At 54.4% G+C, this 55760-nt stretch carries 55 protein-coding genes, 6 tRNA genes and 1 pseudogene (2 of these 62 running past the window's edge); 16 read left to right on the forward strand and 46 right to left on the reverse strand.

Annotated elements, in window-relative coordinates:
- Positions 1-462: the 5' portion of a sugar transporter gene (locus ACI43T_RS03025; protein ID WP_405385502.1), read on the reverse strand. The gene continues 732 nt to the left of window position 1, outside the view; only the first 462 of its 1194 coding nucleotides appear in the window; the start codon lies at positions 460-462; the stop codon falls past the left edge of the window.
- Between the two features lie 217 nt (positions 463-679).
- Between ACI43T_RS03025 and ACI43T_RS03030 the strand changes: the two genes are divergently transcribed.
- Together ACI43T_RS03030 and ACI43T_RS03035 are read left to right on the forward strand one after the other, a co-directional pair.
- Positions 680-889 (forward strand): heavy-metal-associated domain-containing protein, encoded by a 210-nt coding sequence (locus ACI43T_RS03030; RefSeq protein WP_405385503.1) that lies wholly within the window; start codon positions 680-682, stop codon positions 887-889.
- A gap of 107 nt (positions 890-996) precedes the next feature.
- The gene (locus tag ACI43T_RS03035) at positions 997-2907 is read left to right on the forward strand and encodes an ATP-binding cassette domain-containing protein (protein ID WP_405385504.1); all 1911 of its coding nucleotides are present in this window, start codon (positions 997-999) and stop codon (positions 2905-2907) included.
- A gap of 291 nt (positions 2908-3198) precedes the next feature.
- On the opposite strand, the gene ubiE is transcribed toward ACI43T_RS03035, so the two are convergent.
- From ubiE to ACI43T_RS03095, 12 genes are all read right to left on the reverse strand, one after another.
- Positions 3199-3936 carry a bifunctional demethylmenaquinone methyltransferase/2-methoxy-6-polyprenyl-1,4-benzoquinol methylase UbiE gene (gene ubiE, locus ACI43T_RS03040; protein ID WP_308024532.1) on the reverse strand — a complete coding sequence of 246 codons (738 nt, stop codon included), beginning with the start codon at positions 3934-3936 and terminating at the stop codon, positions 3199-3201.
- Positions 3937-3965: 29 nt separating this feature from the next.
- On the reverse strand, positions 3966-4889 hold the full coding sequence (gene rnz, locus ACI43T_RS03045) for a ribonuclease Z (RefSeq protein WP_405385505.1): 924 nt from the start codon (positions 4887-4889) through the stop codon (positions 3966-3968).
- A 20-nt stretch (positions 4890-4909) separates the two neighbouring features.
- Positions 4910-5347, reverse strand: a complete 438-nt coding sequence (locus ACI43T_RS03050) for a gamma-butyrobetaine hydroxylase-like domain-containing protein (RefSeq protein WP_405385506.1) — start codon at positions 5345-5347, stop codon at positions 4910-4912.
- 23 nt (positions 5348-5370) lie between these two features.
- Complete coding sequence (locus ACI43T_RS03055) at positions 5371-5604, reverse strand: hypothetical protein (RefSeq protein ID WP_009173433.1); 234 nt, start codon at positions 5602-5604, stop codon at positions 5371-5373.
- Between the two features lie 84 nt (positions 5605-5688).
- Positions 5689-6981: a CAP domain-containing protein gene (locus ACI43T_RS03060; protein WP_405385545.1), complete on the reverse strand. Its 1293-nt coding sequence runs from the start codon at positions 6979-6981 to the stop codon at positions 5689-5691.
- Positions 6982-7104: 123 nt separating this feature from the next.
- Positions 7105-7326 carry a hypothetical protein gene (locus ACI43T_RS03065; protein WP_009173431.1) on the reverse strand — a complete coding sequence of 74 codons (222 nt, stop codon included), beginning with the start codon at positions 7324-7326 and terminating at the stop codon, positions 7105-7107.
- A gap of 192 nt (positions 7327-7518) precedes the next feature.
- Complete coding sequence (locus ACI43T_RS03070) at positions 7519-7650, reverse strand: hypothetical protein (protein ID WP_256359113.1); 132 nt, start codon at positions 7648-7650, stop codon at positions 7519-7521.
- A gap of 74 nt (positions 7651-7724) precedes the next feature.
- On the reverse strand, positions 7725-9584 hold the full coding sequence (gene ilvD / locus ACI43T_RS03075; protein WP_405385507.1) for a dihydroxy-acid dehydratase: 1860 nt from the start codon (positions 9582-9584) through the stop codon (positions 7725-7727).
- Positions 9585-9811: 227 nt separating this feature from the next.
- Entirely contained in the window at positions 9812-10717 is a 906-nt protein-coding gene (gene hemF / locus ACI43T_RS03080; RefSeq protein WP_377079724.1) for an oxygen-dependent coproporphyrinogen oxidase, read from the reverse strand.
- 179 nt (positions 10718-10896) lie between these two features.
- Entirely contained in the window at positions 10897-11424 is a 528-nt protein-coding gene (locus ACI43T_RS03085; RefSeq protein ID WP_405385508.1) for a C40 family peptidase, read from the reverse strand.
- 31 nt (positions 11425-11455) lie between these two features.
- The gene (locus ACI43T_RS03090; protein ID WP_377079732.1) at positions 11456-12991 is read right to left on the reverse strand and encodes a phospholipase D family protein; all 1536 of its coding nucleotides are present in this window, start codon (positions 12989-12991) and stop codon (positions 11456-11458) included.
- Positions 12992-13111: 120 nt separating this feature from the next.
- Entirely contained in the window at positions 13112-14506 is a 1395-nt protein-coding gene (locus tag ACI43T_RS03095) for an MFS transporter (RefSeq protein WP_314764198.1), read from the reverse strand.
- A 251-nt stretch (positions 14507-14757) separates the two neighbouring features.
- On the opposite strand from ACI43T_RS03095, the gene ACI43T_RS03100 reads away from it, so the two are divergent.
- Complete coding sequence (locus ACI43T_RS03100; RefSeq protein ID WP_314764228.1) at positions 14758-15321, forward strand: YceI family protein; 564 nt, start codon at positions 14758-14760, stop codon at positions 15319-15321.
- A gap of 140 nt (positions 15322-15461) precedes the next feature.
- A complete protein-coding gene (locus ACI43T_RS03105; protein WP_293277968.1) occupies positions 15462-16028 on the forward strand; it encodes a peptidylprolyl isomerase in 567 nt (188 codons plus the stop codon).
- An 82-nt stretch (positions 16029-16110) separates the two neighbouring features.
- Here ACI43T_RS03105 and trpD read toward each other — a convergent pair whose 3' ends face one another.
- From trpD to ACI43T_RS03120, 3 genes are all read right to left on the reverse strand, one after another.
- The gene (gene trpD / locus ACI43T_RS03110) at positions 16111-17139 is read right to left on the reverse strand and encodes an anthranilate phosphoribosyltransferase (RefSeq protein WP_377079721.1); all 1029 of its coding nucleotides are present in this window, start codon (positions 17137-17139) and stop codon (positions 16111-16113) included.
- 91 nt (positions 17140-17230) lie between these two features.
- Positions 17231-17674, reverse strand: coding sequence for a dihydroneopterin triphosphate diphosphatase (gene nudB, locus ACI43T_RS03115; RefSeq protein ID WP_308024878.1), 444 nt, complete (start codon positions 17672-17674; stop codon positions 17231-17233).
- Positions 17674-19053 carry a mechanosensitive ion channel family protein gene (locus ACI43T_RS03120; protein WP_377079720.1) on the reverse strand — a complete coding sequence of 460 codons (1380 nt, stop codon included), beginning with the start codon at positions 19051-19053 and terminating at the stop codon, positions 17674-17676. The genes nudB and ACI43T_RS03120 overlap by 1 nt, the downstream gene beginning before the upstream one ends.
- Before the next feature lie 186 nt (positions 19054-19239).
- Between ACI43T_RS03120 and ACI43T_RS03125 the strand changes: the two genes are divergently transcribed.
- A tRNA-Pro gene (locus ACI43T_RS03125) sits at positions 19240-19316 on the forward strand.
- A gap of 439 nt (positions 19317-19755) precedes the next feature.
- On the opposite strand, the gene ACI43T_RS03130 is transcribed toward ACI43T_RS03125, so the two are convergent.
- The 6 genes and pseudogenes from ACI43T_RS03130 to ACI43T_RS03155 all read right to left on the reverse strand — a co-directional run.
- Positions 19756-21372, reverse strand: a complete 1617-nt coding sequence (locus ACI43T_RS03130) for an NAD(P)-binding protein (RefSeq protein WP_405385509.1) — start codon at positions 21370-21372, stop codon at positions 19756-19758.
- A gap of 56 nt (positions 21373-21428) precedes the next feature.
- Positions 21429-21785, reverse strand: a complete 357-nt coding sequence (gene speD, locus ACI43T_RS03135; RefSeq protein ID WP_009173419.1) for an adenosylmethionine decarboxylase — start codon at positions 21783-21785, stop codon at positions 21429-21431.
- Positions 21782-21955, reverse strand: a complete 174-nt coding sequence (locus ACI43T_RS03140) for a hypothetical protein (RefSeq protein WP_405385510.1) — start codon at positions 21953-21955, stop codon at positions 21782-21784. The genes speD and ACI43T_RS03140 overlap by 4 nt, the downstream gene beginning before the upstream one ends.
- Before the next feature lie 3 nt (positions 21956-21958).
- Positions 21959-23488: a DUF4178 domain-containing protein gene (locus ACI43T_RS03145; RefSeq protein WP_405385511.1), complete on the reverse strand. Its 1530-nt coding sequence runs from the start codon at positions 23486-23488 to the stop codon at positions 21959-21961.
- 159 nt (positions 23489-23647) lie between these two features.
- The gene (locus ACI43T_RS03150) at positions 23648-24670 is read right to left on the reverse strand and encodes an SPFH domain-containing protein (RefSeq protein ID WP_405385513.1); all 1023 of its coding nucleotides are present in this window, start codon (positions 24668-24670) and stop codon (positions 23648-23650) included.
- 86 nt (positions 24671-24756) lie between these two features.
- Positions 24757-24861, reverse strand: a pseudogene (locus ACI43T_RS03155) (DUF350 domain-containing protein); the annotation flags it as partial.
- Positions 24862-25086: 225 nt separating this feature from the next.
- Here ACI43T_RS03155 and ACI43T_RS03160 point away from each other — a divergent pair.
- On the forward strand, positions 25087-25911 hold the full coding sequence (locus ACI43T_RS03160; protein WP_377081976.1) for an outer membrane beta-barrel protein: 825 nt from the start codon (positions 25087-25089) through the stop codon (positions 25909-25911).
- Positions 25912-26160: 249 nt separating this feature from the next.
- Here the strand turns inward: ACI43T_RS03160 and ACI43T_RS03165 are convergent, their stop codons facing one another.
- Complete coding sequence (locus tag ACI43T_RS03165) at positions 26161-26559, reverse strand: DUF350 domain-containing protein (RefSeq protein ID WP_039850438.1); 399 nt, start codon at positions 26557-26559, stop codon at positions 26161-26163.
- A gap of 70 nt (positions 26560-26629) precedes the next feature.
- On the opposite strand from ACI43T_RS03165, the gene ACI43T_RS03170 reads away from it, so the two are divergent.
- From ACI43T_RS03170 to recA, 4 genes are all read left to right on the forward strand, one after another.
- Positions 26630-28201: a polyamine aminopropyltransferase gene (locus ACI43T_RS03170; RefSeq protein ID WP_405385546.1), complete on the forward strand. Its 1572-nt coding sequence runs from the start codon at positions 26630-26632 to the stop codon at positions 28199-28201.
- An 85-nt stretch (positions 28202-28286) separates the two neighbouring features.
- Positions 28287-29228, forward strand: a complete 942-nt coding sequence (miaA, locus tag ACI43T_RS03175; RefSeq protein WP_405385514.1) for a tRNA (adenosine(37)-N6)-dimethylallyltransferase MiaA — start codon at positions 28287-28289, stop codon at positions 29226-29228.
- Between the two features lie 108 nt (positions 29229-29336).
- Complete coding sequence (tadA, locus tag ACI43T_RS03180; RefSeq protein WP_308022836.1) at positions 29337-30062, forward strand: tRNA adenosine(34) deaminase TadA; 726 nt, start codon at positions 29337-29339, stop codon at positions 30060-30062.
- Positions 30063-30221: 159 nt separating this feature from the next.
- Complete coding sequence (gene recA, locus ACI43T_RS03185) at positions 30222-31268, forward strand: recombinase RecA (RefSeq protein ID WP_009173410.1); 1047 nt, start codon at positions 30222-30224, stop codon at positions 31266-31268.
- 334 nt (positions 31269-31602) lie between these two features.
- Here recA and ACI43T_RS03190 read toward each other — a convergent pair whose 3' ends face one another.
- The gene (locus ACI43T_RS03190) at positions 31603-32643 is read right to left on the reverse strand and encodes a Gfo/Idh/MocA family oxidoreductase (protein WP_377081060.1); all 1041 of its coding nucleotides are present in this window, start codon (positions 32641-32643) and stop codon (positions 31603-31605) included.
- Between the two features lie 118 nt (positions 32644-32761).
- Here ACI43T_RS03190 and rbfA point away from each other — a divergent pair, with 118 nt between their 5' ends.
- Both rbfA and truB read left to right on the forward strand, forming a co-directional pair.
- Positions 32762-33133 carry a 30S ribosome-binding factor RbfA gene (gene rbfA, locus ACI43T_RS03195; RefSeq protein ID WP_003757834.1) on the forward strand — a complete coding sequence of 124 codons (372 nt, stop codon included), beginning with the start codon at positions 32762-32764 and terminating at the stop codon, positions 33131-33133.
- 109 nt (positions 33134-33242) lie between these two features.
- Positions 33243-34169 (forward strand): tRNA pseudouridine(55) synthase TruB, encoded by a 927-nt coding sequence (gene truB, locus ACI43T_RS03200; protein ID WP_377081062.1) that lies wholly within the window; start codon positions 33243-33245, stop codon positions 34167-34169.
- Positions 34170-34254: 85 nt separating this feature from the next.
- Here truB and ACI43T_RS03205 read toward each other — a convergent pair whose 3' ends face one another.
- Complete coding sequence (locus ACI43T_RS03205) at positions 34255-34704, reverse strand: lipoic acid synthetase (protein WP_308025032.1); 450 nt, start codon at positions 34702-34704, stop codon at positions 34255-34257.
- Between the two features lie 16 nt (positions 34705-34720).
- Positions 34721-34915 carry a hypothetical protein gene (locus ACI43T_RS03210; RefSeq protein WP_314105544.1) on the reverse strand — a complete coding sequence of 65 codons (195 nt, stop codon included), beginning with the start codon at positions 34913-34915 and terminating at the stop codon, positions 34721-34723.
- A gap of 124 nt (positions 34916-35039) precedes the next feature.
- Here ACI43T_RS03210 and ACI43T_RS03215 point away from each other — a divergent pair, with 124 nt between their 5' ends.
- Complete coding sequence (locus tag ACI43T_RS03215) at positions 35040-36668, forward strand: ABC-F family ATPase (RefSeq protein WP_405385515.1); 1629 nt, start codon at positions 35040-35042, stop codon at positions 36666-36668.
- Between the two features lie 84 nt (positions 36669-36752).
- Here the strand turns inward: ACI43T_RS03215 and ACI43T_RS03220 are convergent, their stop codons facing one another.
- The 5 genes from ACI43T_RS03220 to ACI43T_RS03240 all read right to left on the reverse strand — a co-directional run bounded on the left by ACI43T_RS03220 (position 36753) and on the right by ACI43T_RS03240 (position 40164).
- Positions 36753-37838, reverse strand: coding sequence for a metallophosphoesterase (locus ACI43T_RS03220; RefSeq protein WP_405385516.1), 1086 nt, complete (start codon positions 37836-37838; stop codon positions 36753-36755).
- Between the two features lie 86 nt (positions 37839-37924).
- On the reverse strand, positions 37925-38638 hold the full coding sequence (gene trmB, locus ACI43T_RS03225; protein ID WP_405385517.1) for a tRNA (guanosine(46)-N7)-methyltransferase TrmB: 714 nt from the start codon (positions 38636-38638) through the stop codon (positions 37925-37927).
- Positions 38639-38766: 128 nt separating this feature from the next.
- On the reverse strand, positions 38767-39258 hold the full coding sequence (locus ACI43T_RS03230) for a DUF302 domain-containing protein (protein WP_405385519.1): 492 nt from the start codon (positions 39256-39258) through the stop codon (positions 38767-38769).
- A gap of 72 nt (positions 39259-39330) precedes the next feature.
- A complete protein-coding gene (locus ACI43T_RS03235) occupies positions 39331-39699 on the reverse strand; it encodes a rhodanese-like domain-containing protein (RefSeq protein ID WP_405385520.1) in 369 nt (122 codons plus the stop codon).
- Positions 39700-39828: 129 nt separating this feature from the next.
- Positions 39829-40164: a carboxymuconolactone decarboxylase family protein gene (locus ACI43T_RS03240; protein WP_003740764.1), complete on the reverse strand. Its 336-nt coding sequence runs from the start codon at positions 40162-40164 to the stop codon at positions 39829-39831.
- A gap of 129 nt (positions 40165-40293) precedes the next feature.
- Here ACI43T_RS03240 and ACI43T_RS03245 point away from each other — a divergent pair, with 129 nt between their 5' ends.
- Entirely contained in the window at positions 40294-41238 is a 945-nt protein-coding gene (locus ACI43T_RS03245) for a helix-turn-helix transcriptional regulator (protein WP_377081076.1), read from the forward strand.
- Positions 41239-41325: 87 nt separating this feature from the next.
- Here ACI43T_RS03245 and ACI43T_RS03250 read toward each other — a convergent pair whose 3' ends face one another.
- From ACI43T_RS03250 to alaS, 5 genes are all read right to left on the reverse strand, one after another.
- Positions 41326-42732, reverse strand: a complete 1407-nt coding sequence (locus ACI43T_RS03250; RefSeq protein ID WP_377081078.1) for a dihydrolipoyl dehydrogenase — start codon at positions 42730-42732, stop codon at positions 41326-41328.
- A gap of 252 nt (positions 42733-42984) precedes the next feature.
- Entirely contained in the window at positions 42985-43722 is a 738-nt protein-coding gene (locus tag ACI43T_RS03255) for a redoxin family protein (RefSeq protein WP_003740760.1), read from the reverse strand.
- A 191-nt stretch (positions 43723-43913) separates the two neighbouring features.
- Positions 43914-44678 (reverse strand): 1-acylglycerol-3-phosphate O-acyltransferase, encoded by a 765-nt coding sequence (locus ACI43T_RS03260; protein WP_377081102.1) that lies wholly within the window; start codon positions 44676-44678, stop codon positions 43914-43916.
- A gap of 67 nt (positions 44679-44745) precedes the next feature.
- Entirely contained in the window at positions 44746-45573 is an 828-nt protein-coding gene (gene mutM / locus ACI43T_RS03265; protein WP_377081104.1) for a bifunctional DNA-formamidopyrimidine glycosylase/DNA-(apurinic or apyrimidinic site) lyase, read from the reverse strand.
- Positions 45574-45670: 97 nt separating this feature from the next.
- On the reverse strand, positions 45671-48565 hold the full coding sequence (gene alaS, locus ACI43T_RS03270) for an alanine--tRNA ligase (RefSeq protein WP_405385521.1): 2895 nt from the start codon (positions 48563-48565) through the stop codon (positions 45671-45673).
- Positions 48566-48839: 274 nt separating this feature from the next.
- Between alaS and cysG the strand changes: the two genes are divergently transcribed.
- A complete protein-coding gene (gene cysG, locus ACI43T_RS03275) occupies positions 48840-50249 on the forward strand; it encodes a siroheme synthase CysG (RefSeq protein ID WP_405385522.1) in 1410 nt (469 codons plus the stop codon).
- Between the two features lie 67 nt (positions 50250-50316).
- On the opposite strand, the gene ACI43T_RS03280 is transcribed toward cysG, so the two are convergent.
- The 9 genes from ACI43T_RS03280 to ACI43T_RS03320 all read right to left on the reverse strand — a co-directional run bounded on the left by ACI43T_RS03280 (position 50317) and on the right by ACI43T_RS03320 (position 54828).
- Positions 50317-50658 (reverse strand): hypothetical protein, encoded by a 342-nt coding sequence (locus ACI43T_RS03280; protein ID WP_405385523.1) that lies wholly within the window; start codon positions 50656-50658, stop codon positions 50317-50319.
- A 315-nt stretch (positions 50659-50973) separates the two neighbouring features.
- Positions 50974-51049: transfer RNA gene (locus ACI43T_RS03285), tRNA-Gln, on the reverse strand.
- A 23-nt stretch (positions 51050-51072) separates the two neighbouring features.
- Positions 51073-51148, reverse strand: a tRNA-Gln gene (locus ACI43T_RS03290).
- Positions 51149-51166: 18 nt separating this feature from the next.
- Positions 51167-51242 (reverse strand) — tRNA-Gln (locus ACI43T_RS03295).
- A 23-nt stretch (positions 51243-51265) separates the two neighbouring features.
- A tRNA-Gln gene (locus ACI43T_RS03300) sits at positions 51266-51341 on the reverse strand.
- A gap of 18 nt (positions 51342-51359) precedes the next feature.
- Positions 51360-51435 (reverse strand) — tRNA-Gln (locus ACI43T_RS03305).
- A gap of 10 nt (positions 51436-51445) precedes the next feature.
- Positions 51446-52291: a 4-(cytidine 5'-diphospho)-2-C-methyl-D-erythritol kinase gene (gene ispE / locus ACI43T_RS03310; protein WP_405385524.1), complete on the reverse strand. Its 846-nt coding sequence runs from the start codon at positions 52289-52291 to the stop codon at positions 51446-51448.
- A 10-nt stretch (positions 52292-52301) separates the two neighbouring features.
- Positions 52302-52889, reverse strand: a complete 588-nt coding sequence (gene lolB, locus ACI43T_RS03315) for a lipoprotein insertase outer membrane protein LolB (RefSeq protein ID WP_039850429.1) — start codon at positions 52887-52889, stop codon at positions 52302-52304.
- 64 nt (positions 52890-52953) lie between these two features.
- Positions 52954-54828: a tetratricopeptide repeat protein gene (locus ACI43T_RS03320; protein WP_039850428.1), complete on the reverse strand. Its 1875-nt coding sequence runs from the start codon at positions 54826-54828 to the stop codon at positions 52954-52956.
- 151 nt (positions 54829-54979) lie between these two features.
- Between ACI43T_RS03320 and ACI43T_RS03325 the strand changes: the two genes are divergently transcribed.
- The gene (locus tag ACI43T_RS03325; protein ID WP_405385525.1) at positions 54980-55585 is read left to right on the forward strand and encodes a CoA pyrophosphatase; all 606 of its coding nucleotides are present in this window, start codon (positions 54980-54982) and stop codon (positions 55583-55585) included.
- A 111-nt stretch (positions 55586-55696) separates the two neighbouring features.
- Here ACI43T_RS03325 and ACI43T_RS03330 read toward each other — a convergent pair whose 3' ends face one another.
- On the reverse strand, positions 55697-55760 hold the 3' portion of the coding sequence (locus tag ACI43T_RS03330) for a DEAD/DEAH box helicase (RefSeq protein WP_405385526.1). Its footprint extends 1268 nt past the window's final position; only the last 64 of its 1332 coding nucleotides appear in the window; its start codon lies off the right edge, out of view — the gene reads right to left on this strand; the stop codon is at positions 55697-55699.

A 55760-nucleotide genomic window follows, 5' to 3' on the forward strand; every position in this document is an offset into this window, starting at 1 on the left:
CGGGATACCCATCACCATCGCCATCACCGTGCCGGTACTGAGCAGGCCCAAAGCCTGATTGCCCTTGCCCTGCGGCGCGACGCGCACCGCCAGCGAAGCCGTAATCGACCAGAATACCGCGTGCGTCAGCGCGATTCCGATACGGCTGAGCAGCAGGATTTCAAAGTTCCACGCCAGAAACGATACGGCATGGCTGGCGGTAAACAGCGCAAACAGCACCAGCAGCAGGCGGCGGCGCTCAAAATTCTTGGTCGCCAGCATCAGCGGCAGCGACAGCAGCGCCACAATCCACGCATAAACCGTAATCATCACGCCTACCCCGGTCGGCGGCATATTGAAACTTTTGCCGATGTCGCTCAAAAGCGCAATCGGAATATACTCGGTCGTATTGAAAATAAACGCCCCCACCGCCAGCGCCATCACACTGAGCCACTGTTTTTTCTGAGTTTCCGATGTTGCCATCCCTTATCCTTTTTCCAATCCAAAAACTCCGTATTCTACCCTCCGCCCAAAACTATTTGAATCATAACAAGCAACTACATCTTTCAGACGGCCTGAAACCGCCCTGAGGCCGTCTGAAAAAACAACACTGCGCAATCCGCCCCCCGCTTGACACTGCCCCCACGTCAAGGTTTATATTTAGCTCCGTCATCCTAACCAAAATCCAAAGGAAAACATTATGCAAACAGTAACCCTAAACATCGGCGGCATGTCCTGCGGCGGTTGCGTCAAAAGCGTAACCCGCATTCTAGAAGGCATCGACGGCGTCGGCAAAGCCGAAGTCAGCCTCGAAAACAAAAACGCCGCGGTTACATTCGACCCTGCCAAAACCAACCCCGACGTACTGATCGAAGCCGTTGAAGACGGCGGTTTCGACGCCTCGCGGTAACGCGCCGATACCGGCAGGCCGTCTGAAATGTTCAGACGGCCTGTTTCTTATAAAACCGCGGCAAATCGGCTAAAATAGCCCCCTTTGAATCTCTTGGCGCAACCAGCATGAACATCTTATCCGTAGAAAACGCTTCCTTTGCCGTCGGCCATGTCGCCCTACTCGACAAAACTTCCTTCCAACTCGACAGCGGCGAAAAAATCGGCTTAATCGGCCGCAACGGCGCGGGTAAGTCTTCGTTTCTGAAAATCCTCGCCGGCGTGCAGAAGCTCGACGACGGGCAGATTATCGTTCAAAACAACCTCAAAATCGTTTATGTGCCGCAGGAATCGTTTTTTGATAAGGAAGTCACCGTATTCGACACCGTCGCCGAAGGCTTGGGCGAAATCCGCGACCTGCTGCGCCGTTACCACCGCGTCAGCCATGATTTGGAACACAATTCAGACGACGTTTTATTAAAAGAACTCAACGAATTGCAGCTTGAAATCGAAGCGAAGGACGGCTGGAAGCTGGATGCGGCGGTGAAGCAGACTTTAGGTGAACTCGGTCTGCCGGAAAATGAAAAAATCGGCAACCTCTCCGGCGGGCAGAAAAAGCGCGTCGCCTTGGCGCAGGCTTGGGTGCAGAAGCCCGACGTATTGCTGCTGGACGAACCGACCAACCATTTGGACATCGACGCGATTATCTGGCTGGAAAACCTGCTCAAGGCGTTTGAAGGCAGCTTGGTCGTGATTACCCACGACCGCCGTTTTTTGGACAACATTGCTACGCGCATCGTCGAACTCGACCGCGGCATTCTGCGCTCCTATCCCGGCTCGTTCTCCAAATACAGCGAGAAAAAAGCGCAAGAGTTGGCAGTCGAGGCGGAACATAACCGCCTTTTCGACAAATTCCACGCGCAGGAAGAAGCGTGGATACGCAAAGGTATCGAAGCACGCCGCACCCGCAACGAAGGCCGCGTGCGCCGTTTGGAAGAACTGCGCCGCCAGCGTGCCGAACGCCGCAACGTACAAGGGCAGGTCAATTTCAAGCTCGACAGTGGCGAGAAAAGCGGCAAAATCATCGCCGAGCTGGAACACGCCTCGTTTGCCTATGGCGACAAAGTCATCATGGACAAATTTTCCGCCATCTTGCAGCGCGGCGACAAAATCGGCTTAATCGGCCCAAACGGTATCGGCAAAACCACCTTCCTCAAGCTGATTCTGGGCGAATTGCAGCCGACCTACGGCAGAATCCGCATCGGCAGCAAGCAGGAAGTCGCCTATTTCGACCAGTTCCGCAGCGCGTTGAACGAAAACGACACCGTGTTTTACACGCTCGGACAAGGCAACGATTACGTCGAAATCGGCGGCAAGAAAAAACACGTCATGAGCTATCTGGAAGATTTCCTGTTCCACCCTGCCCGCGCGCAAAGCCCCGTCTCATCGCTCTCCGGCGGCGAACGCAACCGCCTCCTGCTGGCAAAACTCTTCACCCGCCCTGCCAATATCCTGGTCTTGGACGAACCGACCAACGACTTGGATATCGACACCCAAGAGCTGCTCGAAGACCTGCTGCGCGATTATCAAGGCACGGTATTCCTCGTCTCACACGACCGTATGTTCCTCGACAATGTAATTACCCAAAGCATTGTTTTCGAAGGTCAAGGTCGTCTGAAAGAATACATCGGCGGCTATCAGGACTACATCGACGCAAAATCGCGCGAAGAGAAAATTCAGACGGCCCCCGCACCCAAAACAGCCACCGCAGAACCGGAAAAAGCCAAACCCAAAGCCAACCGCACGGTCAAACTTTCCTACAAAGAACAACGCGAACTCGACGCCCTGCCCGACGAAATCGCCGCCTTGGAAACCGAACAGGCGGAAATCAACGCGCAGCTTTCTGATCCTGAAATCTTCAAAGATTATGAGAAAGCCAGTGCATTGCAAAACCGTGCCGAAGAAATCGAAACACTGCTTTTGGAAAAATTAGAACGCTGGGAGCTTTTGGAGGCGAAGCAGAACGGCGGGGCCGTCTGAAATCTATACCATAGACCGCCATGCCTGCGAAAATTTCCGAAAACCAAACCGTGTTATTCCCGCGCAAGCGGGAATCCAAAACGTAGAATTTCAGAAACGTTTTTCTGCATCAGTTTCTGAACGGAACAATCTGGATTCCCGCCTGTGCGGAAATGACGCGGTTTAATAAACGGTTGTATCGGAAATTAATCCACTATAAACCGTCATTTCCTCAAAAATCCCCGAAGGCCGTCTGAAATCTAAAGGCCGCCTGAAAAATATTTTCAGACGGCCTTTCAAATATCCGCGTAATCAGAACTTCACGCCTTTGTGCAGCGCCACGATGCCCGCGCTCATGTTGTGGTAATCCACGCTGTCGAAACCCGCGTCCAGCATCATCTGTTTCAAAGTTTCCTGGTCTGGGTGCATACGGATGGATTCGGCCAGATATTGATAGCTGTCGGCGTCTTTCGCAATCAGTTTGCCCATAACCGGCAGCAACTTGAACGAATACAGGTCGTACACGCCTTCCAGCGGTTTGTAGACTTTGGAAAACTCCAATACCAGCAGCGTGCCGCCCGGTTTCAACACGCGATGCATCTCTTTCAGCGCGGCATCTTTGTGCGTCATATTGCGCAGGCCGAAAGCGACGGAAACCAGATTGAAGTAGTTGTCGGGAAACGGCAGTTTTTCCGCATCGGCCAGCGATACCGGCAGAATCAGTCCTTCATTGAGCAGGCGGTCGCGGCCGACGGTCAGCATGGAGGAGTTGATGTCGGTCAGCCAGACTTCGCCTTCTTTGCCCACACGCTTGGCCCAGCCGCGCGACAGGTCGCCCGTTCCGCCCGCGATGTCGAGCACTTTGTCGCCTTTTTTCAAACGCGCGGTATTGATGGTAAAGCGTTTCCAAACGCGGTGCAGACCGCCCGACATCACGTCGTTCATGATGTCATAGTTTTTCGCTACCGAGTGGAATACCTCGGCCACTTTGCCTGCTTTTTCGTTCTCATCTACGGTACTGAAACCGAAATGGGTTTTGTGGTCGCTCATGTTGCCTGCCTTTTTAAAATAATGCGGATTCAGATATTGAATACGTCGAAATCGCCAACCACTTTCGACGCGGGAAATATATTTTGCGCCTGCCGCTCCAGCATCAGCCGTTGCTCCTCATCGGCATAACGCGCGCTGATGTGGGTCAGATAAAGTTGTTTGACACCGGCTTCGGCAGCCAGGTTTGCGGCATCGGACACGGTGGAATGGAAAACTTTTTCCGCCATTGCTTCGTCTCCGGCGGCAAAAGTCGCTTCATGCACCAATACATCCGCCCCTTCGGCCGCCGCCAGTGCGGACGGGCAGGGCTTTGTGTCGCCGAAGACAGCGATTATCCGCCCTTTTCGCGGCGGCGAAAGGTATTCTTTACCGTCAATCAGCCGCCCGTCGTCCAAGGTTACGGTTTCGCCGTTTTTCAGACGGCCGAGCAACGGGCCGGGCGGGATGCCGAGTTCGCGCAAACAGTCCATCTGCAAGCCGCCCGCGCGTTCTTTTTCTTCTATGCGGTAGGCGAAGGACGGCAGGCTGTGCGCCAGTCCGAAAGCACTGACGGTAAATTCCCCGTCGTCCGATATGAGGCCGTCTGAAACAAATTCATGGAAGTTTATCAGATAGCTCAACTGCGTTTGCGAAGCTTCCAGCGCACTTTCGACAAACCGGCGGATACCGGCGGGGCCGTACAGGGACAGCGGTTCGCCCGCCCCGCCCAAAAACAAGCGGCTGCCGAGCAGTCCGGGCAGGCCGAAGATATGGTCGCCGTGCAGGTGCGTGATGAAAATCCGCCTGATTTTGCCCGGCCGGATGTTGGTACGCAGGATTTGGTGCTGCGTAGCCTCGCCGCAATCAAACAGCCAGACTTCGTTATTTTTCCCGCCTGTTTTCAGGGCGGTGCAGGTAACGTTGCGCACTTTCGACGGCGAACCTGCGCCGGTGCCTAAAAATTGCAGTTCCATATTTTCAGACGGCCTCTTCCTCAATGCCGTCCGCCGCAACCGCCGCTGCCGCAGGCATGGCCGGATTTCGGCCCGGCCTTCAAATCGTCGGGAGACGGAATGCGCGACGCGCCCGCCAGCTCCATGCGGCGCAGGTAATCCGCCCAAAGCGCGTCGTGATCGTGTGCCAGTTTGTGCAGATAGGCCCAGTCGTACAAACCGCTGTCGTGGCCGTCTGAAAAAGTGATTTTCAAGGCGTATTGCCCGACCGGCTCCAGCCCCATGATGGTAACGCCCGCCTTGCCCGTTTGCAGCACTTCCTGCCCGGGCGCATGGCCGCGCACTTCCGCGCTGGGTGAAAATACGCGCAAAAATTCGGCGCTCAGACTTTTTTGTTCGGCGCCGTAAACCAAAGTCAGTGCGCCGCGGCCGTGTTGCAGGCGGATTTCTTCGGGTATCCGGTTATTCGGGTGATTCATGTTCAAACCTTAAAATGAAATGCTTATTTGCCCGCTTTTTTGCGCAATACGGCGACGCGGATGGAAAAAATGCCGCCGAGCACCGCAAATGCCAGCAGCGCGTAAAGCGACACGCGGATAACGGTTATCCTGGCGGCGCCCGACAAACCCGCCGGCACCACCGAGACAAACGCGAACACGGCAAACGAAAACAGCATCAGGCCGATGCAGGCGAAGGCGCAGCGGGTGTTGGCTTTGATTTGGACGTTTTGGCTCATGACTGTCTGCCGTATCGGACGGAGGGGGTATTTTATCAGTTTTCACAACGCCGTTTCCGATAATTTTGGCATTGCGGCACGGCCCTAATCCGTCAGGTAGAGTTCCACCGCTTTGCGTTTGTCCCGCCCTCCGTCGAGCATCAGCCGCGCCTTATCGCCGCGCCTGCCGCTCATGCGCACGACGATGCCGCCGGGCATGTGTTTCAAAACTTCCAGCGTCGCACCGCCGGCGGTCTGGTAAACCACATCGGGACAGTCTTTCAGGCACCAGCGGCGCTGCGGGCGGATAAAGTATTCGATGCCGTCTGAAACCGCCAGTTTTTCGCCGCCTTTGACGATGAAATACGGGTAATCGGGGCGCTTGGTGCGGAACGTCCATTCCGCTTCTGCCTTTTGACCGTTGCGGCTGTAGCGGAACACGGCGCGATAGGCGGTATCGTATTCCAAGGGATTCAGGGGAAACAATGCGAACTGGCGGTCGGTGAATTTCCGGTTCGGGTCGTTGCGGCGGGTCAGCACGCGCACGGGGGCGACTTCTTCATTGCCGCGGTAGAGTTTGAACGACTGCATTTCGATGCGTCCGGCCGTTTCGGAAAACGCAATACTGGCGGGGTTGCCGGTTATGGCCCGGTCGGGTACGGGGTCGGGGCGTTCGCCGTAAAATTCGGGCACGGCCGAATTGCCGACCGGATATACGACATACGGAATTTCCTGCCGGGGTTTCATTTCGTCCGCATACACGATGGCGCCGTTGGTGCAGGCGTCCGCATAGAAAGGCCGGTCGGGTTCGGCGTTCAGACGGCCTGACGCGCAAAGATTGCGGTACAGGCTGTTGCCCTGATTGACCACCAGCGCCTGATTGCCGTTCTGCTCCTCGTAAGCCGCGCCCGCCTCGTCGATGCCTTGTTCCAACAATGAAAAACGGTGGTACACCGCCGCCATCAGGCCGTCCGCCTGCTGCCGCACCGTATCGCCGCCCGACGATGCGCCGCGCTGAATGCGGCCGGTACTGACGTTTTCCCGCACGCCGCCATACGGATAACCGACGAATGCGGCACGGTCGGACGGCGTTTCGCCGCTGAACAGCGGGCTGGCGGTATGCTTCTCGTCATGCCCTTCGTCGGGGTAATCCGTCAGATAACGCGCGTGGTTGCGCGCCGAACGCTCCAGCAGTTCGGATTTCGCCAACGCGGGCAGCCCGGCCTCTTTACGCAGGTAGTTCAGATAGCCGAGTCCGTCCAAGCCTTCGACGGCAGACGTATCGGCGGGCGGCAGCGCTCGGAGCAGGTCGGCGCCGGATAATTCGCTCTCTTCCACGTATCGGAACAGGGCAAACAATAATCCGGCCAGAACCAGCCAGACGGCAAGTGATTTCATCATTATTCTTCAGACGGCCTGTCATGATGTTTCAAGCCGCAATCATACCGCATAAAGGCCGTCTGAAAAACAAAACCTCCGGCCGGCTGGTACCGGTCGGAGGTCTGTGGGCTGCGTGCAAACTCAATACGGCTGCTGTACGGCGTTGTTCGCACTCTGTGCCGGCGCACGCCCGTCTATCTGCTCACCGCTGCGTTCCAGCGCCGCCCCTGCCTTGCCGATGCCGTGGCCGATACCGCTTACCGAACGGCCGACGATGCGCGAACTGTCCGCTTTTACTCCGTTCCATGTGCTGTGGCAGCCGGCCAGCGCCAACACTGCGGCGGCAATCAATAATTTTTTCATTTCATTCTCCTGTCGGTTGAATCAGATACAGACGCCCCGCGTACCGCGGCTTTCAAGGTAAAGCGTCATACGGGCGGCATTTCCTATTGACATAAATCCGCCGCATTAGTTTGCCGCTTTGCCTGATTTTACCGCAGCATAACAAAAGGCCGTCTGAAAACGAATCTTTCAGACGGCCCGACGGCGGCAAGCCTACTTCCGCTCCGGTTTGACCTCGAACATTTCGGGATGTTTTTTGGTGTATTCGACCGCTATAAAGCCGCCGCCGATAATCACCGCCAGAATCACGGCCAGCGCAATCATCGCAAGAATAAATTTGTCCATAACACTGCCTTTGATGCGGTTTCAGACGGCCTCCGATACCGTATGGCCGTCTGAAACCGTATTGCCGCACCGCTTTAGCGTTCGATTTGCGATACGTCGCGCACCGCGCCTTTGTCGGCGGAAGTCGCCATCGCGCCATAGGCACGCAGGGCAGCGGAGACGTAGCGGTCGCGGTTTTCCGGTTTCCATGCTTTGCTGCCGCGTGCTTCCATTTCGGCGCGGCGGGAGGCGAGTTCTTCGTCGGACACTTTCAGATTGATGCTGCGGTTGGGGATGTCGATTTCGATGGTATCGCCTTCGTGCACCAAACCGATGGCGCCGCCTTCCGCCGCTTCGGGCGAAGCGTGGCCGATGGACAAACCTGATGTACCGCCGGAGAAGCGTCCGTCAGTCAGCAAGGCGCAGGCTTTGCCCAAGCCTTTGGATTTCAGGTAAGAAGTCGGGTACAGCATTTCCTGCATGCCTGGGCCGCCTTTGGGGCCTTCGTAGCGGATGATGACGATGTCGCCGGCGACGATTTGGTTGCCCAAAATGCCTTCGACGGCGGTTTCCTGGCTTTCAAACACGCGGGCGCGGCCGGTGAATTTGAGGATGCTCTCGTCCACGCCTGCGGTTTTCACCACGCAGCCGCGCTCGGCGATGTTGCCGAACAAGACCGCCAAACCGCCATCTTGCGAGTAGGCGTGTTCGACGTTGCGGATGCAGCCTTTTTCACGGTCGAGGTCGAGGGTTTTCCACATGCGGTTTTGCGAGAACGCTTGGGTGGTGCGCACGCCGCCGGGTGCGGCTTTGAAGCGTTCGATGGCGTGGGTGTTTTCGGGATTGGTCACGTCCCATTTTTCAATCGCGTCTTTCAGCGTCGGCGCGTGAATGGTGTACACGTCGGTGTGCAGTTTGCCCGCTTTGTCCAGTTCTTTCAGGATGGCGAAAATGCCGCCTGCGCGGTGCACGTCTTCCATGTAGTAGTCGTGGTTATTGGGCGCGGTTTTGCAGATGCAGGGCACGACGCGGCTTAAGCGGTCGATGTCGGCCATTTTGAAATCCACGCCCGCTTCGTTGGCGACGGCGAGCAAATGCAGGATGGTGTTGGTGGAACCGCCCATGGCGATGTCCATGGTCATGGCGTTTTCAAACGCTTTTTTGGTGGCGATGCTGCGCGGCAGCACGGTTTCGTCGTCTTGCTCGTAATAGCGTTTGGTGATTTCGACAATCATGCGGCCGGCTTCGAGGAACAATTCTTTGCGGCCGGCATGGGTGGCGAGGTAGGAACCGTTGCCAGGCAGGGACAGGCCGAGCGCTTCGGTCAGGCAGTTCATGGAGTTGGCGGTGAACATGCCGGAGCAGGAACCGCAGGTCGGGCAGGCATTTTGTTCGACTTCTTCAACCTGTTGGTTGCTGATATTGTCGTCCGCCGATTCAATCATGGCGTCAATCAAGTCCAAGCGGCGTTCGGGCTGGATGTTGGCCACGCCGATGACCTTGCCCGCTTCCATCGGGCCGCCGGAAACGAAGATGGTCGGGATGTTCAGGCGCATGGCGGCAATCAGCATTCCGGGGGTGATTTTGTCGCAGTTGGAAATGCACACCAGCGCGTCGGCGCAGTGGGCGTTCACCATGTATTCGATGGAGTCGGCAATCAAATCGCGGCTGGGCAGTGAGTACAGCATGCCGCTGTGTCCCATGGCGATGCCGTCGTCGATGGCGATGGTGTTGAATTCTTTGGCGATTGCGCCGGCTTTTTCAATCTCGCGGGCAACCAGTTGGCCCATGTTGTGCAGGTGGACATGGCCGGGCACGAATTGGGTGAACGAGTTGGCAACGGCGATGATGGGCTTGCCGAAGTCGGTTTCCATCACACCGGTGGCGCGCCACAATGCGCGTGCACCCGCCATATTGCGGCCGTGGGTGGAGGTTTTGGAGCGGTAGTCTGGCATTTTTATTCCTTAAATTTAAAACGTGTGCCGCAAAAGACAAAGGCCGTCTGAAAAAATGATTTCATTCGATAAGTGTTGATTCAGCGGCAGATTTTCTCAATTAAGCTGCCATTTTATACCAATTGTTGACAATGAAGAACCTTAATTTGTAATCAAACAGGACCGTACGGCTTTCATGAGAAAGGCCATCTGAAACCATATTTTCAGACGGCCTCAAAGCCTGATTTTCAACCCGATTCACCCAGCCAATCCCGTGCCGCCAAAAACTCATTCAGCCGCGCTTCGGGCGAACCTTCTTCGGGCGCGTATTGATACTCGAAGCGCACCAAAGGCGGCATGGACATCAAAATGCTTTCCGTGCGACCGCCGCTTTGCAGGCCGAACAGCGTGCCCCTGTCCCAAACCAAATTAAATTCCACATAACGCCCGCGCCGGTAAAGCTGGAAATCACGTTCGCGTTCGCCGTATGGCGTGTTTTTGCGTTTCGCCACAATCGGCAGATACGCTCCGATATAGCCTTCGCCGACCGCCTTGATGAAATTCAGGCAGGTGTCGAAATCCCAGCGGTTCAAATCGTCGAAAAACAAACCGCCCACGCCGCGCGTTTCGCCGCGGTGTTTCAGGTAAAAATACTCGTCGCACCATTTTTTGAACTCGGGATAAACCTCTTCCCCAAACGGCGCGCATACGTCCCGCGCGACCGTGTGCCAGTGCAAAATATCTTCTTCAAACGGATAAAACGGCGTCAAATCAAAGCCGCCACCGAACCACCACACAGGCTCGCCGCCTTCCGGATACGCGATAAAAAAGCGCACATTCGCATGGCTGGTCGGCACATACGGATTTTTCGGATGAATCACCAGCGACACGCCCATTGCCTCAAACGCCGCGCCCGCCAGTTCAGGACGGTGCGCCGTTGCCGAAGCGGGCATTTTGCTGCCTTTCACATGCGAAAAATTCACGCCCGCCTGCTCGAATACCGCGCCGTTTTTCAACACACGAGTTTCGCCCACGCCCAATTTGCCCGTCCATTCTTCACGCGCAAACCCCGCCCCGACGTCTTCCTGCTCAAGCGCGGCGCAGATTTGGTTTTGCAGGTTTTTTAATACGGTTAAAACGGTTTCGGTGTGCATGGGAAATTCCTTGTTTTGAGGGTTGGGAGGCCGTCTGAAAAATTGCCGTACCGGATAATCGGCTTTTTATAAACGAAAAGCAGGAAATTCGGGCCGTCGCCGCAGGTGATGCGTCAAACGCGCCTTATCTTCATTTTAAACGGACAGGCCGTCTGAAAATGTTTCAGACGGCCTGTGGTTTAATCTGTAAAGAAGGTATGTGCGCCTAAGTAGTTTTTCGCATAGAAGGGCTTGGAAAGTTTCTCGGTCTGTACCGTTTTGCCGCTGCTCGGCGCGTGGATAAATTCGCCGTTGCCGATATAGAGGCCGACGTGGGAATATTTGTGCGCTCCGCCCGTGCTGAAAAATACCAGATCACCGGCTTTCAGTTTGCCGTCGGGGATTTTGCGCGAGGCGGCGGCCATGTCGCGGGCGGTACGCGGCAGGCTGACGCCGAGTGCGTTTTTATAAACGAACTGAATCATGCCGCTGCAATCGAAGCCCATTTCGGTTTTATTGCCTCCCCAGCGGTAAGGCGTGCCGATCAGCCCCATGCTGTGCAGCATCAGTTCCTGCGAACCTTCCGTATGGTCGATATTGCTGATGCGCACGGGCTGGACCTTGTGTGCGGCTGTCGGGCGGTGCGCGGGTTTTCTTGGCGTGGTGCCGCAGGATGCCAGCGCGGCAACTGCGGTGGCGAGAAAGGCGGCTTTTAAAATCGGTTTCATGAGATTTCCTTCGGTGTATTTTCAGACGGCCTCAGAGTAATCCTTCAATCGGCAGAAACGATAATATTTTGGAGATAACGCGTTTCCAGAATTTGGCTTCCGGTTCTTTCGAGTAGATTTTGCGGTCTTCCGGATTCTGCCAGCGCAGTTTGTTGTGCCGGTTGAGCGTAACTTTGTAGGCGTAGTCGGGCGTGGTCGTTATCAGCGTGCGCCGCATCATGCCGGCAATCTGCGGGCTTTCGAGGACGACGCCCATTTCAGTGTTGAGGCGGGCGGAACGCGGGTCAAGGTTGAACGAACCGATAAAGATACGTTTTTCGTCGACGATAAAGGTTTTTGCGTGCAGGCTGGTGGCGGAGCTGCCGGTCAGCCCGCGGTCTTTGGTTTTGGGGACGGCATGGTTGGGCTTCAGTTCGTACAGTTCCACCCCTGCTTTCAGCAGCGGCTTGCGGTATTTGACGTAGCCGGAATGTACGGCGGCAACGTCGGTGGCTTGAAGTGAGTTGGTCAGTACGGTTACGTCCACGCCTGCTTTGGCGATTTCGCTTAATGCGTGCGCACCCGATTTGGTCGGCACGAAATACGGCGACACAAGATACATGCTCTTTTCCGGCGCCTGCATTGCTGCGAGCAGGCGTTGCAGAATCGGGGTTTTGTGGCGGTCGCGGTCAAGCCCTTTGGCGGGGTCGTCGCTGATGAGGCGGGTTTTGACTTTGTGCCACTGCACTTTGTTCTGCTTCAGCAAATTGAACAAATCCGAGGTTTCGATTTCGCGCCGGTATCGGTTCAATACGCCGTTTTTGTCGTCATCGTTATATGCCAGTTCTTCAAAGCCTTTTTCCACGCTGCCTCTTTTGATGATGCTTCTGGCCGGATAAGCCGAATTGCTCGCCCAATAGCGGTCGAAGTCTTCCGACACTTCGGTAACCACTTTGCCCGTTGCCAGTATATCCAGATCGGCGAAAACGGTATCTTCCCCGACCTTAAAATATTCGTCGCCGATATTGCGTCCGCCGACGATGGTGGCGCGGTTGTCGGCGGTCAGCGATTTGTTGTGCATACGGCGGTTGAGGCGCGGGAAGTCGGTCAGATAGCCCAACGCGCGCCATCTGCGCGAGACGAAGGGGTTGAACAGGCGTATTTCGATATTAGGATGGCTGTCGAGCGCCAATAGGATGTTGTCGAGGCCGTCGGTGTTGTTGTCGTCCAGCAGCAGCCGCACGCGCACGCCGCGCTCTGCCGCCCTGTGCACTAGGTTGAACAGCAGCTTGCCGGAAATGTCGTTGTGCCAGATATAGTATTGGATGTCGAGCGTGTGGTCGGCGGCGTCAATTAGTTCGGCACGCGCGACGAAGGCATCATGCGCATCGTTGAGCAGATAAACGTCCGACGTGTCCGCATCGCTGTCGGCAGGCTGCTTTTTGTGCGCAAGTTTCAACGACGCTTCCAAGCGGGGCGAGGAAGGCGTGTCGAGATAGCGGCTCTCCGTCCGTCCGTCCAACGGCGGCAGCGAAGCACAGCCTATGAGGAATGCGGGCATCATCAGTACGGTATATCTGAGGTTCATCACGGTAACAATCTTTTTTCAGACGGCATAGACGGTATTTTGTTCCTGAAAACTTCGAGGCCGTCTGAAAAACGGCAGCGGCAAATATAAACGGCGCACATTCTAACCTATTTTCTTGATTTATTCCGTCAGATTCTGCCCGTCGGAACGGTGCAGCCGGGCAAAGATAAATCCTGAGGCAAACGTAACCGCACCGATGCCGAGAAAGGTCAGCCTGAATGCGGTATGCAGGTTTTCCGCACCGAAGCTGCTTTTCGTCCAGCCCTGCAACATCAGTGCGCCGAGCGCAATGCCGAAGCTCATGGACAACTGCTGGTTGACCGCCATCAGACTGTTTCCGCTGCCCGCCTGATAAGGCCGCAAATCGGCCAAGGTCAACGTGTTCATAGCCGAAAACTGTATTGAGTTGCACAGCCCCATCGCCAGCAGCAGCGCCACCCACACTCCCAGCGGCGTATGCACATCCGGCAGCGCAACCAGCATAATCAATATCCCCAACAGCCGCGTGTTGGCCGTCAAAACACCACGGTAGCCGTAGTGCGCCATTATCGGCCTGACCAACGGCTTCGCCAGCAGCGAGGCAAAGGCCGCGGCAGCAACCAAGCCGCCGGACAGCCCCGCTCCGAAACCAAAAGCCACCTGAAACAGCAACGGCAATAAAAACGGTACGGAACTGATACCCAAACGGCTGAACAGATTGCCCGCAAGTCCCAGCCGGAAAGTGCGCACCTGAAACAGGTCGCCCGCATAAAGCGGCGTTTCGGTACGGCGCGCATGGCGGGCATAAAGCCACAGCGCAGCCGCACCGGCTACCGCCAGCCCCGCAGCAAAAGGTACGGCCTGCGGATGAGAGATAACCTCCACGGCCATTATCAGCGCGCATGCCGCCGAAGCGAACATCAAAAAGCCCGCCGTATCAAACGGCACGCGCACACCTTTGACATTCGGCATGATTTTCAGCGCCGCCGCGATACCGATTAGGCCGATGGGTACGTTCAGCAGAAAAATCCAATGCCACGAAGCATATTCCACCAGATAACCGCCCACCGGCGGCCCGAATATGGGCCCGATTAACGCCGGCATCACCGCATAATTGATAGCGTTCAGAAGCTGCGACTTCTCGTATACGCGAATAATGGTCAACCGCGGTACGGGTGCCAGCATCGAACCGCCCACTCCCTGCACCATCCTTGCCACCACCAGCATCGGCAGGTTTTGCGCCGCCGCACACAACAGCGAGCCGGCGATAAACACCGCCATCGAACCGACAAACACATTGCGCGTACCGAAACGGTCGGCCAGGTAGCCGCTCAAAGGAATCAGCAACGCGACAGTCAGCGTATAAACCACCACCGCAGAGTGCATATCCAGCGGCGATTCGTCCAAATCCGCAGCAATGTTCGGCAGCGCGGTATTGAGTATGGTCGCATCAAGCATTTGCATAAAAATCGCAATTGCCAGCAGCAACGGCAGCCAACGCGAAGGCTGCGGAGAAATTGGAAGCGTGATTTCCATCTTTAATTTCTTAAATCACAATCTCGAAATATCCGGTTTGACCGTTTCGACAAAGGGCCATTGTAACCTCTTCCCCCTCCGCCCATCCAGCGACAGGCCGTCTGAAACCACTTTAATTCATATGTATTTACGGTATTCTATCTGCCATCATCAAATCCAAGTAAATCCACCGTTCACCCTTAAGAAATGATATGCATTCTTTCCTATGTTAAGATAAACGCCTTTACAACCTCACACAAAGGACAAGAATCATGAAAAAAATCATCTTCGCCGCACTCGCAGCAGCAGCCATCGGTACTGCCTCCGCCGCCACCTACAAAGTGGACGAACACCACGCCAACGCCCGTTTCGCCATCGACCACTTCAACACCAGCACCAACGTCGGCGGTTTCTACGGTCTGACCGGCTCCGTCGATTTCGACCAAGCCAAGCGCCAAGGCAAAATCGACATCACCATCCCCGTTGCCAACCTGCAAAGCGGTTCGCAACACTTCACCGACCACCTGAAATCTGCCGACATTTTCGATGCCGCCAAATATCCGAACATCCGCTTCGTTTCCACCAAATTCAACTTCAACGGCAAAAAACTGCTCTCCGTTGACGGCAACCTGACCATGCACGGCAAAACCGCCCCCGTCAAACTCAAAGCCGAAAAATTCAACTGCTACCAAAGCCCGATGGCGAAAACCGAAGTCTGCGGCGGCGACTTCAGCACCACCATCGACCGCACCAAATGGGGCGTGAACTATCTGGTTGATGCAGGCATGACCAAAACCGTCCGCATCGACATCCAAATCGAAGCAGCCAAACAATAACGCTGCGTCTAAAATATTCGAGGCCGCCTGAAAGCATTGTTTCAGACGGCCTCGAATAACGGCTTCTTAACATTTCCTATTATCGCCTTCACATAAAAAACAGCGATAATGCCGGTTTTGCATTCACAGGAAACCCTCTCATGAAAACACTCAGCAAACTGGCTTTGGGCGCCCTCGTACTCGCCGCCTCGTTCACCGCTCAAGCCGAAACACGCGCCGTTATCGAAACCAATATGGGCAATATCGGCCTGTCGCTGGATGAAACCAAAGCGCCTAAAACCGTCGCCAACTTCGTCAGCTACGCCCGCAAAGGCTTTTACGACAACACCGTTTTCCACCGCGTCATCGACGGCTTCATGATTCAAGGCGGCGGATTCACACCCGACATGGTACAGAAAGCCACCGACAAAGCCATTGGCAACGAAGCCGACAACGGCCTGAAGAACACTGTCGGCACCATCGCCATGGCGCGTACCGGCAATCCTAATTCCGCTACCAGCCAGTTTTTCATCAACACCGCCGACAATGAGTTTCTGAACTTTAAAAACAAAACCGCGCAGGGCTACGGCTATGCGGTGTTCGGCAAAGTTACATCGGGTATGGAAGTGGTGGAGAAAATCGCCAAGGTACAGACTACCGACCGCGGCTACCATCAAAACGTACCGGTCAAACCCGTCGTTATCCGTAAAGTTACCATCGGCCAATAATTCTGCCGATACAGTCAAAAGGCCGTCTGAAAGCATGATGAAGCAGCTTTCAGACGGCCTTTTGACAATTTCGCATTCCCAATCAGGCAAGTTGCTTGGTAAACGCGACGAACTCGTCTTTCTTTGCCTTGGCTTTACCCGAATCAATGGCTTCCCCCGCCGCGTCGACGCCCTCGGCCAGCGACGGAACCACGTTGCCGGCATACAGGGCGGCGGCGGCATTCAGTAATACGATGTCCCGCGCCGCGCCGCGCTCACCGTCAAGCACGCCCTGTATTTTCAGTAAAGATTCCCTGCTGTCGGCAACCTTGATGTCGTCGAGGTTTCGACGGATTTCTATCCCGTAGTCCACAGGATTGAGATCGTATTCGCGTATCGTTCCGTCTTTCAGTTCGGCCACGCGGGTTTTGCCCGCAATAGTGATTTCGTCCAAACCGTCTTCACCGCAAACCACCAATACATGTTTGGAACCGAGTTGCTGCAACACGCGCGACAGGATGCCGCACAAATCGACATGAAATACGCCCAGCAACTGGTTCGGCGCACCGGCGGGATTGGTCAGCGGGCCGAGGATATTGAAAATACTGCGGAACCCGAGCGCACGGCGTACCGGAGCGACATAGCGCATGGCACTGTGGTGGTTGGGGGCAAACATAAAGCCGATACCGGTTTTGTCTATACTTTCGGCCACCTGTTTGGGCGTAACATCCAATACCGCTCCCATCTGCTCCATCACATCGGCCGCACCGCTGGAAGACGACACCGACCGGCCGCCGTGTTTTGCCACCTTCGCCCCCGCCGCCGCCGCGACAAACATGGCGGCGGTGGAAATATTAAACGTCTTGGCACCGTCTCCACCCGTGCCCACAATATCGACCAAACCGCTGCCGTCCCTAACAGGCACCTTGCTCGCAAACTCGCGCATCACTGCGGCGGCGGCGGTGATTTCCGATACGGTTTCCACCTTAATCCGCAGCCCCGTCAGGATGGCCGCGATTTGTTCCGGCATTACCTGGCCGCTCATAATCTGGCGCATCAAGTCGGTCATTTCGTCGTAAAAAAGCTCGTTGTTGCTGATTAGGCGCGCAATGGCCTGCTGGGGGGTAATCATTTCCAAGTTTCCTTTTCCTTCGTTGTTCACTGAATTTATCGGCTTTAGAGGCCGTCTGAAAATTTCCAGACGGCCTCTGCGACCTGATCCGCTACATATGTTTGTGCAAATCCAAAATAGCGGCACGGTTGGACGGCGAAAACACTTTTTCCGCCGCTTCCGCCACATCAAACCAACCGTAGGCGGTATGTTCGCCCTCTGCCAGCCTGACCGGCGTATTGCGCGGGATTTCGGCGGAAAAGACGTGTTCGCGGTTTTCGAATACGCCTTCAGGATAGCGGTGCCGCCAATGGTGGTAGATTTCGTAAACGCTGCTTTCATGCCAGTTGCAAAGCTGCCCGTCCGCAAGGCGGATGCCGGTTTCTTCCCAAACCTCCCGCCGCGCAGTCTGCTCAATACTCTCGCCCTGCTCTATGCTGCCGGTTACCGACTGCCAGAAGCCGGGCCGGTCTGCCCGCTCGATAAGCAGGATATGCCCTTGTCCGTCGTGCAATACCACCAGTGCGGACACGGGATACTTCAAAGGCTTCGCCATCAATCGTCTCCGGCAGCATCCATTGCCGGGTCGGATTTGGTGTCGCTGCGCGCCTGCATTCCCGCCTTAATCATGGCGATATTGCTCGGCGCCAGGCTTTCGTTCAAGATGCGGATTTCGCGCTGCGGATAGGGGAACTCGATGCCGTGTTCGTTAAACTGCCGCCAAATGTCCAGAAAAATCGCCGATTGCAGCGCGGCAAAACCGTTTTCCGGGTCTTTCACCCAATAAGTCGCGCGCAAATCGATACCGTTGTCGCCGAAATTGGTCACCACCGCCAAAGGCGCGGGATTGGCGGAAACTCGAGGCTGCGCGGCGGCCGCACTTTTTATGATGTCCAGCGCCTTAATCAAATCGGAATGATAGGCAACCTGTATATTAAACGCCTGCTGCAATTCGCGGCTGGTGTAGGATTCGTTGACCACCATCGAGGTAACGAAAGTCTCGTTCGGAATCAGCGCCTCCGTACCGTTGGCATTGCGCAGCACCACAAAACGCGAGGTGATTTTGGTGACATAGCCGGTAAAGTTATTGACCGTCAGGCGGTCGTTCATGCGGATGGAGCGGTCGCCCAAAATGATAAAACCAGAAATATAGTTGCTCGCCACTTTTTGCAGGCCGAAACCGATACCGACACCCAACGCACCGCCGAACACCGACAATACCGTCAAATCAATCCCCACCAGCGGCAGCGCAATCAATACCGCCAAAACCATCATCACCGTTTTGACGACTTTGGACAAAATCATGCTCAAATTGGTGTCTAAGCTGCTTTTCTCCAACCGCTCGCCGATAAAGCGCGCCAGCCATGACGCACCTATCATCAGGATACCGACCCACAGAATCCCGTTCAAAATCGTCAGCAGGCTCAATTTGCCCGAACCGACGGTAAAACGGATTGCCTCCAACGTTTCCAGAATTTTGTCATCAAATCCCGACAGCCACAGAACGAATCCCACCCACAAAACCATTGATACTACCCGCTCCAGCCAATCAGTCAGCCTGTTCTGCGGCAAAGCGGCATGGACCACCGCCACACTCGCCCGAATCAGAATCATCCAACGCGCCGCCAAAATCAGCAGATGCAGCCATACCGCGCGAAATTCCGTCAAATTACAGACAAATAAAGCCAGTGCCCCCGTTATCATCATCAACAGCGGCCACAGCAGGCGGCAGCCGATATGCCGCAGCAGCAAAAAATTTCTCCGATGCCCGGAAAAATATTTATTGATAAGGTATTCGGACAGAAAAAACGTCGCCGCCATCAATGCCAGCACGCCCGCCAGTTCGATCCAACCCGAAGTCTGACTGAAATTGCGCTCTAACAGGCTGGAAGTAAACGCTTGGCGCGCAAACAAATCATGAAGAATGGCATTCATAAGCAATATTTATTCAGAAAAATCAAATAGCGTCATTATATAGCGGGCATGGATGTTCGTCATTCCGGCGGGAGTCAGGCCGTCTGAAAGCAATATTCAAAGCCGCTTCAAACAGATACTCCCGATTAGGCCGGACGCGCTTGCCAAACCGATACAAAAAAATTATAATTCGCACCTTAATTAAGTCGGAGTGTGGCGCAGTCTGGTAGCGCACTTGCATGGGGTGCAAGGGGTCGAAGGTTCGAATCCTTTCACTCCGACCAAAAAATCTAACGGCCGGGCTAATTTAAATTAGCCCGGCCGTTTTTTCACTTTAATCTCAATTTATTCAATACGATGTATTATAAAATACTTTCCGAGGCTATGCCTTCAATACAATAGCTGCTTTGTAATGCTGTCCCGTTATTCATAGTAATAGTTATATCTCCTGACTTGATGTGCCTCCAATATGCGGATGACAGTGAGTGCAGTGTCTCCTTTTCGAAGTCCTTCAGGCTATATTTTGCGGTAAAATTTGCCGCTTAATATACAAGTATTGCCACGATATTCCGCCATTAGCCCTGCTGACTCTTCACTAAAAGACCTATAGCATATTGACTTTTCGATTATAGGAAGGCGCTACACTTGAAATATAAATACGCAATCGTCTGAAAAATCATATACCCTCATAACTTAGCTATACCAAATTCAGAAAATTCCCAGTTACGCTTTTGCCGATTTCAACACCTTCTTCGCCGCCTCCACGCCCCAATACAAAGCTTCTTCGAATACCGAATAACAGCTCAAATCACTGTGGGCAAACAGCAGTCCTGACGCTCGGTTTCTGATTTTTAACAAAGATTCGTCGTTCAGATAACCGGCTTTCGGTACGCTCATGCCGTGTCCGCGTACCGTAACATTGACGTGTGAAACGTGTTGCCAGAAGCCCTCTCCGTAGGCGGCGATCAAGTCTTTGGCGGCCAAGTCGCGCAGTTCTTCGTCGGAGGCTTCGAGCAGTTGGCGGCGGACGGTTTGCGGGGTGTCGTGGTTTAACGCGGCATAGGCGGTGAAGATTGTGCGCTCGGGGCGGGCGACGCGGATGAGCTGGTTGGTGGCGACGACGTAGCCGAGCCCCTGGCTGCCGTAGATGACGTTATCCCACGCCGTTTCGCTGTTGTTTTTTTCTTTCGGAAAGCTGTGCAGCTCGAAATTGGCGACCAACCACGGGGCGTATTCGGGAATGTTCAAACCGTATTGCGCGGGATTTTCGACGATGCGGGCGGCAACCATCAGCGGCATGGCGGAAATAACGTGTTGCGTGGTCAGGGCGACGGTTTCGCCGCTTGAATTGTCGCGCAGCCAAACTTCGATACGGTCGTCTGAAAGCGGTTTGATTTTGACGGCGGATGCGTTGACGGAAGCAGGTTTGTCGAGGTGGATGCGGTTTTCAGACGACCATTGCCAACCTTCCTGCAAACCGGCATGGCGGCGCAGGTTTTCAGAAAGATGCGCCAAACCTTCGGGCCAAGTGAGGACGGTTTCCGCGCTGTTGCGTGCGGCGAAGTAATGCAGTCCGGCAAAGGCGGATACTTGCGCTATGCCCTGTCCGTAATCATCACGGCAGCAGTAATCGAGATACCACAAGAGTTCGGGCGAGGTGTAGCCCTCTTGCGCAATCCATTGTTTGAACGTCAACTTATCAAGTTCGCGCCACGTTTCGTCCGCAGAAGATAGGGCTATCGGAATGGCAAAAATCTTCTTGCCGTCGCTTCCGTAAGCCTGTTTCAGACGACCGATTAAATCGAAAAAACGTTTGGAATCCGCATCTTCTTTCGGCAACAAGTGTTCCTGCCATTTATCCTGATACAAAAGGCGCGACTCGGGCGCGTAAACCAAATCAGTTTCCCTGAAACTGCCGTCCGATTGCAAGATACCAAAATCCGCCAGCATCTCGCGCACATACGCACTCTCTTTCGACGGCAACGCAAGATAATGCGCACCGCTCGGCGCTTTCAGGCCGTCTGAAGCGGCGTAGGCGGCATTGTTGCCGTTGCGCTCGAATCCTTCCGCCAGCAATACATCACGATGACCGTGTTTCGCCAAATACCACAACGCCCCCAAACCCGCCGCGCCGCCGCCGAGTATCAGCGTATTGCATTCGTAACGGCGGCTCGGCGGGCTGAGCAATTTCCCGTCGCGCAACAAATGCCCCAACGGCAGCCCTACGCGGTTGACGGAAACCGGCGGTTTGCGGTTGAGGCGTTGGTAAGTCAGCCAAGAGAAAGAGGACGCAGCGGCAAGCGCGGCGGTGTAACTGAGGAAACGGCGGCGGGTCGGCATGAAGTTTATGGAGACGGGTTTGTTCAATATTGGATTTCAGATTAAAGCGTTGCAACTTAAACGATGCCGCCCCCTCTTTCTACCACTGCCCAAGTGCTGCGTTCCGCCGCCAATTCCCTGCACAACACTTCCTTCACTTTTTCCAACTTCATGCCGCCGCAGATAAATGCGTCTATGGCGGCGAAGCGGTGTTCCGGCCAAGTGTGGATGCTGATGTGGGATTCGGCGAGCAGTAAAACGCCGGTTATGCCGCCTGCGCCGCCGAAGGTGTGGAAACGTTCGGCGAGGACGGTAGCTTCTGCGGCTTGGGCGGCGGCTTTTAGGGCGGTTTTCAGACGGCCTTGGTCTTTCAATATGGCTTCGTCGCAGCCGTATAAGTCCAAAAGGCCATGATTACCGGGGATATGGGTCATTTGTGGCCTCCGGAATAACCGCTGCCGCCGGAATAACTGCCGCCTCCGTAGTAGTAGCCGCCGGAGTGCGTGCGGCTGCCGTCGGATGAGGATGAGAGCGAGGCGTAGTTAAGCATGGTAGCCACAACGATAACTGCGGTGGCGCAAATGATATAGCCTATTCTCGACATGGTTTAATCCTCTTCTTCGTCTTTTTCACGCCCGATAACCCAGATGGCATAACCTGCAAAGAACAAGGTTATGATGATGCTTAAGTGGTCGCCGCCGCTCATCAGGAATGCCGGTATGTTGACGATAATCAAGATGCCGATCATCAGCAGCCGCAATTTGTTGTCGACGGCATCTTCGGTCATGTTTGCGGTGTAATGCGGTGCGCGGCTGCTCAGATTAAATGCCTCGGCAATTTCGCTGTAAGCAACCGGTACGCTTTTGCTCCATGCCATTTCGTGAGTGTTCAATTCGGCACAAAGTTTGCGGTTTTGTCCGTCGCGGTAGTCGCTGTAATAGTTCAAATCGCCGCTTCGGATGCGCCAGTAGAACGCGCCGGCAGCGACTTCGACCCTGCCGCCGTAGTCGTAAAGTTTGCTGCAGCCTTGCGGTTGGCGGTTGCGGTCGAGGCGCGGCCATGTGTTTTGGGTTTGGGAAAGGTTCCAGCCGTCATCGGATTCGACCAGCCACAGAAACCCCTGTGTCGGGTTGTAAAGCAGATATTCCGACCATTGGCCTTCGGGCGTGAGCGTGCGGTTGGCGCCGCTGAACAGGTTTTCAAATGTTTCCTGTGCGTCGGTTTCGGCGTATCTGACCGCACCCATAACGTAAAATTCGCGGTTTTTCAGACGGCCTTGTCTGCCGACGGGCAAGGTAAACAGGCTTTGCTGCGCCGTGCGCATGGCGTTGGCGGTAATGAGTTCGGCTTTGTCTTTGCCGATTGCCAATTCGCTGCCGCAGCTTGTGCAGTTGAGATGGGAGGTGAGGCCGCTGACCCAGTGGACAGACGAGCCGCAGTTGGGACAGTTCTCAGAGGCGATGCTGCCTTTCAGACGACCTGCGCTTTCTTTGATTTCGTCTTCGCTGCGAGTATTTTCCAGCTTCAAATCATCCAAGTTCACCATGCGGCCGAAGAAGGTTTCAGGGGTGTCGTCGCTGTAGTCGAGCGTGATGAAAAGGTCTTCGCAACGCCAGTCGGCAACTTTGTTCTGACTATCTTCGTTCAAAACAAACGGCAGCTCGCCCTGCGCGGCAGCGCGTTTCAGGCTGATGTGGCGCACGTCTGAGGCGACATAGCGTTTGTTTTGGAAAGTCAGCTCGCTAAATCCCGCCCGAATGTCCTCAAAGCGCGGCGGGTTGTCGGTTTCGACGGGCATAGTCATCACATACAAATCGCCTGCTTCCGAAAGCCAGCCCGTCCTGCCGTCGTCAAACAGCGCGTACCATTCGTTCCATGCGCCGTCGTCGTATTGCACCTGAAGCCGTCCGACCAAGGTGAAGCGTTGCGTAACGAATGTGCCGGTCGTACCGATTTGCAGCGGGCTGAAATCTTCCAGCAATGCGGAATCGCGGCCGGAATCGACGATGCCGTCATCCTGCCGCACCAGCATGCTGTTGCAGTAGCCGCACACCAGCGTAACGGCGGAGGCGGAATGCGCTTCGACAGGCGCGCCGCAGCTCGGGCAGTCGGTTTTAAAGAAGGGGGTGTTTGACATGTTTGCTTTTCGGAAGTGGGTTGGAAGTTTCAGACGACCTTGCAATAGTGTGGGACGGATTGTTTTTTAAAAATCGAAATATCGACGGCTGGATTTTACCGTATAGACTGACCGAACAGGTAAAGGCCGTCTGAAACCGTTTTCAGACGGCCTATTTCCTCAGCCGATCAACTGCTTCAACACTTCCGCTTTGGCTTTATCGTAATCCTCTTGAGCAATCAAACCGCCGTCCAGCAAAGATTTGAGTTTCGCCAATTTTGCCTGCGGGTCTTCGGAGGTCGTCTGAATGCTTTGCGCGGGTTGGGCTGCCGGTTGAGCCGCGGGCTGCATCATGCCCGCCATCGCGCCAGCCATTGCCTGACCGACGCCTGCGCCCACGCCCAAGCCTGCGCCGATTCCGGCAAGCCCGCCTTCGTTTTGCGCGGCAAGCGGGATAGCTTCGGCGGTTTGGTATTGGGTGTAGCGTCCCAAATCGCCAATGACGCCCATGGAAATTTTCTTATCCAACGCTTCTTGGATGGCGGCAGGCAGAGTGATGCTTTCGACAGTGAAGTTTTCCAGCGTCAAGCCGAGTTTGGCAAATTCCGCGCCGAGCAATTCGCCGATTTTTTGCGACAGCAAAACTTGGTTTGCCGCCATGTCCAAAAACGGAATGCCTGAGCTGCCGAACGCCGCCGCGAGTTGGGTGACGGCAATATTGCGCAACTGGGCTTCCAACTCGACGCCGCTGTATTCTGCCGCTACACCGCTGACTTCTTTAAAGAATTTTGCCGGATCGCTGATGCGGTAGGCGTACATACCGAACGAGCGCAACTGCACCGCGCCGAACTCGGCATCGCGCACGGTAACGGGTTGCGACGTACCCCATTTCCGCGCAATCTGTTGTTTGGTATTGAAAAAGTAAACGTCGGATTTAAACGGGGATTCAAAGAGTTTGTCCCAGTTTTTCAGGTTGGTCAGCAGCGGCAGCGTTTGCGTGCTGAGCGTGTAACGCCCCGGTCCGAACACGTCGGCGGTTACGCCCTCGTCAACAAACATCGCCATCTGCGCCTCGCGCACGGTCAGGCTCGCGCCGTTTTGGATTTCCTCATCGGCAATCGGGAAACGCCACATCAACAGGCTGTCGTCGGGATTCGGCCATTGGATGACGTCGATAAACTGTTTCTTGATAAAGTTGAACATTGCGGTTCCTTATTTTGAAGAATGGGATAACACGGAGCGGGGCAGAAATGCAGGCAGCCGTATATTTTGCAAACTGTTTATATAAATCAGGTCAAACAAGCGGCATTCAAGATACCGATGGACACGGACACCGCGCCAAAAAGCGCACCGACAGCGACGTTGTTGCCGATGCGTTCTTCCGTTGCGCCTTCATCGACAAACATCGCCATCCGAACTCACACCGTTTCGGATTTCATCATCGACAATCGAAAAACGTCACATCAACAGGCTATCGTCAGGATTCGGCCATTGATGACATCCTAAACGGTAAATATCTCAATTTAACGGTAATTGCTTAGTTTCCGCCAAATCTTATAGAATGACCCACGCAACGTCGTTAATTTATCATATTGATTTTACAAAGAAAAGGAATTTACATGCAAAATACTATCCGCTTCTGCTTTGCCGCACTGGCACTGTCGGCCGCAGTAGGCGCACAGGCCGCCCGTCCCCTTGAATTTACCGTCGGTACGGAATATTACAATGAGACTTATCGGGAATATGAAGGAAGCGAACGCTTGATGCAACAAACCGGCAACCTGTGGTCTCTCACCGGCGGCGTTAAATATCGTTTTAATGATCGCCATGCGGCAAAAGTAGAAGGTCGCTATTCCCGCGGTAAGTCAGATTACACGGGAGGCGTACAAGATGCAGACGACAACTTCTCAGGTTATGGTTCTGCCACGCTCAATGGTTCTCCGCGCCGCGTACATGATATTCGGGCTTTATATGAATATACACATCCGATTAATGACCGCTTCAGCGTAACTGCCGGCGCAGGTTTGGGACACCGGGTTCTGAGAGACTTGAACAGCCGTGTCCAAGCAGATGATTATGACCGCAAAAACCAAACTACATATGCGCAGATCAACGCAGGTGTAAATATTGCTCTTCCTGCAAATTTTGAAGTTTCCCCCCGCATTGCTTACAATCATGCCTTGAGAGGCCGGCAATACTCTTACCATCCCGGTCGGGAAGCGACTGAAATGAAACAATCGGGAGGACGTGGCGTCGAAATCGAGGTACCTGTATCTAAAAAATTCGCCAACGAATCCAAAATAAGCGTCGCTCCGTTTTACCGCGGCTGGAAAGTCAAAAAATCGGATATGGCAATTGTCTATCTGCCTCAAGGGATGTATGGTTACACCGAACCCAAAAACTATACCCACGAAGCAGGTGTGAAAGTCCAATACTCGTTCTAATCCGACGGACAAAGCACTCAAACCATTTCAGACGGCCTTGCAGTACAATAGGCCGTCTGAAATTTTTGACGCTCCCGAAATCCTGCACCTGCTCAAATACCTGCAAACCCAAGGCCATGCTGCGGCGGAAACCGGAACCTTCCGTCATCGGGAACATTTAAATATCACGGGATACCGACGTTTTGGATTCCCGCATGTGCGGGAATAACGGTAACCGTATATTTTTCACTGTTAAGCTGGTTATAAAAATCAGGTCAGACAAGCAGCATTCAAGATACCGATAGATACGGACACCGCGCCAAACAGCGCGCCGACGGCGACGTTGTTGCCGATGAGTTCTTCAGTTGCGCCTTTAATCATCATCGTGGCGACAAAATACACCAAAATCTGAATCACCGCCGCCGCAAGACCCCACAGGATAAAATCGACGAAACTGACGCTGTGGGCAATGCTGGATGCAAGCGTCAAACAAAATCCGACCAGCGCGCCGCCAAATGACAAGGCGCAGGCAAGGTTGCCGTTTTTAATCAGCCGCAATTCTTCCGCAGGCGTAATCCGCAGATACACCGCGCCGAAAACGGCAGTCATCGCCACCCCCGCAAGCATATATTGCAGGTAAAGCAGGTATTGGGGCAGGGAAATACTCACGATATGAAGTCCTTAGGATTTGATATAATGGATTATGCCATAATTTGCGCACCGCTTGAAATTCAAGAGCTTGCAGTATCGGCGGCAAGCATTTTTTCAGACGGCCTCAAACCCACTCCCCAATACCATGACCGCCAACCGCACCCTCATCATCTCCGTCTTCATCGTCGCCAGTTGCGGCCTCGCCTACGAACTCATCATCGCCGCGCTGGCGAGCTATCTTTTGGGCGACAGCATTTTGCAGTTTTCCTCCGTCATCGGACTTTATCTTTTCTCGATGGGCATCGGCGCACACCTGACCCGCTACATCAAAGATGAAGACGTGTTGCACCGCTTCATCGAAATCGAACTTTTGGTTGGCATCATCGGCGGCATTTCCGCACTGGCGTTGTTCGTCGCCTTCGGGCTTTCCGCCGCCCCGTTCCGCACCCTGCTCTACGCCTTCGTACTGATTGTCGGCGCAGTCGTCGGCATGGAAATCCCGTTGGTGATGCGCGTGTTAAACCGCAAAGGCGCAGAGTTTAAAGAACTCGTTGCCAAAGTCCTGACCTTCGACTATTTGGGCGCACTCGCCGTTTCCTTGCTCTTCCCGCTTCTTCTCGCTCCCAAACTCGGCATGGCGCGTTCCGCCCTCTTGTTCGGCATCCTCAACGCCGCCGTCGCCTACCTGACCGCACGCGTCTTCAAAACCGAACTGCCCCGCTACCGCGCCATCCGCCTGCGCGCGCTGATTGTCTTGTCCGTCCTCGCCGCCGCCTTCGCCTACGCCGACCGCATCTCCTTCAAAGCCGAACAAAGCTATTTCGGCGATCCTATCGTCTATCAAAGCCACTCGCCCTACCAGCGGCTCGTCGTTACCCGCTGGAAAAACGACACCCGCCTCTACATCAACGGCAACCTGCAATTCTCCTCGCGCGACGAAGCCCGTTACCACGAAGCCCTCGTCCTACCCGCCATGCAGATGGTTCAAAACGCTGCCCGCATCCTCATCCTCGGCGGCGGCGACGGTCTGGCAGCGCGCGAAGTCTTGAAATACCCGCAGGTCAAACACGTTACCCTGGTCGATTTAGACCCCGACATGACCGCCACTTTTAAAACCTCCGCCACCTTAAGCGCGCTCAACCAAGGCTCGCTGTCCCATCCCAAAATGCACGTCGTCAACGACGATGCCGCCAAATGGCTGGAGGGGGCGTCTGAAAAATTCGACGTCATCATCATCGACCTGCCCGACCCGTCCAATTTCTCGCTGGGCAAACTCTACTCCGTCCCCATGTACCGCCTCGTCGCCCGCCATCTTCAGCCGCAGGGCAAAATCGTCGTCCAATCCACCTCGCCCTACTTCGCCCCCAACGCCTACTGGTCGGTTGTCGCCACCCTCGAAGCCGCCGGCCTTTCCACCGCCCCTTATCACGTTTACGTCCCCTCCTTCGGCGAATGGGGATTCGTGTTGGCAGGCTTCGATAAGCAATTCCCCGTCCCGCAGAAATTCGACGTCCCCACACGTTATCTGAACGCCCAAACCGCCGCCGAAATGTTCCGCTTCCCGCCGGACATGGCAAGGCGCAAGGTCGAGCCAAACTATCTGAACAACCAAATCCTTGTCAGCTATTTCGAAAGCGACTGGCACAACGCAATACGCTGAAACTGCCAATGAGGCCGTCTGAAACCATATTTTCAGACGGCCTTTGTTATAATCCTAATCCGCCCGAACCAACACTTCCCCACTCATGAACGCACCCAAAGCCTTCGTCATCCTCGGCCCCACCGCCGGCGGCAAAACCGGCCTTGCACTGGACATCGCCGCCAAACTGCCAGTGGAAATCATCAGCCTCGATTCCGCCCTGGTCTACCGCGACATGGACATAGGCACCGCCAAACCCAGCGCCACCGAGCGTCAGGCCGTACCGCACCACCTCATCGACATCATCACCCCGCTGGAAACATACAGCGCTGCCGACTTCGTCGCCGACTGCGTCCGGCTGGTCGGCGACATCCACCGGCGCGGACGGCTGCCGCTTATCGTCGGCGGCACCATGATGTATTTCCAAGCCCTCAGCGGCGGCCTGAACAACCTGCCCGAAGCCGACCCTGCCGTGCGCGCCGCACTTCAGGCCGAAAAAAACGCACACGGACTGGCCCGTCTCTACCGCCGCCTGCAAGCCGCCGACCCCGTTACCGCCGCACGTCTGAAACCCAACGACAGCCAACGCATCGAACGCGCGTTAGAAGTATTCGAGCTGACCGGAAAACCCCTCAGCCGCCACTTCGACGAACAACAGACAACCCCGCCGCCGCTGGACTTGCACACCATCGCCCTGATTCCGGAAAACCGCGCCCTGCTTCACGCTCGAATCGCCGAACGCTTCGGCCAAATGCTCCGGCAGGGATTTCTCGACGAAATGGCCGCACTGCGCCGCAAATACCCCGCCCTGACCGCCGGACACACCTCCATGCGCTGCGTCGGCTACCGTCAGGCGTGGGACTACATCGAAGGCGGATACGGCTACGAAACCTTTGTCGAAAAAGGCACCGCCGCCACCCGCCAGCTTGCCAAACGGCAGTTGACTTGGCTGAGGAAAATCCCGCTGGCACAAAGTCTCGATCCGTTCGCCGCACAAAATTATCTTCAGACGGCATCCGAATCGGTCAAACGCCATTTCGGAATATAAACCCGAAACCTTTTTTCAGACGGCCTCAAGGGCAAACCGGCGTAAGCCGCAGGTCGGGCAGTGATGCCCGACATCTGCCTCTATAAAGTCAAAAGAAACATATACACCATGCTGACCACCCCGCCCCTCACTACCGGCGTCCTCGCCACCTTACAAGACCTAGGCATAACCACCCGGCAAGACCTGCGGCAAATCGGAGCAATCAAAACCTTCCTGCTGCTTAAAGCCGCCGGACGCACCATCACACGCAGCACACTGTGGCAGCTCGAAGCCCTGTCGCACGGCATCCGTCCGCAGGATTTAAGCGAAGCTGAAAAAACAGCCCTGCTGAAGCAACTCGCCGACCATCCGCCCGTAGCCGTATTTCCGAGGCCGTCTGAAATGGAAAATTTTATGCGGATTGCACTCGAACAGGCCGCGCAGTCTGCCGCCGCCGGAGAAATCCCCGTCGGCGCAGCCGTCGTCAAAAACGGTTCCGTCATCGCCGCCGCACACAACACCTGCATACAGAGCCGCGATGTCAGCCGCCATGCCGAAATCAGCGCACTGGCGCAGGCCGGAGCCGCACTGGGCAACTACCGCCTTGACGGTTGCGACGTATACGTTACGCTCGAACCATGCGCCATGTGTGCATCCGCCCTTATACAGGCGCGTGTTGCCCGCGTCATCTTCGGCGCGGACGAACCCAAAACCGGTGCGGCAGGCAGCATAATCGATTTATTTGCCGCCCACGGCATCAACAAACATACCGCCGTAACAGGTGGCATACTGGAAAAAGAATGCCGCACCCTGCTACAGCAGTTTTTCCGCGAAAAACGCCGATTTCAGCCCTAACTCCCTATCACAAATACAAAAAAACAAATTTCAGACGGCCCCGCAACACAGGCCGTCTGAAACAAAAATAAAATAAAACTATACTTTTTCTTAATTTATGCGATAATAGCTAAACAAATTCTTAGCTACTTTGATAACATTCCTTACGAGAACAACACCATGTCAGACGAAAAAAGCAAAGCCCTAGCCGCCGCCCTTGCCCAAATCGAAAAAAACTTCGGCAAAGGCTCCATCATGAAAATGGACGGCAGCCAGCAAGAAGAAAACCTTGACGTCATCTCTACCGGCTCGCTCGGCGTGGACTTGGCACTCGGTGTCGGCGGTCTGCCGCGCGGCCGCGTCGTAGAAATCTTCGGCCCCGAATCCTCCGGTAAAACCACGCTCTGTCTCGAAGCCATCGCCCAATGCCAGAAAAACGGCGGTATCTGCGCCTTTATCGACGCCGAACACGCCTTCGACCCGATTTACGCCCGCAAACTCGGCGTTAAAGTAGAAGAACTCTACCTCTCCCAACCCGACACCGGCGAACAGGCCCTGGAAATCTGCGACACGCTGGTACGTTCCGGCGGCGTGGACATGGTTGTCGTCGACTCCGTAGCCGCCCTCGTGCCCAAAGCCGAAATCGAAGGCGAAATGGGCGACAGCCACGTCGGCCTGCAAGCCCGCCTGATGAGCCAAGCCTTGCGCAAGCTCACCGGCCACATCAAACGCACTAACACACTGGTCGTCTTCATCAACCAAATCCGCATGAAAATCGGCGTGATGTTCGGCAGCCCCGAAACCACCACCGGCGGCAACGCCCTCAAATTCTACGCCTCCGTCCGCCTCGACATCCGCCGCACCGGACAAATCAAAAAAGGCGACGACGTTATCGGCAACGAAACCAAAGTCAAAGTCATCAAAAACAAAGTCGCCCCTCCGTTCCGCCAAGCCGAATTCGATATCCTGTACGGTGAAGGCGTAAGCTGGGAAGGCGAACTGATCGACCTCGGCGTCAAATACGACATCGTTGAAAAATCAGGCGCATGGTACAGCTACAACGGCGCCAAAATCGGACAAGGTAAAGACAACGTCCGCGTATGGCTGAAAGAAAACCCCGAAATCGCCAACGAAATCGACGCCAAAATCCGTGCCGCCGTGGGCATCAACGTTGATATTACCGAAGGCAAACTGGACGACACCGACGGCGAACGTCCGGAAGAATAAGCCTCTGTTTGACTTCCAATTAAAAATATATAAGGTCGTCTGAAAACGAATATAGCGTGTTCCGCTAAAAAGTTTTCAGACGGCCTTTCCGCACTCAACAGAAACATAGCCTTAAAAATAATAGAAATGCCTACATCGTCATCCCTATAAAGATAGGAATCTAGAAATTAGAAATTACGGCAATTTTTAAATGTTACTGAAACAAACATCCAAGGTCTGGATTTCCGCCATGCCCCTCCCTCACGCGGGTACAGAAGACAATGACGACTTTGAGATTCATCTACTGTAATTTTAAAAATTTCAGAAATCCTGCTCGCTGTAACTTTTAATCTCCCTACACCTTCACCCGGCACCCCGATTTCGCGCTTTCATATACTTTCTCCAATAACCCCAGCACCTCCGCCACTTGGCGCGGCTGCACCGCTGCGGGAGATTTGCCTTGCAGCGCGTCACAAAGGTTTTCATAAAACGCCGCATAATTTCCGCTGACGCTTTCGATTTTCTTGCGGACAACCACCCCGTCTATTTCGGTATGCAAGATGCCCCATTCGTCTTCCGGCTCACGGTTCCACGCTCCGACAGGTTGCGCGCCGCCGCTCAGCAGAGCTTCTTGGTTATCGGCATTTTGTTTGACGTATGAACCGCGTTTGCCGTGCAAGGTCATGAATGGCAAAGGTTCGCGGGCATATTTGCTTGCGGTCAGGGCGACTTTTTTGCCGTCGGCGTAATAAAGCGCGATATAGAAATTGTCGTCGCTGACCGCTCCTTCATGCTGATAGCGCACGTCGGCATAAAGCTCGTCGGGCATCCCGAAAACATCGACCGCCATATCCATGAGGTGCGAACCCAAATCGTACACCAGCCCTACACCCGCCTCGCCGGTTTCCTTCCAGCGTTTTTTGTTCAATGCAGCCGCATAACGCTCGAAACGAAACTCCGCATCCACAATTTCGCCCAAAAGGTCGTCTGAAAGCAGTTTTTTGGCGGTCAGTGGCGCGCTGTCCCAGCGGCGGTTTTGGTAAACGGTCAGCAATACGCCCTGCCGCTCGGCAAGTTCCGCCAATTCACGAGCTTGCGCCGCCGTGGCGCACAACGGTTTTTCCACCACCACATTTTTACCCGCACGCAAAGCCTGAGCGGCAAAATCAAAATGCGTCTGGTTCGGCGTGGTAACGACCACCAAATCCATACCATCGGTAAGCAATTCCTCAAACGAACGCACGGTCTGCGCCTGCGGCAGGACTTCCTGTGCCCTATTGCCGCTGCGTTCAAACACGCGCACGACTTCAAACCGCGCATCCGCACGCCAAAACGGCAGATGGAACACCTGCGCCGACATGCCGAACCCCGCCAATCCGATTTTGATTTTCTGCATAGCCAAACTCCTTTTCAGACGGCCTCAAATTGCCGTATATCCGTTATAATACCGCACTTATTTCACACAGGCCGTCTGAAAACAAAGTTGAAACGGCCGCCGCCGTTTAAGGAAAACCATGAGAAAACTGCAACGCGGCTATGCCCGCCAAGACCGTGTCAAAGAACAAATCATGCGCGAACTGGCCGAGCTGGTCCGCACCGGCCTGAAAGACCCGCGCGCAGGCTTCATCACCATCAACGAAGTCGAAGTCACCCGCGATTACAGCCACGCCACCGTGTTCTACACCGTCCTCGACGACAGCACCCGCGACATCACCGAAGAAGCCTTGGAACACGCCAAAGGCCACTTGCGCAGCGAATTGGCCAAACGCATCAAACTCTTCAAAACGCCCGAACTACACTTCAAATACGACGAATCGCTCGAACGCGGCATGAGCATTTCCAGCCTCATCGACCAAGTAGCGGCGGAAAAGCCGGTGGAAGATTAAAGGTAAAGGTCGTCTGAAAACGCCGCAGTCAAAGCGCGAACCTGTTTTCAGACGGCCTTTTGCAATCATTTCCCGCCCAAACACCCGCCACTTACCCTTCCCCACCATCATGACCGCCAAACCTGCCAAACGCCCCGTCAACGGCGTCCTTCTGCTCGACAAGCCCGAAGGACTTTCCAGCAACACCGCCCTGCAAAAAGCCCGCCGCCTCTACAACGCCGAAAAAGCGGGGCATACCGGCGTACTCGATCCTTTGGCGACCGGACTTTTGCCCGTCTGCTTCGGCGAAGCGACCAAGTTCGCCCAATACCTGCTGGATGCCGACAAAGCCTACACCGCCACGCTGAAACTCGGCGAAGCCAGTAGCACGGGGGACGTCGAAGGCGAAATCATCGCCACCGCCCGCGCCGATATTTCCTTAGCCGAATTTCAGACGGCCTGCCAAGCCCTGACAGGCAACATCCGCCAAGTGCCGCCGATGTTTTCCGCCCTCAAACACGAAGGCAAACCGCTGTACGAATACGCCCGCAAAGGCATCGTCATCGAACGCAAACCGCGCGACATCACCATTTACGCCATTGATATTACCGAGTTTGACGCGCCCAAATCCGTCATCGACGTACGTTGCAGCAAAGGCACCTACATCCGCACCCTCAGCGAAGACATCGCCAAACACATCGGCACATTCGCCCACCTGACCGCCCTGCGCCGCACCGAAACCGCCGGTTTCACCATCCGCGAAAGCCACACGCTCGAAGCCTTGGCAGCATTAAACGAAACCGAACGCGACGCCCTGCTCCTGCCCTGCGACGTTTTAGTGCGGCACCTCCCCAAAATCGAACTGAACGACCGCGCCGTAACCATGCTCAAATGCGGCCAGCGCCCTCAGTTTACCGAAGACATCCCCGCCGACCAGCCCATCCGCGTTTACGACAGGAGCGGAACATTTATCGGCCTGGTGGAATACCAAACAGAAATCGGCCGCCTCAAAGCCCTGCGGCTGATGAATACGGACAACGGCAAACGGTTGCAATAAACCTTATCCTGAAGTATTCAAAAAGGCCGTCTGAAAACCTGATTACGGGTTTTCAGACGGCCTCTTGATTTTATACCGCTCTTCATCAGTGCATCATGGGGCGCGCCAGACTGCTGTTGCCGATTTTGGCTGAGTTGACTTTCTGTTCTGCTGCTTTGACCGCATTTTCCAAATTCTGTACGCGGTCTAGATAACGGGCGTAGTTGCGCTCGTTGCCGTAGCGTACTTTCTTGCCATCCTCCAAGTTTTTCTGCGCCTGTTCCAATTCGTTTTGCGCCGCCTGCAATGCGGCGGAATCGGCAGCAGGCGGAGGGGGGGCATTATCGGCTGCCGTTTGAGGCTGCTGCGGTGCGGAATAAACCGGCGCAGACGTGTAAACCGACGCCCTGCCCAAATTGCTGGCTTTGCAGTTTTTACCTTTGTCCTGCGTATAAATCTTATGGCCCGAGCCGTCGGTGCATTCATAAATCGGCGCGGCGGTGGCAAAAAGCGGCAGGGTTGCAAGCAAAGCGGTCAATATTTTGATTGTATTCATGTTCTTTCTCTCGGATTTAAAGCCATTTCCACCAAACAAACAGCAGCACGGCGATCATCAGCAGGTTGGAAACGGCTATCACCTTCCACTGCCTGCGGCGGCGGACTGGCGTGACGGCGCGTGTGCGGCGGACATAAAAAAACGGGCTGAGCAGCATGGATGCGGCGCAAACCAAAACAACAACGGCATAGTAGATTTTTTCGGGTTCCATGCTCTCCCGTCCTCCTGTGCATACCGCTACCGCGCCGGTTTCGGGCCGCCGCAGCGGCTTTCGCGCCGGAAATATGTTACAATTGCGCGCTTATAATACTCTATTTATAAAGGTTTTACGAATAATGATTTCTACCAACGGCATTACCATGCAGTTCGGCGCGAAGCCGCTGTTTGAAAACGTATCCGTCAAGTTCGGCGAAGGCAACCGCTACGGCTTGATCGGCGCGAACGGTTCAGGCAAATCCACCTTCATGAAAATCCTCGGCGGCGATTTGGAACAGACTGCGGGCGAAGTCGCGATTGAAAACGGCGTGCGTTTGGGTAAATTGCGCCAAGACCAGTTTGCCTACGAAGACATGCGCGTGCTGGACGTGGTGATGATGGGGCACACCGAAATGTGGGCGGCGATGACCGAACGCGACGCGATTTACGCCAACCCCGAAGCCACCGAAGACGACTACATGAAAGCCGCCGAACTGGAAGCCAAGTTCGCCGAATACGACGGCTACACCGCCGAAGCGCGCGCCGCCGAACTGTTGAGCGGCGTGGGCATTTCCGAAGATTTGCACAATGCGACCATGGCCGAAGTCGCCCCGGGCTTCAAGCTGCGCGTATTGCTGGCGCAAGCCCTGTTCTCCAAACCTGATGTGCTGTTGCTTGACGAGCCGACCAACAACTTGGACATCAATACCATCCGCTGGCTGGAGGGCGTGTTGAACCAATACGACTCCACCATGATCATCATCTCGCACGACCGTCACTTCTTGAACGAAGTCTGCACCCACATGGCGGATTTGGACTACAACACCATCACCATCTACCCGGGCAACTACGACGACTACATGCTCGCCTCCGCCCAATCGCGCGAACGCGCCCTGAAAGACAACGCCAAGGCAAAAGAGAAACTGCAAGAGCTGCAAGAGTTCGTCGCCCGCTTCTCCGCCAACAAATCCAAAGCCCGCCAGGCAACCAGCCGTCTGAAACAGGCAGACAAAATCAAAGCCGAGATGGTCGAAGTCAAGCCTTCCACCCGCCAAAACCCGTATATCCGCTTTGAAGCCGATGAAAAAGCCAAGCTGCACCGTCAGGCGGTGGAAGTCGAAAATCTGGCCAAACGCTTTGAAACCCAGTTGTTCAAAAACCTGAGCTTCATCCTCGAAGCAGGCCAGCGCCTCGCCATCATCGGCCCCAACGGCGCGGGTAAATCCACCCTGCTGAAACTCCTTGCCGGCGCGTTCAACCCCGAATATTCAGACGGCCTCACCCCCGACACAGGCACCATCAAATGGGCGGAAAAAGCCAGCGTCGGCTATTATCCGCAAGACCATGAAAACGACTTCGATGTCGATATGAACCTGAGCGAATGGATGCGCCAATGGGGACAGGAAGGCGACGACGAACAAGTCATCCGCGGCACTTTGGGGCGTTTGCTCTTCGGCAGCAACGACGTGGTGAAAAAAGTGCAGGTTCTCTCCGGCGGTGAAAAAGGCCGTATGCTCTACGGCAAACTCCTGCTACTGAAACCCAATGTGCTGATTATGGACGAACCCACCAACCACATGGACATGGAAAGCATCGAATCGCTGAACATGGCGCTGGAAAAATACAACGGCACGCTGATTTTCGTGTCACACGACCGCCAGTTCGTCTCCTCGCTCGCCACCCAGATTATCGAGCTGGATGGCAAGGGCGGTTACGAGCACTATCTGGGCGATTACGAAAGCTATCTGGAGAAAAAAGGCTTGGCTTAATGCGCGGGCTTGATTGAAATGAAAAGGCCGTCTGAAATTTTGGTTTCAGACGGCCTTTTCATATCACATTATCCGATGAGCGGCCTAACGCCCCTTCACATCGATAATCCATACTTCCGACTGCGAACCGAGACGCAGCGGAATACCCCAGAAACCGTAGCCGGAGGTAACGAAAAAATGTCCTTTGTCAAACTGCCGGTAGCCGTAGTGCAGGCGGTAGAGTGCGCGGACGATAAGGTTGGCGGGAGCGACTTGTCCGTTGTGGACGTGGCCGGATACCTGGATGTCTACCGGCAGGTGCCGGTGGATGTCGATTTCCGTCGGGCGGTGGTCAAGCAGCAACACAGGCAGATTGGTGTTTTTACCGTTAAGCAGTTGCGCCGTACTCGGACGGGACGAGTCCAAATCATCGTTGCGGCCGACAATGAGCAGATTATCCGTTTCTACGGCCTCATTGGTCAGCACCCGGATGCCTGCCTTGGTTACTTCATCATAGATTTCCTTTTGGTCGCCGAAAAGGTCGTGATTGCCCAAAGTGGCGTATACCCCCAGCGGCGCCCTGAGTTTCGCCAAATGCGGCTGCATGTTTTCTTTACGGTAGGCTTCGACGTTATCGTCCATCAAATCGCCCGGCAGCAGGATGATGTCAGCTTTTTCCTGCCGCATGATTTCGGCAAGCCGGTCGAGGCTGCGGCCGCCGAACAGAATACCCAGATGCATGTCGCTGGCCATACCGATACGCAGCGGTTTGTCGAGTTTCTTATTGATGGTTACGGTCTGACGGTGCACCACGGGCGTGTAGGCATTGTAAACGCCGAGGCCGAGCAACCCCGCTACGAACAACGGCGCAAACAGCCGCAGGCTGCGCGACAAGTGCAGTTGCGGCAGAACTTTGCGCAGCAGCAGATACAGCAGGAAGGTCGCCAGCGCCGCATACATGACGAACAACATAATCACCATCCAGAACGCCATGATGCGGAACACAAAATGCCCCAGTTGCAGCAGCAGACCTGCCAGCAGCCCGTCGGTAACGAAAAAAGCGGCCGCCATCAGCCAGCGGCGGCCTTTGCCGCCGATAACGGGGGCAAACAGCCATTGCAACGACCGCCCCAATCCGAAAGTGAACACCTGAAGCAAGGCGACTACGGCAATAAAAACACCAATATTCATAAAATAACTCTATCAAAAACAGCAAAAAACAGTTTTCAGACGGCCTGTCTTTACTTAAAAAACAGAAACAGGCCGTCTGAAACCGCTTATCCGATTTTTTTAAATACCAAATCCCACACGCCGTGCCCCAAACGTTTGCCCCGCGCTTCAAACTTGGTTTCCGGACGGTAATCGGGCGTGGGCGCATAACCGTCGGCCGTATTTTGCAATTCGGCAAAACCGCCCAACACTTCCAGCATTTGTGCGGCGTATTCCTCCCAGTCGGTCGCCATATGGATATAGCCGCCGGATTTCAGTTTGGGCAGCAGTTTTGCCACAAACGGCGCCTGTACCAAGCGTCGTTTGTTGTGGCGCTTCTTGTGCCACGGGTCGGGGAAAAAAATGTGGATGCCGTCAAGCGAAGCGTCCGGCAGCATGTCCTCCACCACTTCCACCGCATCATGCCGCATAACGCGGATGTTGCCGAGTTGCCCTTCCTCAATCAATTTGAGCAGGTTGCCGACGCCCGGCCCGTGCACGTCGACGGCCAGAAAATCGGTATCCGGCAGGCGTTTGGCGATTTCGGCGGTGGCCGTACCCATGCCGAAACCGATTTCCAATACTTTGGGATTGCTGCGGCCGAAACAGGCGTTCAAATCAACCGTCTGCCGGCAATAATCCATGCCGAACCGCGGCCACAGTGTATCAATCGCGCGCTGTTGCGCCGCCGTCATATGCCCCTGCCGCAGGACAAAACTGCGGATGGAGCGTTTGCGTTCTTCGGGAACAGGATTTTTTTCGTCGTGTTGTTGTTCGGTCATGTTGTAAACCAATCGTCGGAATAGAAAGGCCGTCTGAAAACTTCCAAACGGCGCGGGATGAGGCGATTATATCATTTCACGGCGTTTCAGACGGCCTAAACGGGCCGCCGTTTTCCGTTTTGCCAGCATCATTCGCCGACGGTTTTGCGAATCAGCGTTTCGGCATTGGCCAGCGTGTTCTCCACTTCCCCATATCCGATTCGGCTGCCGCGAATCAATTGGCGGGTGTCGTTGAACACGGCTTTGACTTCCCCGCCGGTTTCCGTAACCAAAACCTTCAGCGGAAGCTGCAACGCAAATTCAGGGTCTTTAACCATCAGCGGCGTACCCGCTTTCGGCGTGCCGAACACGATAACCTTTGCCGGCTGCATCGACAACCCGCTCTGTTTGGCCGCGGCTTGATGGTCGATAACGGCAAACACGGTCATGCCCTTGGCCTTGACGGCGTGTTCCAAACGGGAAACCGTTTCATCGAAACTGTATTTGCTGACGACGGATTGCGTGTACGGCATATCTTGCCCCTTATTGACGGATGGTTCGGACGCGGTTTGCGGCACATGGGCACACCCCGCCAAAACGGCCGCCACGAAAAGCGGCAGCAGGATTCTCGGCATCTTCATCTGTATTCCTCCGAAATTGTATCGGGTTTCTGACAAACAGGCCGTCTGAACTTTTCAGACGGCCTGAACACATCATTTCAACCCTTTTTGCAGCAGGTCTTGATAACCGCCGTGGTTGGTTACGTTGGTATAGCCCATTTTTTTCAGTTCCTGCAAGGCTGCTTCGGAACGGCGGCCGCTGCGGCAGTAAAGGTTTACCGGCGCGCTTTTATCGGGGCTGACGCTGCCGATACGCGCCCCTATTTGGTCGACGGGGATATTGACCGCATCTTTCAGATGGCCTTCCTTAAATTCTTCGGGTGTGCGCACGTCGATCCATATGCCTTTGGCTTTGGTAGGCTGCGCGGCGGTTTTTTCAGCAGGTTTCGCCGCGGCGGCCTGTGCGGCGACAGGAACGGCAAAAGCGGCGGCAAGGCACACAACGGTCAGTAGTTTTCTCATTACGGTTTCTCCAATCGGTTGAAAATCCAAAGTTCAATCTAAACGGTTTATCGGCAAAATGCAATCTTCCGACTGAGGCCGTCTGAAACGAACGTTGTTTTCAGACGGCCTCTCCCACCATTAAACGGCTTAACGCTGCGCGTCAACCGCTTCCAAAGCGCGCAGAGCATAAGTGTAGGCTGCGCCTGCGTTCAGAGAGATGGCGGTCGCCAGCGCACCGGCGATTTCGCTTTCAGTCGCGCCCGCTTTGGCGGCGGCGGCGGCGTGTACGCTGATGCAGCTTTCGCAACGGGTAGTGATGGCGACGGCGATGGCAATCAGTTCACGGGTTTTCGCATCCAATGCTTCGGCTGCGGCGGCTTGTTCCAGCGCGCCGTAGGCTTGCAGCATTTTCGGGTGGTTTTTACCCAGCTCGCCGAATGATTTTTTAACGTGTGCGGTGTGTTCGGGCCAATTTTGGAACATTTTGATTTCCTTTCCAATGTGTTTGCAAATGAAGGATGTTGCACTTTTTTACATCCGATGAATGGCATTATTGCAATAATCTGACTATTATAATCGTCAAATCATCTCATTCACTTACAAAAAATACTTATGGACACTTTAGACAAACTCATCGAACTGGCGCAAATCACCGGCAGCGTGGACATACAATGCCTGTTCCGCGACAAATGGTACGCCCCGCACGGACGCAGGCGCGCACACGGCATCGCGCACCTTGTCGTCGCCGGAGAAAGCTACATCAAAATCGAAGGCGAACCCGAAGCGCGGCTGTTGAAAACCGGCGACCTTATCTTTTTCCCGCGCAGCGCGGAACACATCATCAGCAGCGAAGCGGACTGCAACAACTGCGGCGATACACCGCATATCGGCAACGGCGGCGCATTCACGGTCGCTTCTTCCGGCAGCGGCGGCGAAAAAAGCCTCGATTTGTTCTGCGCCCGCTTCGAATACGACGAACACGCCGACATCATGCACGACCTGCCCGAAACCGTCCTCATCAAGATGGACCATCCCTCGCTGCAATGCCTTGTTTCCATGTTGCAATACGAAAGCGCGCACACGCTTTCCGGCTCGCGCGCCATCGTCAACGCCCTTTCCTCCGTACTCCTCGTCCTCATCGTCCGCGCCCATCTCGAACAAGGCGGAGAAGCGCCTTTGGGCGGCATACTCAACGGCCTGCGCGACAAACGCCTGCGCCAGCTCATCCAAACCGTCGTCAGCCGCCCCGAAGACGAATGGAACATCGAAAAAATGACCGCTCTTGCCAACCTCTCCCGCGCCCAACTGATGCGCCTGTTCAAGCAACAAACCGGCATCAGCCCCCACGCCTTCGTCAACCTCATCCGCCTGCGCCAAGCCGCCCTTCTGCTGCGGCAAACCGCCGATTCCGTCTTGTCTGTCGCGCTGAACGTCGGCTTCCAATCCGAAACCCACTTCGGCAAAGCGTTTAAAAAACAATACGGGATTTCGCCGGGGCAGTATCGGAAACATGTGGAAACCGATGAAACCGCCATCAAATCATTCGACGGTGTTTGAATTGAGAGAGACAAAAAGGCCGTCTGAAAACCTTAAATCAGGTTTTCAGACGGCCTTTCATTCTAGCAGACCGATTAGGTCAACCCATCAAGCCTGTTTCAACTTCGCATCGGCATCACGCAAGGCGGTGCGCAGACCTTCCTCGATAACGGGATGGTAGAACGGCATGTCCAGCATTTGCGGAACGGTCATCTTCATTTGATGCGCCCATACCAACAGGTGCGCCAAATGTTCAGCGGCCGGGCCTAAGATTTCCGCGCCGATGAAGCGGCCGGTGGCTTTTTCGGCATACAGGCGCATATGGCCTTTGTTTACCAGCATCACGCGGCTGCGGCCTTGGTTTTTAAACGATACTTCGCCGATAACAAATTCGTCAGGTTGGTATTGCGCGGCAACCTGCGCGTATTTCAAACCGACAAAGCCGATTTGCGGATTGGTGAACACCACGCCGATGGTGCTGCGGCGCAAACCGCTGCCGATATTCGGATAGCGGCCCGCGTTGTCGCCGGCAATCTTGCCTTGGTCGGCGGCTTCGTGCAGCAGAGGCAGTTGGTTGGACGCATCGCCCGCGATGAAGATATGCGGAATGCTGGTCTGCATGGTCTGCGGATCGGCAACGGGTACGCCACGCGCGTCTTTTTCGATATTGATGTTTTCCAAACCGATATTGTCAACGTTCGGACGGCGGCCTACGGCTGCCAGCATATATTCGGCAACAAATACGCCTTTTTCGCCGTCCTGCTCCCAATGGACTTCTACATTGCCGTCTGCGTCAAGTTTGACCTCGGTTTTAGCATCCAAATGCAGTTTCAATTCTTCGCCGAACACGGCTTTCGCCTCGTCTGAAACGACGGGGTCGGAAATGCCGCCGATGATGCCGCCCAAACCGAAAATTTCAACTTTCACGCCCAAACGGTGCAATGCCTGACCCAGTTCCAAACCGATAACGCCCGGTCCGAACACGGCAACGCTCTTAGGCAGCGTATCCCAGGAGAAAACGTCGTCGTTGATAATCAAACGGTCGCCCAAAGACTGCCATTGCGGCAGGATAACGGGACGCGAACCGGTAGCAATCACGAAACTTTTTGCCGTGATTTGGGTATGGTCGTCGATTTGGACGGTATTCTCGTCGATAAATTTAGCCGAACCCATAATGCGCTTGTCGGCAGGCCATTCTTCCACATCGGCAACGACAAAGCCGACAAAACGGTCACGCTCGGATTTGACGCGCTGCATCACTTCTTCGCCGTTGACGACGATGCTGTCTTTGTCCAAATGCACGCCAAACGGGTCGGTATGCAATGCGTGATGGCGCGCTTCTGCGGCGGCAATCAAGAGTTTAGAAGGCATACAGCCCACGCGCGCGCAGGTCGTGCCGAATACGTTGTTTTCAATCAGGTAAACATTATCCGAATGTAAACGGGCATTGCGAAACGCGCCCATGCCGGCAGTACCGCCGCCGATTACGACGACATCTGCTTGAATTTTTTTCATAATCTTTGTCCTTTTTTGTTGAGCGTCCGAAGCGGTATCAGCGTGAAGCGTATCAGGTTTTCAGACGACCTATTTAATAAACTATCAAAAATAAAAAATCGATAACTATTTTTAAAATCTCGATTTAAAACAATAATCTCAAATTCCACTTGTAAATATAGAGTTATTCAGAACAACCGTGTAGCGTATCGTCTGAATAACTCTATTTTTCTGTTCAGACGGCTTTTTCAAACCGTCCCAAGCACCAGGCAATTAGTTTTTAGCCAAATAAGCTTCCAAATCTTCGCTGCCGCCGATGTATTTGCCGCCGATGAAGACTTGAGGAGCAGTCATCTTGCCGGTAATGGCGCGAACGGAAGTAACGGTTGCATCTTTGCCCAATACGATTTCTTCGTAAGACAGACCTTTGTCTTGCAAAGCTTTTTTAGCTTTAGCGCAGAATTGGCAGCCGGGTTTGGTGAAGATGGCAACAGACTCTTGAGCTTTCCAGTCAGGAGCGATGAATTTCAACATAGTGTCAGCGTCAGACACTTTGAAAGGATCGCCCGGCTCTTCAGGCTCGATGAACATTTTTTCAACCACGCCGTCGTTAACCAGCATGGAGTAACGCCAAGAGCGTTTACCAAAGCCCAAGTCTTCTTTGCCGACCAGCATACCCATGCCTTCGGTAAATTCGCCGTTGCCATCAGGAATCATGTAGATGTTGTCAGCTTCTTCTTCGGCAGCCCAAGCGTTCATCACGAAAGTATCGTTTACAGACACGCAGTAAATTGCGTCAACGCCGTTTTCTTTAAACGCGCCGAACAATTCGTTGTAACGCGGCAGGTGGGAAGAAGAACAAGTCGGAGTAAATGCGCCGGGCAGAGAGAATACGACTACTTTTTTGCCTTTGAACAAATCATCGGTGGAAACATCTTTCCAAGTGTCGCCCACGCGGGTACGGAATACGACGGAAGGTACTTTTTGACCGGTACGATCTTGCAAAGCCATTTTGAAGCTCCTTATCTGTGTTTTGTTTGTAAGAGTGTTGAAAATCAATGCAGAGATTTTAATCCCTGCCGGTCGATTTGTATAATTTATAGTTCAAATAATATTAATTACAGAAAACTATAAATACCCAATCAAACGCTCTGAAACAGATAGGGCCGTCTGAAAAGAAAACAAGCCCTATCCGTTAAATATCAAATATCCTCCGCCACTTTTTTGCGGACAAAAGATTCAGCAACATCTTTCAGCCCGTATCGGTCTTTATCGGGAAATTCGGCCGTTTTGAACAACGGTGCAAAATCCAAAGTAATGCGGATTTTTTTCATGGAAACAATGCGCCACAACGATGTCGGCAAACTGACATCGGCATATGAAGGTATAGGCGAACGCCGTCCATCACCGTCATAGTAACGCAGTGCTAATACTTGGATAGGCGCATCCGCGTCCATCGCCGATTGAAACAGCGCCGCTTTAAACGGCAGCACGTCCAGTCCCGACGAAGTGCGTGCCTCAGGAAAAAAACTGACGTTCTGTCCCGCTTTCAAAGCCTCACAAATCGCCTGATTGATCGGCTCGATATCACGTCGGGAATTGCGGTTGATGAAAACTGTACCTGCATTTTTACCCATCCTCCCCAAAACCGGCCAACTGCCGATTTCCTGTTTGGCAATAAAACTGCACGGGTAAACTGAACTAATAGCAAAAATATCCAGCCATGACACATGATTTGCCACCACGAGTGTACCGCAGGAATCTCCATGTTCAGGCTGTATTCCCGCCTCCAATTCTATATCCAACGCTTCTAACGCTCCCTTTCCCAGTTTAACCAGCACACGGTTACGTTCCTCGGAATTGGAACCGTTTAGAGAATTTAGGTCGCGGCCCGTCCGCCACAACCAACAGGCCAAACGGCCCAGACGACGGAAACGGGTGGCAATAGTGGCTTTTTGTTGAGACATATTATATTTTGGTTTTCTATAAAGAATTTAATATCCAGATGTAGGCTTTGCCGATTTTCAGACGGCCTCATTTTTGACAATAACTGCAATAAAACGTCCCGCGCTGGCCAAGCACTTCCTTCAAAATCGGCCTGCCGCATTTTACGCATGGTTTGCCCTGCCTGCCATAGACCGCGTATTCCTGCTGAAAATAACCGCTTTGACCGTCACTATTGACGAAATCCCGCAATGTACTTCCCCCCGTCTCAATAGCCCGCTTCAATACGGTTTTAACAGTTTCAACCAGTGTGGTACATTCCTGTCTGCTAAGCGTATAAGCTGGTCTATGGGGAACAATACCCGCCTTAAAGAGACTTTCATTGGCGTAAATATTCCCCACTCCGACCACAACGGCGTTATCCATCAGTACCAGTTTGACCGCCCGTTTCAACACTTTCATTTTCCGATACAAATAATCCGCATCAAATTCATCGGAGAGCGGTTCCGGACCAAGTTTCGCCAGTAACGGATGATACTCGGCTATACCTTCAAACCATAAAAACGCACCAAATTTACGCGGGTCATGATAACGCAATACCGTACCGTCTGAGAACTCAATATCAATATGATCATGCTTATCAGGTTTCCCAATACGGTCATCTCCCATCGTGAAAACCCGCAGACTGCCCGACATGCCCAAATGAATCAGCAACACACCGGTTTGGAAACGAATAATCAAATATTTGGCCCTACGCGAGCATTCTTCGACAAGCAATCCCTGCAAAATCTGTGGCAAATCCGGATTCACCGGCCAGCGCAGTTTGGATTGGCGCAGTATGACGCCGCTAACAGCCTTACCGGTGATATGCGGACCAACACCGTGTAAAGTCGTTTCTACTTCGGGTAACTCAGGCATAACGTTTCTACTTCGATTTATATTTTTGAAACAACACAAGTATAACCTTGGATCTCGTATTCATTCTAAATATAACACTTCTGTCATTACTCATGAATTAGACCAGTTTCCTACCAACCCAGCCTTCCACGCTTCCCAGCATTTCAGGCAGTTTCGCAGCATCCGTTCCCCCGGCCTGTGCCAAATCCGGTCTGCCGCCGCCTTTGCCGCCGACTTGTTCGGCTGCAAATTTGACCAAATCGCCGGCTTTCACTTTGCCGGTCAGAGCCTTGGATACGCCGGCGCACAGCGAGACTTTGCCGTCGTTTACTGCCGCTAAAAGAATCACGGCGTTGTCGGATTTGCCGGTTAAATCGGTAACGATTTCGCGCAGGGCGGCTGCGTCGGCTTCGATTTGGGCGGCAACGAGTTTGGCTGCGCCCAAATCTTTGGCGTTATCCAAGAGTTTTGCGCCTGCGTGGACGGCGAGTTCGGCTTTGGCTTTTGCCAACTCTTTTTCCAAGGCTTTGGTGTTTGCGGCGTTGGCTTGGATTTTGGCGAGTACGTCTTTTTCGGTTTGGGCTTTGACTTCGGCGATGATGTTTTTCATCAGGCTTTCTTGGTTTTGCGCCCATACGAGTGCGGCAAGGCCGGTGATGGCTTCTACACGGCGGATGCCTGCGGCGATGCCGCCTTCGCTGATGATTTTGAAGAAGCCGATGTCGCCGGTGCGGGCGACATGGGTGCCGCCGCACAGTTCGGTGGAGTATTCGCCCATGGTGATGACGCGGACGAAATCGCCGTATTTTTCGCCGAAGAGCATCATGGCACCGGATTTTTGCGCGTCTTCAATGGACATGGTTTCGACTTTGACGGGCACGTTGGCGATAATCGCGGCGTTGACGCGGCGTTCGACTTCGGCGATTTCTTCCGCGCTGATGCCTTGCGGGTGGGAGATGTCGAAGCGGGTCAGCTCGGCGTTTTGCAGGCTGCCTTTTTGTTCGACGTGCGTGCCCAAAACATCGCGCAGGGCTTTGTGCATCAGGTGGGTCACGCTGTGGTTGCGCATGATGCTGTCGCGGATGTCGTTGTCGATTTCGGCGGATACGGCATCGCTCACTTTCAGACGACCTGATACGACTGCGCCGAATTGTCCGTGTACGGCGGCTTTGATTTTCTGCGTGTCTTCGACACGGAAGCGGTTTTCGCCTGCGAAGATAAAGCCTACGTCGCCGACTTGGCCGCCGCTTTCAGCGTAAAACGGGGTTTGCTCCAAAACGACCACGCCTGCTTCGCCTGCTTGGAGTTCGTCCACGGCTTCGCTGCCTTTATATAAAGCGATGATTTTGGTGTCTTGGCTGCGTTTTTCGTAGCCGGTGAACTCGGTGTCCGCGCCTGTATATTCAAGCTGGGAGTTGGCTTTGAAGTTTTGCGCGGCGCGGGCGCGGGCGCGTTGGGCTTCCATTTCGCGGTTGAAGCCGTCTTCGTCCAAATCGATACCCAATTCGCGCGCCATGTCGGCGGTCAGGTCGTAGGGGAAGCCGTAGGTGTCGTAGAGTTTGAAGATGTGTTCACCGCCAATAACGAGTTTGCTGTTGGCGATATTGTCCATCAAATAGGCATTCAAGGCTTCGGCAAACGGTTTTTCCGCGTCGGGAATATGGGCAGTTTCCAAAGCAGCCTGCAAATCGATATACATGCCTTCGTTCAGGCTACCTGAAACTTGGGGACGGATAACGATTTGCTTTTTGCCTGGAGCGGCACGGGAAGCGGCGGTAAATTCCACACCGTCTGCGGTTTTCAATGCCAGTGGTTTGCCCGCACCATCTTTCGGCAGCAGGCTTTCCAGTTTCAGAAATTTCATGCCGTTGAGCACTTGGTTGAACAAGCCCATACCTTTTTCCAGCGTTTCGCCGAAGCGGCTTTCTTCCGCGCGCAGGGCTTCCATAATCTGCGTCTGTTTCTCTTTCAACTCAGGATACGCATCGCCCATCGCTTTCACCAAATCGGGCACGAGTTTGTAGAAAAACGCCTGTTTCTGACCGAGTTTGTAACCGTGGCGCACGGCGCGGCGGATGATGCGGCGCAGGACATAGCCGCGGCCTTCGTTGGACGGCATCACGCCGTCGGCAATCAGGAAGGAGCAGGAGCGGATGTGGTCGGCAACGACTTTCAGGCTCGGCTCATCCATGCTGAACGGCGCGCCAGTTTCGCGGGCAACGGCTTTGAGCAGATCTTGGAACAGGTCGATTTCGTAGTTGCTGTGGACGTGCTGCATCACAGCCGCCATGCGCTCCAAGCCCATGCCGGTATCGACGGACGGTTTGGGCAGCGGGTTCATATTGCCTTGCTCGTCGCGGTTGAACTGCATGAACACGCAGTTCCAAATTTCAATCCAGCGGTCGCCGTCTTCTTCGGGGCTACCGGGAATGCCGCCCCAGATTTCTTCGCCGTGGTCGTAGAAAATTTCGGAACACGGGCCGCATGGGCCGGTGTCGCCCATTTGCCAGAAGTTGTCGGACGCGTATTTCGCGCCTTTGTTGTCGCCGATGCGGACGATACGCTCGGCAGGCATACCGATTTCGTTCAGCCAGATGTTGTAGGCTTCGTCGTCTTCGGCATATACGGTCGCCAAGAGTTTTTCTTTGGGGATGTTCAGCCATTCGGGGGAAGTGAGGAACTCCCAGGCGAAGTGGATCGCGTCGCGTTTGAAGTAGTCGCCGAAGGAGAAGTTGCCCATCATTTCAAAGAAGGTGTGGTGGCGGGCGGTGTAGCCGACGTTTTCCAAGTCGTTGTGTTTGCCGCCGGCGCGTACGCATTTTTGCGCGGTGGTGGCGCGGGTGTATGGGCGTTTATCAAAGCCGAGGAATACGTCTTTAAACTGGTTCATACCGGCGTTGGTAAACAGCAGCGTCGGGTCGTCGTGCGGCACGAGCGAGGAAGAGCGGACGATGGTGTGGCCTTTGGATTCGAAGAATTTTAGGAATTTTTGGCGTAGTTCTGAAGTTTTCATAGCGCATTCGATGTCAGGTTAAACGGCTTCAGACGGCCTTTCGGAGGTAGTTCGGGCCGTCTGAAAAATCTGCGTTATCTTACCGCAAAACGGTATTTCAGGCTATCAAAGCCACACGGCTTTCAGACGGCCTGTCATCGTTTCAACCCGATGGCTCGAAGGCCGTCTGAAAGCATATAACCAAACACCATAAGGTAAGCAACATCGATTCTTTCCACTTTCTTTCAGACGGCCTTAAGATACTCCGCCAAGATAACGACAATACGGACATGCCATGAGCCATTACCCCATTTTTGCCGATCTGCGCGGCCGCCCCGTCCTGCTGGCGGGCGCGGGCCATATTGCCGAACGCAAAGCCGAAAGCCTGTTACAGGCCGGAGCGGAGGTCCGTGTGGTGGCGGACGCGCTTAATCCTGCCTTCCAAACATGGCTGAACCAAGGGAAAATCACATGGCTCGGCACTGGATTCCATGATTCTTATCTGGATGATGTGTTTCTGGCCGTTGCCGCCACCGACGACCACAAACTCAACCGCCGCGTCTACGAGGCTGCCGAAGCGCGCGGGAAACTGTGCAATACAGTGGACAACGCCGAACTCTGTTCGTTTATCGTTCCCGCCGTTATCGACCGGAATCCGATAAAAATCGCCATCTCCAGCGGCGGCACGTCTCCGGTTTTGGCGCGCAAATGGCGGCAGATTATTGAAACGCTGGTTCCGCTGCACACCGGCAAAATGGCGCAAACCGCCGGCCGCTGGCGCAACCGTGTCAAAGCAGCCATTCACGGCACGGAACAGCGGCGGCGGTTTTGGGAAAACCTGTTCGACAGCCGCTTCAGTACACTGATCGCACAAGGCAGCCACAAAGAAGCCGAAGCGGAGCTGGCCGCCCAGTTGGCCGGCTATCGGCCGTCGCGGGGAGGAGTGGCTTTGGTAGGTGCGGGGCCGGGAGATGCTGGATTGCTGACGATACATGCGTTACAAGCGATTCAGGCCGCAGACGTGGTCTTATACGATGCGCTGGTTTCAGACGAAATTATGGCGGCCGTACGCAAAGATGCCGAAAAAATCAGCGTCGGCAAACGGGCCGGCGCGCACCATGTCCAACAGGAAGAAACCAACCGCCTGCTGGTGCGTTACGCGCGGGAAGGCAGGCGCGTCGTACGGCTTAAAGGCGGCGATCCCTTTGTTTTCGGACGCGGCGGAGAAGAGGCACAGGTATTGCGGCAGGCCAAAATCCCTTACCGCATCATACCGGGCGTAACCGCCGCACTGGGCGCGACAGCCTATGCGGGGATTCCGCTGACCCACCGAGATTGTGCTCAAAGCGCGTTGTTCGTTACCGGCCACAGCAGACACGACGGCAGCGAACCCGACTGGCACACGTTGGCTTTGAGCCGCCAGACGCTGGTCGTTTATATGGGAACGCTCAAAGCGGTTGAAATTACCGCCCAACTTATCCGCCACGGACGCAGCGAAAACACGCCGGTTGCCGTTATCTCCAACGGTACGCTGCCCAATCAGAAGGTACGGACAGGCCGTCTGAAAGATCTGCCTGATATAGCGGGAAAGGCCCCGCGTCCCGCATTGATGGTTATCGGCGAAGTTGCCGCCCTGAGGGACGAGTTGGCATGGTTCGGCGGTCATCAGGTTGAAACTGCGTCGGAACTTGCCGAGGCCGTCTGAAAACGGATAATAAAAAAGCTGCCCGAAATCATGGTTCGGGCAGTTTTTTTATTTCTCAGTCAATCTCTTATTCGCATTTCAACTCTTTAGCGATATCGTCGAACGACTGGTTCGCGCTCATACACTGGCGAACCTGCTCGTCCGCCGGCAGAGAAGAAAACGAGCGTACAATATTGCCGTATTCGACTTTATGTTCAGCCAGCCGCTTCTTGTCTTTTTTAGCAAAACACGTAGCGCGACGCTCTAAATACGCTTTGCAAGCCTCATGCAGCGTGCCCGTACCTATCTGGGCAGCCGCCGGTTGCACGCCCGAATGGTTGCTTTCCTCATTCGGATTTTGGCTGTTGCCGCAGGCGGCCAATACCGCAGCTGTCGTCAAAGCGAAAAATAATTTGCTGGTCAGTTTCATAATCGTTCCTCGTTGGCAGAAAGGAAAAAATCCTGATAAAAAGCGGTTTGATTATACTAACGTGGAAACGCATGTGAAATCGAAATGCCGCATTTGAACAGGATTTTCCTCAAATGCAGCAAATGCTAAGAAACAGACAAATCATGTTTGACTCTATCATCCCGCTTGTCATGGACACTATCCGGCCGAACGGTTTTGATTTTTCTGAATTTCCGAATATACGGAACATCAAAATAAAAAAATTTCCGCAACTTTGCGGAATTATGATTATTTGAAAACAGGATTTTTAAATTGGAAGAATTCAGAAAATATGGTTGGCTGGGGAGGAAGGATTCGAACCTTCGCATGCTGGAATCAAAATCCAGTGTCTTAACCGCTTGACGACTCCCCAAACAGGGTATTGAAAATTAAAATTGGCTGGGGAGGAAGGATTCGAACCTTCGCATGCTGGATTCAGAATCCAGAGTCTTAACCGCTTGACGACTCCCCAAGAATAGGGATTGCTGATTGGCTGGGGAGGAAGGATTCGAACCTTCGCATGCTGGAATCAAAATCCAGTGTCTTAACCGCTTGACGACTCCCCAAACAGGGTATTGAAAATTAAAATTGGCTGGGGAGGAAGGATTCGAACCTTCGCATGCTGGATTCAGAATCCAGAGTCTTAACCGCTTGACGACTCCCCAAGAATAGGGATTGCTGATTGGCTGGGGAGGAAGGATTCGAACCTTCGCATGCTGGAATCAAAATCCAGTGTCTTAACCGCTTGACGACTCCCCAACTGATCCAGCTACATATGAAGCAACGGGTGGATATCCAACCCTTCGACACAATATGCTTCATATATCTCTGAAACTTGCTGGTAAATATTTTCGGCCTTATCCAAACCATCACATGCAAGGAACACGCACGAACCGGAACCGGTCATCAATGCCTCTCCATACTTGGATAATTCCAAATAAGCATCCCGTACTTCGGGATATTCCTGAAAAACCACGGCTTGCATATCGTTTCTGAAAGGCCGCAGCATCTGGAAAGATGGGATTATGCTGGGTTCGGAATTTCGTGTCAAGTCCTTGTGGGAAAAAATTTTGGCGGTTACCACATGCACCGGCGGCCTGACAATAACGTACCATTGTTTCGGTATGTCTGTCTCCGTTAGCTGCTCGCCTATGCCCTTGGCAAAAGCATTGCGCCCGAAAATGAAAAACGGCACATCCGCACCGAGTTTCAACCCCAAATCAATTAGTTCCCGCCGGTTCAGACGGCATTGCCACAGGCTGTTTAACGCGATGAGTACGGTTGCAGCATCCGAACTTCCGCCGCCCAGCCCTCCGCCGGTCGGTATCCGCTTGTCCAGCCAGATATCCGCACCTTTGCCGCAGCGGGTATACGTTTGCAAGGTCTTGGCCGCACGATAGGTCAAATCTTGTTCGGCGGAAATTCCTTCCACCGGCGTATGCAGCACGATTTGCACGTCTTCGCGTGCGGCCAGATAAACCGTGTCGTACAGCCCTACCAAGCAAAAAATGCTTTCCAAATTATGGTAGCCGTCTTTGCGCCTGCCGGTGATGCGCAGGTCGAGATTCAGCTTGGCCGGCGCGGAAAACGCTTGTGCACGGGAAGGTATCTTCATTCAGACGGCCTTATCGGAAACGTGCGGCGCATTGTTTCGGTGCTGATGCGTCTTTGGCGAAATTCATTTCGTCAAACACCAGCCGCAGGGTCAGTTTAGGGCTTTCCAGCAGCAGAACGCGCGGTTTGCCGTCGCTCTTGAGTGTGCGCGAAATCGTCCATTGGAATTGTTGCAGCCGCCCCTCCGAATCGATTTGATAAGGTGCGCCTGCCACTCGCTTGCCGTTCGCCCAGATGTGCAGATACTGCACGGGCAGGTTGTAACCCAGCAGCCGTCCGCTTAATTCCTCCGCCGTGGGCGCCTGATATTTTTTGCCTTTGCTGTCTACGGCCAATACGCCCTCCCCGTCTTGGCAGAGCTGGCCCAACGTGCTGCCCAAAGGGGTGTTGATGCTGATGGTCTGGACTTGGTTTTGGTACGTCCAGTCGAAATTGGCATACGAACCTTTTTCTTCAACCTTTACGGACAGCCTGCCGTCGGCGGTAAAATCGGGGACTTGGACGGATTCCGACCAGTCTGCCTGTTCGGGCAGCTTGGGTTGGGAACACGCCGCCAGTACGGTAACGGCGGCTGCGGACAGCCATAATTTGAATTTCATGTTCACTCCTGACGCAAAGGCCGTCTGAAACGGGACATCCTGTTTTCAGACGGCCTCGGGTTGGTTATTTGGCAGGTTTCTTGGCGGGTTTGGATGCAGGCAGCGCCACACCGAAACGCCGCATGGTTTTTTTCAGTACGGCGACGTCGCCGCCTTTGGCCAAACTGTCGAACCATACTTTTTTCGCTTCTTCCTTCTGCCCCAACTGCCACAACACTTCACCCAGGTGGGCGGCGACTTCGGAATCGGGATACCGTCCGAACGCGTATTGCAGGTACGGCAGCGCGGTTTGCGCATCGCCTTTACGGTAATACGCCCAACCCATGCTGTCGTTAATGGCCGGAGACTCCGGATCGAGGTTGTAGGCCGTCTGAATCAGTTTGAACGCTTCGTCTGTATCGGATATGCCGGACTGGCGCGAAATCAGCATGGTATAGCCGAGCGCGTTCATGCCGGCCGCGCTGTTGGGATTCAGCTTCAGATAGCGGCGCAGGTCGGCAATGGCTTTATCGGGCTGATGCAGCAGATCGGCGTAAACCAGCGCGCGTTGGTAGAGGATGTCGGGCAGCAGTTTGTCCGCATCGGGCTTTTTGGCGGCTTTGGCGGCCAGCGCGTTCAGTTCGGACAATACTTCCTGCGCGTTGCCGTGTTTCGACAGGGCGAACAGATATGCGCGCTGCAAATCGCTGCTGCCGAAGAAACGCCCCTGCTGTTCGGGAAGTTTTTGCGCTTTTCTGGCTTCGGCCAGTGCCGCTTTGCCGTTGCCCTGCTCCGCTTGGAGCGAGGCTTTCAGTACGGCTTTGTCAAACACATATTCCGGCGAGGTAATCCGGTTTACCCAGCGTTCGGCTTTTTTAAACTCGCGTTTGTCGCCGTAACCCATCGCGCCGATAACGGCGGCGCGGCTTTTCTGCTCGTCGGTGCCGGTGCGGTAGGCTTTTTCCAAATAACCGTTGACGACCGATATGTCTTCCCTGCGGCTGCCTGCAAGATAGGCCGCCTGAATGTATAAGTCGGCGTTCGGATTGTCGGCCAGAAGTTCGTGCAGCCGTTTGTAGGCCTTGTCCTGCTGCTTGTTGGCAATCAGGGTGGCGATTTCCAGTTCCTGCCACACGGACGAGAGTTTTTTAGAATCCGTATCCCTGAAGAAACGGCTCAATATTTCGGGGTTGCGCTGAGCCACCAGGCGCAGCGTCAGAGCGGTCGGCGGCAGAATTTCCGAATCGAGTTTCGCCAGATTTTGCAGTGCCGACACCGCATGGCGGTCGCTGCCGCTTTGCGCGCTGTAAATCGCGTCGGCTATCGACGCTTCGGGCATATCGGGGTATTTCTGCGCCGCTTTGTGCACTTGGGACGCGCCCTTGGCAGCCAAGTCGGGCTGCTGCACCGCCGCTTGGGACAACAGCAGGAAAATCTGCTTGGCGTGTTCTTCTTCGGCGCGGGACAGTATCTCGTCCAAACCTTTGAGCGATTTGTCCGCCCGGCCCATCATCAAATTGCGCACCCAGCCCATGCGCTTCTGTGCCTCGCCCGGCACCGGCTCGATTTGCCGCCATTTCTGGTAAATCATTTCCGCCGGTTCAAACGCGTTCAGCGACACCGCCATTTCCAGCGCACGTTCCGCGACGACCGGGTCTTTGGTACGTTCGAGCGTTACCATATAGGTAGCCAGCGCCGTACCCGCATCGCCCTTTTGCAGTGCCATTTCGCCGCCGAGCAAGGTAAATACCGTATTGGCGCGTTCGATTACGCCCATGCGCCGGCGTTGCTCCACTTCCCTTTCTTCCGGGGTATAGCGGCTTTTTTTCTGCACGATTTTCTTGATGTCCTGCGGCGTCTTGATTTTGGCGACGGAATCGTTGGACGCGCAGGCCGTGGCGGTAAACAGCATCAGCACGGCGGCGGCAACGGAACGGATGCGGGCATTGGCGAAAAACATAAAACTTTCCTTTGTTTGAAGGCCGCCTTCTGTTTTCAGACGGCCTGAAGTCCAGCCGCTACTTTATCACATGAAGCGCGGTTTGTTGATTCATGCGACAGTAAACCTGTTGTAATATTATATTCAAACCGTTTTCCGCCGTTTTATACCCATGATGAACCAGACCGAGCTTGCCGGATTCCTGAGCCGCGCCGCGCTTTATCCGTGCGAAGAAGAAAAACTGAGAAATCAAATCCTTGCCGCCGACGGCTATACGGAAGCAGCCGTATTGCTGCCGGTGGTGTTCCATGAGCGGCAGTGGCAGATTATCCTGACCAGGCGTTCCGCCAACCTGCGCCGGCACACGGGGCAGATTTCGTTTGCCGGCGGTAAAAAAGAACCGCACGACGTAACGCCGGCACAGACCGCCCTGCGCGAAGCCGAGGAAGAAATCGGCACCCATCCCGCCGTCTGGCAGACTTTCCCCGCCCTGCCGCCGCATTATTCGCCTTCGGGCTACGAAGTCCGTCCCGTTCCCGCGTTGAATGCGGGCAGCCCGAATCTGACCGCCAATCCGGACGAAGTGGCCGAAATCATTTATCTGCCGCTGGAAACCGCGCTGAACCCGCAAAACTACCGTCCGCGCACGCTGCAATACCGCGGCCAAACCATCCGCCCGCCTGCACTGCCATACCTGCACCACGACATTTGGGGGCTGACCGCGATGATTCTTTACGGATTGGCCGAACGCTACCGCCACCATATGGCACAACGCTGAAAGGCCGTCTGAAAACCTGTTTCAGACGGCCTCTGCCCTTAATAGCGCCTATCAAGCGGGGCGGTTAAACACGGTTTGCCTGCGCGGAAATAATGTTTGACCGAATGCCGATTATCTTTTCGCCGGTCGGGAGGCTTTGCCGAATCCGCCCTTGCCGCCGCTTCCGCTGCCGGAT

The sequence above is a fragment of the Neisseria oralis genome (assembly GCF_045062685.1).
Lineage (GTDB): Bacteria > Pseudomonadota > Gammaproteobacteria > Burkholderiales > Neisseriaceae > Neisseria > Neisseria oralis.

What these genes read in the sequence shown, in the direction of transcription:
- ACI43T_RS03060 (WP_405385545.1), bottom strand. Translation starts at nt 6,981, where the DNA reads ATGAAATCACTTGCCGTCTGGCTGGTTCTGGCCGGATTATTGTTTGCC.
- alaS (WP_405385521.1), bottom strand. Translation starts at nt 48,565, where the DNA reads ATGAAAACTTCAGAACTACGCCAAAAATTCCTAAAATTCTTCGAATCC.
- ACI43T_RS03215 (WP_405385515.1), top strand. Translation starts at nt 35,040, where the DNA reads ATGATTTCTACCAACGGCATTACCATGCAGTTCGGCGCGAAGCCGCTG.
- hemF (WP_377079724.1), bottom strand. Translation starts at nt 10,717, where the DNA reads ATGCACACCGAAACCGTTTTAACCGTATTAAAAAACCTGCAAAACCAA.
- tadA (WP_308022836.1), top strand. Translation starts at nt 29,337, where the DNA reads ATGCTGACCACCCCGCCCCTCACTACCGGCGTCCTCGCCACCTTACAA.
- ACI43T_RS03105 (WP_293277968.1), top strand. Translation starts at nt 15,462, where the DNA reads ATGAAAACACTCAGCAAACTGGCTTTGGGCGCCCTCGTACTCGCCGCC.
- ACI43T_RS03100 (WP_314764228.1), top strand. Translation starts at nt 14,758, where the DNA reads ATGAAAAAAATCATCTTCGCCGCACTCGCAGCAGCAGCCATCGGTACT.
- ubiE (WP_308024532.1), bottom strand. Translation starts at nt 3,936, where the DNA reads ATGAGCGACCACAAAACCCATTTCGGTTTCAGTACCGTAGATGAGAAC.
- ACI43T_RS03090 (WP_377079732.1), bottom strand. Translation starts at nt 12,991, where the DNA reads ATGAACCTCAGATATACCGTACTGATGATGCCCGCATTCCTCATAGGC.
- ACI43T_RS03260 (WP_377081102.1), bottom strand. Translation starts at nt 44,678, where the DNA reads ATGTCTCAACAAAAAGCCACTATTGCCACCCGTTTCCGTCGTCTGGGC.
- ACI43T_RS03140 (WP_405385510.1), bottom strand. Translation starts at nt 21,955, where the DNA reads ATGTCGAGAATAGGCTATATCATTTGCGCCACCGCAGTTATCGTTGTG.
- ACI43T_RS03250 (WP_377081078.1), bottom strand. Translation starts at nt 42,732, where the DNA reads ATGAAAAAAATTCAAGCAGATGTCGTCGTAATCGGCGGCGGTACTGCC.
- ACI43T_RS03245 (WP_377081076.1), top strand. Translation starts at nt 40,294, where the DNA reads ATGGACACTTTAGACAAACTCATCGAACTGGCGCAAATCACCGGCAGC.
- ACI43T_RS03085 (WP_405385508.1), bottom strand. Translation starts at nt 11,424, where the DNA reads ATGAAACCGATTTTAAAAGCCGCCTTTCTCGCCACCGCAGTTGCCGCG.
- miaA (WP_405385514.1), top strand. Translation starts at nt 28,287, where the DNA reads ATGAACGCACCCAAAGCCTTCGTCATCCTCGGCCCCACCGCCGGCGGC.
- rnz (WP_405385505.1), bottom strand. Translation starts at nt 4,889, where the DNA reads ATGGAACTGCAATTTTTAGGCACCGGCGCAGGTTCGCCGTCGAAAGTG.
- cysG (WP_405385522.1), top strand. Translation starts at nt 48,840, where the DNA reads ATGAGCCATTACCCCATTTTTGCCGATCTGCGCGGCCGCCCCGTCCTG.
- lolB (WP_039850429.1), bottom strand. Translation starts at nt 52,889, where the DNA reads ATGAAATTCAAATTATGGCTGTCCGCAGCCGCCGTTACCGTACTGGCG.
- ACI43T_RS03035 (WP_405385504.1), top strand. Translation starts at nt 997, where the DNA reads ATGAACATCTTATCCGTAGAAAACGCTTCCTTTGCCGTCGGCCATGTC.
- ACI43T_RS03145 (WP_405385511.1), bottom strand. Translation starts at nt 23,488, where the DNA reads ATGTCAAACACCCCCTTCTTTAAAACCGACTGCCCGAGCTGCGGCGCG.
- ACI43T_RS03235 (WP_405385520.1), bottom strand. Translation starts at nt 39,699, where the DNA reads ATGAGAAAACTACTGACCGTTGTGTGCCTTGCCGCCGCTTTTGCCGTT.
- ACI43T_RS03030 (WP_405385503.1), top strand. Translation starts at nt 680, where the DNA reads ATGCAAACAGTAACCCTAAACATCGGCGGCATGTCCTGCGGCGGTTGC.
- ACI43T_RS03325 (WP_405385525.1), top strand. Translation starts at nt 54,980, where the DNA reads ATGATGAACCAGACCGAGCTTGCCGGATTCCTGAGCCGCGCCGCGCTT.
- ACI43T_RS03050 (WP_405385506.1), bottom strand. Translation starts at nt 5,347, where the DNA reads ATGAATCACCCGAATAACCGGATACCCGAAGAAATCCGCCTGCAACAC.
- ACI43T_RS03190 (WP_377081060.1), bottom strand. Translation starts at nt 32,643, where the DNA reads ATGCAGAAAATCAAAATCGGATTGGCGGGGTTCGGCATGTCGGCGCAG.
- ACI43T_RS03320 (WP_039850428.1), bottom strand. Translation starts at nt 54,828, where the DNA reads ATGTTTTTCGCCAATGCCCGCATCCGTTCCGTTGCCGCCGCCGTGCTG.
- ilvD (WP_405385507.1), bottom strand. Translation starts at nt 9,584, where the DNA reads ATGCCAGACTACCGCTCCAAAACCTCCACCCACGGCCGCAATATGGCG.
- ACI43T_RS03160 (WP_377081976.1), top strand. Translation starts at nt 25,087, where the DNA reads ATGCAAAATACTATCCGCTTCTGCTTTGCCGCACTGGCACTGTCGGCC.
- ACI43T_RS03070 (WP_256359113.1), bottom strand. Translation starts at nt 7,650, where the DNA reads ATGGACAAATTTATTCTTGCGATGATTGCGCTGGCCGTGATTCTGGCG.
- ACI43T_RS03095 (WP_314764198.1), bottom strand. Translation starts at nt 14,506, where the DNA reads ATGGAAATCACGCTTCCAATTTCTCCGCAGCCTTCGCGTTGGCTGCCG.
- ACI43T_RS03055 (WP_009173433.1), bottom strand. Translation starts at nt 5,604, where the DNA reads ATGAGCCAAAACGTCCAAATCAAAGCCAACACCCGCTGCGCCTTCGCC.
- ACI43T_RS03120 (WP_377079720.1), bottom strand. Translation starts at nt 19,053, where the DNA reads ATGAATGCCATTCTTCATGATTTGTTTGCGCGCCAAGCGTTTACTTCC.
- ACI43T_RS03240 (WP_003740764.1), bottom strand. Translation starts at nt 40,164, where the DNA reads ATGTTCCAAAATTGGCCCGAACACACCGCACACGTTAAAAAATCATTC.
- ACI43T_RS03210 (WP_314105544.1), bottom strand. Translation starts at nt 34,915, where the DNA reads ATGGAACCCGAAAAAATCTACTATGCCGTTGTTGTTTTGGTTTGCGCC.
- ACI43T_RS03130 (WP_405385509.1), bottom strand. Translation starts at nt 21,372, where the DNA reads ATGCCGACCCGCCGCCGTTTCCTCAGTTACACCGCCGCGCTTGCCGCT.
- truB (WP_377081062.1), top strand. Translation starts at nt 33,243, where the DNA reads ATGACCGCCAAACCTGCCAAACGCCCCGTCAACGGCGTCCTTCTGCTC.
- ACI43T_RS03280 (WP_405385523.1), bottom strand. Translation starts at nt 50,658, where the DNA reads ATGAAACTGACCAGCAAATTATTTTTCGCTTTGACGACAGCTGCGGTA.
- ispE (WP_405385524.1), bottom strand. Translation starts at nt 52,291, where the DNA reads ATGAAGATACCTTCCCGTGCACAAGCGTTTTCCGCGCCGGCCAAGCTG.
- ACI43T_RS03220 (WP_405385516.1), bottom strand. Translation starts at nt 37,838, where the DNA reads ATGAATATTGGTGTTTTTATTGCCGTAGTCGCCTTGCTTCAGGTGTTC.
- ACI43T_RS03230 (WP_405385519.1), bottom strand. Translation starts at nt 39,258, where the DNA reads ATGAAGATGCCGAGAATCCTGCTGCCGCTTTTCGTGGCGGCCGTTTTG.
- trpD (WP_377079721.1), bottom strand. Translation starts at nt 17,139, where the DNA reads ATGATTACCCCCCAGCAGGCCATTGCGCGCCTAATCAGCAACAACGAG.
- recA (WP_009173410.1), top strand. Translation starts at nt 30,222, where the DNA reads ATGTCAGACGAAAAAAGCAAAGCCCTAGCCGCCGCCCTTGCCCAAATC.
- rbfA (WP_003757834.1), top strand. Translation starts at nt 32,762, where the DNA reads ATGAGAAAACTGCAACGCGGCTATGCCCGCCAAGACCGTGTCAAAGAA.
- ACI43T_RS03065 (WP_009173431.1), bottom strand. Translation starts at nt 7,326, where the DNA reads ATGAAAAAATTATTGATTGCCGCCGCAGTGTTGGCGCTGGCCGGCTGC.
- speD (WP_009173419.1), bottom strand. Translation starts at nt 21,785, where the DNA reads ATGACCCATATCCCCGGTAATCATGGCCTTTTGGACTTATACGGCTGC.
- trmB (WP_405385517.1), bottom strand. Translation starts at nt 38,638, where the DNA reads ATGACCGAACAACAACACGACGAAAAAAATCCTGTTCCCGAAGAACGC.
- ACI43T_RS03150 (WP_405385513.1), bottom strand. Translation starts at nt 24,670, where the DNA reads ATGTTCAACTTTATCAAGAAACAGTTTATCGACGTCATCCAATGGCCG.
- ACI43T_RS03255 (WP_003740760.1), bottom strand. Translation starts at nt 43,722, where the DNA reads ATGGCTTTGCAAGATCGTACCGGTCAAAAAGTACCTTCCGTCGTATTC.
- nudB (WP_308024878.1), bottom strand. Translation starts at nt 17,674, where the DNA reads ATGGCGAAGCCTTTGAAGTATCCCGTGTCCGCACTGGTGGTATTGCAC.
- mutM (WP_377081104.1), bottom strand. Translation starts at nt 45,573, where the DNA reads ATGCCTGAGTTACCCGAAGTAGAAACGACTTTACACGGTGTTGGTCCG.
- ACI43T_RS03205 (WP_308025032.1), bottom strand. Translation starts at nt 34,704, where the DNA reads ATGAATACAATCAAAATATTGACCGCTTTGCTTGCAACCCTGCCGCTT.